The 57,671-nt window shown below is 68.1% G+C and carries 49 protein-coding genes and 1 riboswitch (2 of these 50 cut by a window edge); of the genes, 21 read left to right on the forward strand and 28 right to left on the reverse strand.

Going from position 1 to position 57,671, the window contains the following annotated elements:
* On the forward strand, positions 1-560 hold the 3' end of the coding sequence (locus F2Q65_RS08020) for a leucyl aminopeptidase (RefSeq protein WP_150092194.1). 943 nt of this gene lie to the left of the window's left edge; only the last 560 of its 1,503 coding nucleotides appear in the window; the start codon falls outside the window, past its left edge; its stop codon occupies positions 558-560.
* Positions 561-594: 34 nt separating this feature from the next.
* Positions 595-1,026, forward strand: coding sequence for a DNA polymerase III subunit chi (locus F2Q65_RS08025; protein ID WP_150092196.1), 432 nt, complete (start codon positions 595-597; stop codon positions 1,024-1,026).
* Positions 1,027-1,038: 12 nt separating this feature from the next.
* Here F2Q65_RS08025 and F2Q65_RS08030 read toward each other — a convergent pair whose 3' ends face one another.
* Both F2Q65_RS08030 and F2Q65_RS08035 read right to left on the reverse strand, forming a co-directional pair.
* Positions 1,039-2,895 (reverse strand): Hsp70 family protein, encoded by a 1,857-nt coding sequence (locus F2Q65_RS08030; protein ID WP_150092198.1) that lies wholly within the window; start codon positions 2,893-2,895, stop codon positions 1,039-1,041.
* Positions 2,892-3,575: a DUF2760 domain-containing protein gene (locus F2Q65_RS08035; protein ID WP_150092200.1), complete on the reverse strand. Its 684-nt coding sequence runs from the start codon at positions 3,573-3,575 to the stop codon at positions 2,892-2,894. The genes F2Q65_RS08030 and F2Q65_RS08035 overlap by 4 nt, the downstream gene beginning before the upstream one ends.
* A gap of 253 nt (positions 3,576-3,828) precedes the next feature.
* Between F2Q65_RS08035 and F2Q65_RS08040 the strand changes: the two genes are divergently transcribed.
* The 5 genes from F2Q65_RS08040 (at position 3,829) to F2Q65_RS08060 (ending at position 8,212) form a co-directional block, all read left to right on the forward strand.
* A complete protein-coding gene (locus F2Q65_RS08040) occupies positions 3,829-4,095 on the forward strand; it encodes a DUF2934 domain-containing protein (protein WP_150092202.1) in 267 nt (88 codons plus the stop codon).
* 176 nt (positions 4,096-4,271) lie between these two features.
* Positions 4,272-5,015, forward strand: coding sequence for a NapC/NirT family cytochrome c (locus tag F2Q65_RS08045; RefSeq protein ID WP_150092204.1), 744 nt, complete (start codon positions 4,272-4,274; stop codon positions 5,013-5,015).
* A gap of 120 nt (positions 5,016-5,135) precedes the next feature.
* Positions 5,136-6,134, forward strand: a complete 999-nt coding sequence (locus F2Q65_RS08050) for an ankyrin repeat domain-containing protein (RefSeq protein ID WP_150092206.1) — start codon at positions 5,136-5,138, stop codon at positions 6,132-6,134.
* 59 nt (positions 6,135-6,193) lie between these two features.
* Positions 6,194-6,895 carry a c-type cytochrome gene (locus F2Q65_RS08055; protein ID WP_342782229.1) on the forward strand — a complete coding sequence of 234 codons (702 nt, stop codon included), beginning with the start codon at positions 6,194-6,196 and terminating at the stop codon, positions 6,893-6,895.
* A 24-nt stretch (positions 6,896-6,919) separates the two neighbouring features.
* A complete protein-coding gene (locus tag F2Q65_RS08060) occupies positions 6,920-8,212 on the forward strand; it encodes an FCSD flavin-binding domain-containing protein (RefSeq protein WP_150092208.1) in 1,293 nt (430 codons plus the stop codon).
* Positions 8,213-8,277: 65 nt separating this feature from the next.
* Here the strand turns inward: F2Q65_RS08060 and cobT are convergent, their stop codons facing one another.
* On the reverse strand, positions 8,278-9,381 hold the full coding sequence (gene cobT, locus F2Q65_RS08065; protein WP_150092210.1) for a nicotinate-nucleotide--dimethylbenzimidazole phosphoribosyltransferase: 1,104 nt from the start codon (positions 9,379-9,381) through the stop codon (positions 8,278-8,280).
* Between the two features lie 80 nt (positions 9,382-9,461).
* Positions 9,462-11,399 carry a TonB-dependent vitamin B12 receptor gene (gene btuB / locus F2Q65_RS08070; RefSeq protein ID WP_150092212.1) on the reverse strand — a complete coding sequence of 646 codons (1,938 nt, stop codon included), beginning with the start codon at positions 11,397-11,399 and terminating at the stop codon, positions 9,462-9,464.
* Between the two features lie 121 nt (positions 11,400-11,520).
* A riboswitch (cobalamin riboswitch) is annotated at positions 11,521-11,779 on the reverse strand.
* Between the two features lie 155 nt (positions 11,780-11,934).
* Between btuB and F2Q65_RS08075 the strand changes: the two genes are divergently transcribed.
* The 4 genes from F2Q65_RS08075 to purU are packed head-to-tail and all read left to right on the forward strand — an operon-like array spanning position 11,935 to position 17,530.
* Positions 11,935-14,937: a chemotaxis protein CheB gene (locus F2Q65_RS08075; protein WP_150092214.1), complete on the forward strand. Its 3,003-nt coding sequence runs from the start codon at positions 11,935-11,937 to the stop codon at positions 14,935-14,937.
* 38 nt (positions 14,938-14,975) lie between these two features.
* The gene (locus tag F2Q65_RS08080; protein WP_150092216.1) at positions 14,976-15,569 is read left to right on the forward strand and encodes an HdeD family acid-resistance protein; all 594 of its coding nucleotides are present in this window, start codon (positions 14,976-14,978) and stop codon (positions 15,567-15,569) included.
* A 3-nt stretch (positions 15,570-15,572) separates the two neighbouring features.
* Positions 15,573-16,646 carry an agmatine deiminase family protein gene (locus F2Q65_RS08085; protein WP_150092218.1) on the forward strand — a complete coding sequence of 358 codons (1,074 nt, stop codon included), beginning with the start codon at positions 15,573-15,575 and terminating at the stop codon, positions 16,644-16,646.
* A gap of 26 nt (positions 16,647-16,672) precedes the next feature.
* A complete protein-coding gene (purU, locus tag F2Q65_RS08090; RefSeq protein WP_246156072.1) occupies positions 16,673-17,530 on the forward strand; it encodes a formyltetrahydrofolate deformylase in 858 nt (285 codons plus the stop codon).
* 70 nt (positions 17,531-17,600) lie between these two features.
* On the opposite strand, the gene epmA is transcribed toward purU, so the two are convergent.
* The 7 genes from epmA to trxC form a co-directional block, all read right to left on the reverse strand.
* Positions 17,601-18,572: an EF-P lysine aminoacylase EpmA gene (gene epmA, locus F2Q65_RS08095; protein WP_150092222.1), complete on the reverse strand. Its 972-nt coding sequence runs from the start codon at positions 18,570-18,572 to the stop codon at positions 17,601-17,603.
* Positions 18,573-18,634: 62 nt separating this feature from the next.
* A complete protein-coding gene (efp, locus tag F2Q65_RS08100; RefSeq protein ID WP_150092224.1) occupies positions 18,635-19,207 on the reverse strand; it encodes an elongation factor P in 573 nt (190 codons plus the stop codon).
* Positions 19,208-19,226: 19 nt separating this feature from the next.
* On the reverse strand, positions 19,227-19,550 hold the full coding sequence (locus F2Q65_RS08105; RefSeq protein WP_150092226.1) for a DUF2845 domain-containing protein: 324 nt from the start codon (positions 19,548-19,550) through the stop codon (positions 19,227-19,229).
* Positions 19,551-19,591: 41 nt separating this feature from the next.
* Positions 19,592-20,068 carry a transcription elongation factor GreA gene (gene greA / locus F2Q65_RS08110; protein WP_150092228.1) on the reverse strand — a complete coding sequence of 159 codons (477 nt, stop codon included), beginning with the start codon at positions 20,066-20,068 and terminating at the stop codon, positions 19,592-19,594.
* Between the two features lie 182 nt (positions 20,069-20,250).
* The gene (gene carB, locus F2Q65_RS08115) at positions 20,251-23,457 is read right to left on the reverse strand and encodes a carbamoyl-phosphate synthase large subunit (protein ID WP_150092230.1); all 3,207 of its coding nucleotides are present in this window, start codon (positions 23,455-23,457) and stop codon (positions 20,251-20,253) included.
* A 123-nt stretch (positions 23,458-23,580) separates the two neighbouring features.
* Positions 23,581-24,741: a glutamine-hydrolyzing carbamoyl-phosphate synthase small subunit gene (gene carA, locus F2Q65_RS08120; protein ID WP_150092232.1), complete on the reverse strand. Its 1,161-nt coding sequence runs from the start codon at positions 24,739-24,741 to the stop codon at positions 23,581-23,583.
* A gap of 175 nt (positions 24,742-24,916) precedes the next feature.
* On the reverse strand, positions 24,917-25,363 hold the full coding sequence (gene trxC, locus F2Q65_RS08125; RefSeq protein ID WP_150092234.1) for a thioredoxin TrxC: 447 nt from the start codon (positions 25,361-25,363) through the stop codon (positions 24,917-24,919).
* A gap of 193 nt (positions 25,364-25,556) precedes the next feature.
* Here trxC and trxA point away from each other — a divergent pair, with 193 nt between their 5' ends.
* Both trxA and F2Q65_RS08135 read left to right on the forward strand, forming a co-directional pair.
* Complete coding sequence (gene trxA / locus F2Q65_RS08130) at positions 25,557-26,420, forward strand: thioredoxin (RefSeq protein WP_150092236.1); 864 nt, start codon at positions 25,557-25,559, stop codon at positions 26,418-26,420.
* A 101-nt stretch (positions 26,421-26,521) separates the two neighbouring features.
* Positions 26,522-27,130, forward strand: a complete 609-nt coding sequence (locus F2Q65_RS08135) for a hypothetical protein (protein WP_150092238.1) — start codon at positions 26,522-26,524, stop codon at positions 27,128-27,130.
* Positions 27,131-27,257: 127 nt separating this feature from the next.
* On the opposite strand, the gene galU is transcribed toward F2Q65_RS08135, so the two are convergent.
* The 3 genes from galU to lapB are packed head-to-tail and all read right to left on the reverse strand — an operon-like array spanning position 27,258 to position 30,121.
* Positions 27,258-28,130 (reverse strand): UTP--glucose-1-phosphate uridylyltransferase GalU, encoded by an 873-nt coding sequence (gene galU, locus F2Q65_RS08140; RefSeq protein WP_150092240.1) that lies wholly within the window; start codon positions 28,128-28,130, stop codon positions 27,258-27,260.
* Positions 28,131-28,159: 29 nt separating this feature from the next.
* A complete protein-coding gene (gene pyrF / locus F2Q65_RS08145; RefSeq protein ID WP_150092242.1) occupies positions 28,160-28,903 on the reverse strand; it encodes an orotidine-5'-phosphate decarboxylase in 744 nt (247 codons plus the stop codon).
* Between the two features lie 9 nt (positions 28,904-28,912).
* Positions 28,913-30,121 carry a lipopolysaccharide assembly protein LapB gene (lapB, locus tag F2Q65_RS08150; protein ID WP_150092244.1) on the reverse strand — a complete coding sequence of 403 codons (1,209 nt, stop codon included), beginning with the start codon at positions 30,119-30,121 and terminating at the stop codon, positions 28,913-28,915.
* Positions 30,122-30,536: 415 nt separating this feature from the next.
* On the opposite strand from lapB, the gene F2Q65_RS08155 reads away from it, so the two are divergent.
* Positions 30,537-30,956 carry a hypothetical protein gene (locus tag F2Q65_RS08155; protein ID WP_246156062.1) on the forward strand — a complete coding sequence of 140 codons (420 nt, stop codon included), beginning with the start codon at positions 30,537-30,539 and terminating at the stop codon, positions 30,954-30,956.
* Positions 30,957-31,020: 64 nt separating this feature from the next.
* Here F2Q65_RS08155 and sbcB read toward each other — a convergent pair whose 3' ends face one another.
* The 8 genes from sbcB to F2Q65_RS08195 all read right to left on the reverse strand — a co-directional run bounded on the left by sbcB (position 31,021) and on the right by F2Q65_RS08195 (position 39,171).
* Complete coding sequence (gene sbcB / locus F2Q65_RS08160; protein ID WP_150092246.1) at positions 31,021-32,460, reverse strand: exodeoxyribonuclease I; 1,440 nt, start codon at positions 32,458-32,460, stop codon at positions 31,021-31,023.
* 102 nt (positions 32,461-32,562) lie between these two features.
* Entirely contained in the window at positions 32,563-32,907 is a 345-nt protein-coding gene (gene rplS / locus F2Q65_RS08165; protein ID WP_150092248.1) for a 50S ribosomal protein L19, read from the reverse strand.
* Positions 32,908-32,964: 57 nt separating this feature from the next.
* On the reverse strand, positions 32,965-33,819 hold the full coding sequence (gene trmD / locus F2Q65_RS08170; protein WP_150092250.1) for a tRNA (guanosine(37)-N1)-methyltransferase TrmD: 855 nt from the start codon (positions 33,817-33,819) through the stop codon (positions 32,965-32,967).
* Positions 33,820-33,877: 58 nt separating this feature from the next.
* A complete protein-coding gene (rimM, locus tag F2Q65_RS08175) occupies positions 33,878-34,375 on the reverse strand; it encodes a ribosome maturation factor RimM (RefSeq protein ID WP_150092252.1) in 498 nt (165 codons plus the stop codon).
* 93 nt (positions 34,376-34,468) lie between these two features.
* Positions 34,469-34,741, reverse strand: coding sequence for a 30S ribosomal protein S16 (rpsP, locus tag F2Q65_RS08180; RefSeq protein WP_150092253.1), 273 nt, complete (start codon positions 34,739-34,741; stop codon positions 34,469-34,471).
* Between the two features lie 121 nt (positions 34,742-34,862).
* Complete coding sequence (locus F2Q65_RS08185) at positions 34,863-35,516, reverse strand: hypothetical protein (protein ID WP_150092255.1); 654 nt, start codon at positions 35,514-35,516, stop codon at positions 34,863-34,865.
* A 14-nt stretch (positions 35,517-35,530) separates the two neighbouring features.
* Positions 35,531-37,357: a translational GTPase TypA gene (gene typA, locus F2Q65_RS08190; protein ID WP_150092257.1), complete on the reverse strand. Its 1,827-nt coding sequence runs from the start codon at positions 37,355-37,357 to the stop codon at positions 35,531-35,533.
* A gap of 623 nt (positions 37,358-37,980) precedes the next feature.
* Positions 37,981-39,171 carry an endonuclease/exonuclease/phosphatase family protein gene (locus F2Q65_RS08195; protein WP_150092259.1) on the reverse strand — a complete coding sequence of 397 codons (1,191 nt, stop codon included), beginning with the start codon at positions 39,169-39,171 and terminating at the stop codon, positions 37,981-37,983.
* Between the two features lie 104 nt (positions 39,172-39,275).
* On the opposite strand from F2Q65_RS08195, the gene F2Q65_RS08200 reads away from it, so the two are divergent.
* Complete coding sequence (locus F2Q65_RS08200; RefSeq protein WP_150092261.1) at positions 39,276-40,229, forward strand: cation diffusion facilitator family transporter; 954 nt, start codon at positions 39,276-39,278, stop codon at positions 40,227-40,229.
* Positions 40,230-40,311: 82 nt separating this feature from the next.
* Here the strand turns inward: F2Q65_RS08200 and F2Q65_RS08205 are convergent, their stop codons facing one another.
* A complete protein-coding gene (locus tag F2Q65_RS08205) occupies positions 40,312-40,860 on the reverse strand; it encodes a cytochrome b (protein WP_150092263.1) in 549 nt (182 codons plus the stop codon).
* Between the two features lie 162 nt (positions 40,861-41,022).
* On the opposite strand from F2Q65_RS08205, the gene F2Q65_RS08210 reads away from it, so the two are divergent.
* Entirely contained in the window at positions 41,023-41,970 is a 948-nt protein-coding gene (locus F2Q65_RS08210; protein ID WP_150092265.1) for a class I SAM-dependent methyltransferase, read from the forward strand.
* 68 nt (positions 41,971-42,038) lie between these two features.
* On the opposite strand, the gene F2Q65_RS08215 is transcribed toward F2Q65_RS08210, so the two are convergent.
* Complete coding sequence (locus tag F2Q65_RS08215) at positions 42,039-44,402, reverse strand: sensor domain-containing diguanylate cyclase (protein ID WP_150092267.1); 2,364 nt, start codon at positions 44,400-44,402, stop codon at positions 42,039-42,041.
* A 166-nt stretch (positions 44,403-44,568) separates the two neighbouring features.
* Between F2Q65_RS08215 and F2Q65_RS08220 the strand changes: the two genes are divergently transcribed.
* Both F2Q65_RS08220 and F2Q65_RS08225 read left to right on the forward strand, forming a co-directional pair.
* Positions 44,569-47,775: an acyl-[ACP]--phospholipid O-acyltransferase gene (locus F2Q65_RS08220; protein WP_150092269.1), complete on the forward strand. Its 3,207-nt coding sequence runs from the start codon at positions 44,569-44,571 to the stop codon at positions 47,773-47,775.
* A gap of 36 nt (positions 47,776-47,811) precedes the next feature.
* Positions 47,812-48,072 carry an FmdB family zinc ribbon protein gene (locus tag F2Q65_RS08225; protein WP_150092271.1) on the forward strand — a complete coding sequence of 87 codons (261 nt, stop codon included), beginning with the start codon at positions 47,812-47,814 and terminating at the stop codon, positions 48,070-48,072.
* 19 nt (positions 48,073-48,091) lie between these two features.
* On the opposite strand, the gene F2Q65_RS08230 is transcribed toward F2Q65_RS08225, so the two are convergent.
* The gene (locus F2Q65_RS08230) at positions 48,092-49,222 is read right to left on the reverse strand and encodes a S1C family serine protease (protein WP_150092273.1); all 1,131 of its coding nucleotides are present in this window, start codon (positions 49,220-49,222) and stop codon (positions 48,092-48,094) included.
* Positions 49,223-49,527: 305 nt separating this feature from the next.
* Here F2Q65_RS08230 and F2Q65_RS08235 point away from each other — a divergent pair, with 305 nt between their 5' ends.
* The 3 genes from F2Q65_RS08235 (at position 49,528) to F2Q65_RS08245 (ending at position 51,907) form a co-directional block, all read left to right on the forward strand.
* Entirely contained in the window at positions 49,528-49,719 is a 192-nt protein-coding gene (locus tag F2Q65_RS08235) for a YgaP family membrane protein (protein ID WP_150092275.1), read from the forward strand.
* Between the two features lie 236 nt (positions 49,720-49,955).
* Positions 49,956-50,843: an ABC transporter ATP-binding protein gene (locus tag F2Q65_RS08240; protein ID WP_150092277.1), complete on the forward strand. Its 888-nt coding sequence runs from the start codon at positions 49,956-49,958 to the stop codon at positions 50,841-50,843.
* Between the two features lie 2 nt (positions 50,844-50,845).
* A complete protein-coding gene (locus F2Q65_RS08245) occupies positions 50,846-51,907 on the forward strand; it encodes an ABC transporter permease (protein ID WP_150092279.1) in 1,062 nt (353 codons plus the stop codon).
* Between the two features lie 40 nt (positions 51,908-51,947).
* Here the strand turns inward: F2Q65_RS08245 and F2Q65_RS08250 are convergent, their stop codons facing one another.
* The 3 genes in view from F2Q65_RS08250 to F2Q65_RS08260 are tightly spaced (at most 47 nt apart) and all read right to left on the reverse strand, a layout consistent with a single transcriptional unit that may run on beyond the window.
* Positions 51,948-52,886, reverse strand: a complete 939-nt coding sequence (locus tag F2Q65_RS08250; protein ID WP_246156063.1) for a lysylphosphatidylglycerol synthase transmembrane domain-containing protein — start codon at positions 52,884-52,886, stop codon at positions 51,948-51,950.
* A 47-nt stretch (positions 52,887-52,933) separates the two neighbouring features.
* Positions 52,934-53,926 carry a lysophospholipid acyltransferase family protein gene (locus F2Q65_RS08255; RefSeq protein WP_246156064.1) on the reverse strand — a complete coding sequence of 331 codons (993 nt, stop codon included), beginning with the start codon at positions 53,924-53,926 and terminating at the stop codon, positions 52,934-52,936.
* Positions 53,927-53,935: 9 nt separating this feature from the next.
* Positions 53,936-57,671, reverse strand: partial view of a translocation/assembly module TamB domain-containing protein gene (locus tag F2Q65_RS08260; RefSeq protein ID WP_150092283.1) — the 3' portion only. The gene runs 11 nt beyond the window's last position; only the last 3,736 of its 3,747 coding nucleotides appear in the window; the start codon falls outside the window, past its right edge; its stop codon occupies positions 53,936-53,938.

Consider the following 57,671-nt stretch of genomic DNA (forward strand, 5'->3'; position numbering starts at 1 on the left):
TGATCGGCGTGGTGCCGGCATCCGAGAACCTGCCCGGCGGCGCCGCCAACAAGCCCGGCGACATCGTCACCAGCCTGTCCGGCCAGACCATCGAGATCCTCAACACCGACGCCGAGGGCCGCCTGATCCTGTGCGACGCCCTGACCTACGTCGAGCGCTTCGACCCGGCCCTGGTGGTCGACATCGCCACCCTCACCGGGGCCTGCATCGTCGCCCTGGGGCGGCACCCGTCCGGGCTGTTCACCAACGACGACGACCTGGCCGCGGAGATCACCGCTGCCGGCGAGGACGCCGCCGACCGGGTCTGGCGGCTGCCGCTCTGGGACGACTACCAGAAGCAGCTCGACTGCAACTTCGCCGACATGGCCAACGTGGGCGGCCGCGACGGCGGCGCCATCACCGCGGCGGCGTTCCTGTCGCGCTACACCAAGGCCTACCCCTGGGCGCATCTCGACATCGCCGGTACCGCCTGGCTCACCGGCAAGGAGAAGGGCGCCACCGGCCGACCCGTGCCGCTGCTGAGCGAGCTGCTGATCCGCCGCTCCGGCGCCGCGGACTGACGCACCCGGGATCAGTGGGGAACAGGAGCGGCCGGTGACGCGGATCGACTTCTATGTCATCAAGCCCGACGGGCGGGGCGACCGCTTCGCCCTCACCTGCCGGCTGGTGGAACGGATCTATCCCACCGGCATGCGCATCCTGATCCACTGTCCGGATCCGGAGCAGATGCGGCATCTGGACCGCCTGCTGTGGACCTATCGGGAAGACAGCTTCCTGCCCCACGGCATCGTCGGCGAAACCGACCCGGCACTCACGCCGATCCTGATCAGCGCCGACGGTCAGCCCGCCGACGAGGACCAGGTGCTGATCAACCTGGCGCCGGAAGTGCCGGAGTTCTTCAGCCGTTTCGAGCGGCTGTGCGAGCCCGTGGACAACGCCCCCGACAGCCGCGCCGCCGGGCGCCGGCGCTACAGCTACTACCGCGACTGCGGCTACCCGCTGCACCACCACGCGGTGAGCGGCTGAGTCGGGCGAAGCCTAGCCCTCCGCCGCAGCGCCGTGGCCGCGGGTGTTGAAGGACACGCGCCACGGCTTGTCGGTGCCGGTGAGGGGGATCGCGGCCAGCTCCAGCGTGCCCACCTCGGACACCGATGCCTGCAGCCGCACCGGCACCACCTCGCCCCGCTTGCGATTCTCCGCCGGCAGGCTGGTCTGGATCTCCTCCAGCTCTTCCAGCTCTTCCGCGGACCAGTCCTCCAGCAGCTCGCCCACGCGGTCGTCGCGCCGGACACTGGAGCCGAAGAAGCGGAACCGCACCGGCTCGCCCACCACCAGGCCGAACTCCTGGGGCGCAGACACCGGCTCGGAGCCCTCCTCGAGGCCGAAGGGCACCACGCACAGGGCCTGCAGCTCCGGCTCCATGCCCGGGATCGCCGGCATGCTGGGCTCGACGCCGACATAGTAGGAGTGCGACGTGCCGCCGCGGATGCGCACGCCACCGTGCCGGCGGACATAGGAATAGAAGGCGGCGCCCCGGGCCACGGCCAGGTCCAGGTCCTGTGCCTGCAGCAGCCGTGCCGGTGGCGCATCCTCCCCGCCCAGCCACTGGTTGATGACCTGCAGCACGCGCTCGCGCAGCACCTCGGCATTGAACACGCCGCCGTTGAACAGTACCGCCGTGGGATGCAGGAAGCTGGCCCAGTGGGCGTGCTCGACGAAGCCCTCCAGATCTTCGGTGGCGCCGGACTGCTTGCCGAGAAAGGCCGCCAGATGGCGCGTGACGGCAGGATCCTGGGCGAACGGCAGCCCCACCTTGGTGAGCGCGCCACGGGGGCGCTGGGCCGGTCGGTCCGACACCGCCACCTGCGGGAAGAAGCCCTCGATCAGCGTCTCCTCCACCTCCTCGCGCGTGAGTTCGGTGCGGATGCTGCCGCCGATCAGCCGCGCGCCGCGACTGGGCACCACCACCGGCACGCTGTGCTGCGACGCGTCCGTCAGCAGCACCTCCTTGGCATGACGACAGCCGTGGGTCAGGGCCTGCAGCTGCCAGCGGTCCAGCTCCACGCCGTTGCGCTTGAGCTTCTGCTTGACCACATGGGCCAGGGTCAGGTCCATGTTGTCGCCGCCGAGCAGGATGTGTTCGCCGACGGCCACACGGGTCAGTTCCAGCGCACCGTCCTGCTCGGTCACGGCAATCAGCGACAGGTCGGTGGTGCCGCCGCCGACGTCCACCACCAGGATCACGTCGCCGACCTTGACCTCGTGCCGCCAGCGGCCCTTGCTGTCGTTGACCCAGCTGTACAGGGCCGCCTGGGGCTCCTCAAGCAGCACCAGATTGCGGATGCCGACGGCACGGGCCGCTTCCGCCGTCAGCTCGCGGGCGGCGGGGTCGAACGACGCTGGCACAGTCACGGTGACGTCCTGGTCGTCCAGCGGATCGAACCCGTGCAGGCCGTCCCAGGCCTCGCGCAGGTGGGTCAGGTAGCCGATGCTGGCGTCGAAGGGCGACACCTGCGGGATCTCTTCCGGCACCTCCGGCGGCAGGATCGGCGCCTTGCGGTCCACGTCCGGGTGGCACAGCCAGCTCTTGGCGCTGGAGACCAGGCGGATGGGCGTGCTCACCCCCTGCCGGCGCGCCAACTCACCGACGATGCGCCCCGGGTCAGAGGGCCAGGGCAGGCTCAGGTCCGCCGCATTGAGCTCGTCCGGATGCGGCAGATAGACGAAGGACGGCAGCACCGGGCGGGACTCCACCGTGCCGGGTTCCACCAGTTGGGGGATCTGCAGCATCTGCTGCTCCACCTCCTCGCCGTCACACTTGCCGATCTCGACGAAGGCCAGGGCCGAATGGGTCGTGCCCAGGTCGATACCGATGCCGAAACGCGACTCGCTCACAGCTCTACCTCCGCCGGGGCCAGGATGCGGACATCGCGACTGCTCGCGACCCGGGGCAGGCGAACCTCCGCCGCACGCCACCCTCGGTGCACCAGCGACCCGCTGAACGGCGGCTCGCCCACCACATTGCCGGTGGGCCGGATGGCCGCCGGATCGAATCCCTTCGGCAGGGTGATCCGGGTACCCTCCGCCTCGTCACGCACCGGCGCGATGGTCAGGTTTTCCCGCAGCACCCGCTGGCAGCCCTGGTGCACTACCCGCGCGGCGGCGCCGATCTCCTGATCGGAGTAGCAGGTGATGTCCTCCTGCAGGAAGTCCACGAAACGGCCTTCGTTCTGCAGCAATCCCAGCAGCACCAGGGCCGAGTCCGGGGGCCCCTTCTGCAGGACCGCCGCCGGCGGTGGGGGTGTGGGCGTGGCCGGGGCCGCCGGCGTGGGCAGCGGCGAAGCAGCCGCCGGCGACGCGACCGGCGACGACGCCCCGTCGACGTATATGTCGGTCAGGGTTCGCGCATAGTCCGCGTCTGCCAGCGCGCGGGCGAAGCTGTAGCTGGCGATGGGCAGTCGACGCAACACGACCCAGGTCTTGCGCGCGGCGATGCCGAGCGCATGACGGGCCGCGCCCAGCGCCTTGCGCACGGGGATCAACCGTCGCGACGAAGGCGACTGCAAGTCAGGCATGGGACCAGGCTCCTCTGACGGCAAAAATTCGGACATTGTAACGGCCGGACCGCGCAGGTGCATCGTCACCCGCTGGCGACGCATGGTACCGCGAGGCGGGCGCGGGGTCACACTCGCCGAACCGAGGATTTGCGGCTCCGGTCGGGCCCGGCGCCACCACCGCGCCGGTGTTCGGCTCGGCCAGGGCCGATCGGTCGGGATATACTCCGTAGCGGTGTTTCCGATCGAGCCCGCAACGACCATGAGGCCTGCAATGCACGACCTGCGCCCTTCCGGCGCCCCTGACCACGGCGCCCTGCCCGACCCCTGCGAGCGCGAACGCATGGTGGCCGTGGCCGCCTATTACCTGGCCGAGCAGCGCGGCTTCGCACCCGGCAGAGAGCAGGACGACTGGTGCAACGCCGAGCAGCAGATCGACGCCATGCTGCGGGACCTGCGCCACCAGGGTATCGATCCGTCGGGGCTGGGGCACGCCGCGTTGCGCAACGCACTGCGGCTGCGGATCGCATCCGCGGATTGAGGCGGGCCTGTCGAGGCCGGCGGATTATGCTATCGCAACTTGGCAAGTGTTCAGGGATATCTTAGTATTCGGTCCCAGTTCGTTGCATAAAAATAACGTATACGACAAGGCGCCAGGCACCAGCGGGCCTGCCACGCCCGGCCCGACAACCACCGGCCGCCAAAGTGAGGATACGCATGACTGCTGCCAACGGATCGCCTGCCACGCCTGCGCGCGCGCACTCGTCCGGCTCATCGCCCGACCGGACCGGGCCCGGAGTCCGGGCAAGCGCCGCGACACGCCACTCCCGCCGAACGGCGGCCGCGCGCCCGCCACAGCGGGGATTCGTCAAGATTGCCGTACTCGCACTGGTATTCCTGTTCGGCGTGATCTTCGCCGGCGCCTTCAATGCCGGCCTCGCCTACACCAATCGGATGGAGTTCTGCGTGTCCTGCCACACCATGCAGACCAACTACGAGGAGTACAAGGAAAGCCTGCACTACAAGAACCAGTCCGGCGTGCAGGCCACCTGTGCCGACTGCCATGTGCCGAAGGAGTTCGTCCCCAAGATGATCACCAAGGTGGTGGCCGCCAAGGACGTCTACCACGAGATCATTGGCACCATCGACACCCCGGAGAAATTCGAGGCCCATCGCTGGGACATGGCCTCGCGGGTCTGGGACAAGATGCGCCGAAGCAATTCCCGCGAGTGCCGGACCTGCCACGACCTGGCCAACATGGACCTGTCGGAACAGGGGCGTTCAGCCCGCAGCCGCCACGCGCGGGCCGAGGAAAAGGGACAGACCTGCATCGACTGCCACTCAGGCATCGTGCATGAAGAGCCCCTGGGTCCACCCCCTTCGGATCCGCCCAGGGAGCCGTCCACGGCCGCCGGTCACGGTATCGGTGCCGACAGCGCCGGCGCGTCCGGCAACGGCTGAGCCATCATGCCCCGCTCGACGCTGAAACAGGCCTTGTTCAGTATGCCCGCCACTGCGGTCATTATCGGTCACCGGGCGCAGCGGGCGTCCTCACGACACGCCCCCGGGAGCCTCGCCGCCATGTCCCAGCACCGCCGTCCGGACATCCTGCAGGCGCTGCTGCGTGCCGGCGCGCTGGCCATCGCACTTGGCGCAACAGGCGGCACCCTGGCCGTCGCCAATACCGGCACCGGCGCTGGCAACGGCAGCGATGAGCTGGCCCACCAGATGCGTCTGTCGGCCATGATCGGCGACACCGAGGCCATTGCCGATCTGCTCGATCAGGGTGCCGGCGTCGACGCCCCCAGCCGCTTCGGCAAGACGGCCCTGATGATCGCCGTGGAGAGCAACAGCCTGGACACCGTCGCGCTACTGCTCAGCCGCGGCGCCGATGTCAACGCGCGCACCGTGGCCGGCTGCACCGCCCTCACCTTCGCCGCCGAGAACGGCCATATCGGCCTGACCGCGCTGCTGATCGAGCGTGGCGCCAATGTGCATGATCGCACCCGCGCCGGCTGGGACTCCCTGATGATCGCCGCGCGTTACGGCATCATGCAGATGGTGCAGCAGCTGCTGTACCGCGACGCCGACCCCAAGGCGACGGATCGCGACGGACGCACCGCGCTGATGCAGGCCGCCGCCAACGGCCATGCCGACGTGGTCGACCTGCTGCTGGACCATGGTGCCGACGCGGACGCCCGCGACAATGAGGACGCCACCGCCCTGATCATCGCCGCCGACCGGGGACATCCGGCCGTCGTCGACCGGCTGCTCGCCGCCGGCGCCGACATCGACGCGCGCGACGCCCTGGACGCCACGGCCCTGACATGGGCCGTCAGCCGGGGCCACGGGCAGATCGTCGAGCGTCTGCTGGCGCAGGGTGCCGATCCCAATGTCCAGGACATCGACGGTCGCACGCCCCTGATGGAGGCCGTGGCCAGCAACCACGCAGAACTGATCGCCACCCTGCTGGCGCATCGCGCCGACCCGGCGCTGACGGACGGCGATGGCCACACGGCCGCCGATCTGGCCAATGCCAGCGGGAATCAGGCAGCCATCACCGCACTGGTGCAGCACTGACTCAGCGCACACCAACCCTGATGCCCGGACCAGCGGCAGACAGAATGCCGCAGTCCGGCATGGCGGAGCCGACACGCTTCGCCCGATTCGAAAGCCACAACATTCCTAAAGGAGGAAGTATGGCCAAGTTGACAACAAAACTGGCGCTCATTGGCGGGACCCTCGCCCTCGGACTTTCATCCGGTGCAATGGCGGAAGGGGCGACCGCCAAGATGCTCGCCGACACCTGCGCCGGCTGTCACGGCACCAACGGCAACAGCGTCGGCCCGGCATCGCCCACCATTGCTGGCATGGACCCGCTGGTGTTCGTCGACACGATGCTGGCCTTCCAGAGCGGCGACACCTACTCCACCATCATGGGCCGCATCGCCCGCGGCTACTCCGAAGAAGAACTGGAAAAGATGGGTGAGTTCTTCCACGCGCAGGAATTCATTCCGGCAGCACAGGAGTTCAACCACCCACTGGTGGACCAGGGCGCCAAGCTGCACGACAAGTATTGTGAAAAATGCCACATCGAAGGCGGCAAGCCGGTGCCGGACGAGGAGGACTACTACATCCTCGCCGGGCAGTGGACGCCGTACCTGAAGTACGCCATGAGCGACTTCCAGGAAGGTCGTCGCATCCTGCCTAAGAAGATGGGCAAGAAACTCGAGGCCATGATCGAAGATCACGGAGCGGAATCCGTCGATGCACTGTACGCGTTCTACGCCGCCTACAGCGACTTCGAGAGCGCCGGCGGCGACGACGACGACGAAGATTGAGCCACGTCCAGGAGGAGAAGCATCATGACCATGAATCGACGCGAATTCGTTAAGACAACCGGCGCCGTCGCGGCCGTCGGTGCCATCGGCCTGCCCAACATCGCCCTGGGCAACAGCAAGAAGGTGGTCATCGTCGGCGGCGGCACCGGCGGCGCCACCGCGGCCAAGTACATCAAGATGGCCGACGAGGGCATCGACGTGACCCTGGTAGAGCCAAACACGGTCTACTACACCTGCTACATGAGCAACGAGGTGCTCAGCGGCCACCGCAGCATGGACGAGATCGCCCAGAACTACGACGGGCTCAAGGCACGCGGCGTGAAGGTCATTCACGAGGCCGCCGCCGGCATCGACGCCGACAAGAAGGTGGTCAAGACCAGCGGCGGACAGGAACTGCCCTACGACCGCTGCATCGTCTCCCCCGGCGTCTCCATGCTCTACGACAAGATCGAGGGCTATAGCAGCGAGGTGGCCGACACCCGCATGCCGCACGCCTGGAAGGCCGGCGACCAGACCCGTCTGCTGCGCAGCCAGATCGAGGCCATGGACGATGGCGGCGTGGTCATCATCTCGGCCCCGCCGAACCCGTTCCGCTGCCCCCCCGGCCCCTACGAGCGCGCCAGCCAGATCGCCTGGTACCTGAAGGAAAACAAGCCCAAGTCCAAGGTGCTGATCCTCGACTCCAAGCAGGCCTTCTCCAAGCAGGGCCTGTTCACCCAGGCCTGGGAGCGGCTGTATGGCTTCGGCACGGAGAACGCCCTGATCGAGTGGCGACCGGGACCGGATGCCGCCGTGACCGCCGTTGACCCCGCCAACATGACCGTCGAGACCAGCTTCGAAACGGTCGAAGGCGCGGTGGTGAACATCATCCCGCCCCAGGCAGCCGGCCAGATCGCCATCGACGCCGGCCTGGCGGACGACAGCGGCTGGTGCCCGGTGGACAAGAAGACCTTCGAGTCCACGCTGCACAAGGGCATCCATGTCATCGGTGACGCGGCCATTGCCAGCGCCATGCCCAAGTCCGGCTACTCCGCCAACAGCCAGGGCAAGGTCGCCGCGGCCGCGGTGGTGGCCCTGCTGAACGGCAACGAGCCCGGCACCCCGGCCTACGTCAACACCTGCTACTCCATCATCGGCAAGGACTACGGCATCTCCGTTGCCGCGGTCTACAAGCTGAGCGAGGACGGCAGCACCATCGCCGGTGTCGAGGGCGCGGGCGGCCTGACCCCCATGGACGCACCGGACTTCGCGCTAGCGCGCGAAGTGGAGTATGCCTACAGCTGGTACAACAACATCGTGCACGACATCTTCGGCTGAGGCCGAACAGCTCGCCCGGCCTTCCGGCCGGGCCTTGCTTTTAGGGGGCCATGCGGCCCCCTTTTTCATTGTGGCGCGGACAGCGGCGCCTGCCCCTTCACCCCCGCCTCGGCAAAGGTGGCCATGTCGCCATGCAGCCGGCAGGCGAGACGCAGCAGCGGCACCGCCGTGGCCGCCCCGCTGCCCTCTCCCAATCGCATCTCCAGATCCAGCAACGGCACCCCGCCCAAGGCCTGCAACACCAAGGCATGGCCTGGCTCCGCCGAAGCATGGCTGAACAGCATCCAGTCGGCGGCGCCAGGGCACAGACGCACCGCGACCAGCGCAGCCACGGAACTGATGAAACCGTCCAGCAGCACAGGCAGCCGACGCTGGGCACAGGCCACATAGGCGCCGGCAAGTGCGGCGACGTCGAAACCGCCCAGGGAGGCCAGCACGGCAGCGGGTGCGGGCCGCCCCGCGTCGGGCGGCGTTGCCTGCGCGGCACGACGGTGCCGTTCCAGGGCACGCGCCACCACGCGCTGCTTGTGCTTGACGCCGGCGCTGTCGAGACCGGTGCCCGGCCCCACCAGGGCCGCAGCCGGCTGCTCCAGTAGCGCGCAGGCCACCGCCGCCGACGCCGTGGTGTTGCCGATCCCCATCTCGCCGCCGATGAACAACTCGGCGCCGGCGTCGATGGCACGGAGGGCCGCCGCTCGGCCCTGCGCCAGCGCTTGGTCGCATTGGGCATCGGTCATGGCCGGCCCCCGCGCCAGGTTGGCGCTGCCGGGCGCGATGGTCGCATCGCGCACCGCCGGATGCGGTGACATAGGCGTCGCGGTACCGAGATTGACCAGCTCGATGTCCGCCTCCAGCGCCAGGGCCAGCACACTGATGGCGGCCCCGCCGGCGGCCATGTTCATGACCATCTGCATCGTCACTGATGGCGGAAAGGCCGAGACCCCCTCCTCCACGACGCCATTGTCGGCGGCGAAGACGCAGATGCGCACTCGCTCCACCGAGGGCCGCTCCCGGCCTTGCATGGCGGCGAGCCGCAGGGCGACCTCCTCCAGCCGCCCTAGCGCGCCCGGGGGCTTGGTCAACTGCGCCTGGCGGGCGGCGGCCGCCCGGCCCATGGCGGCATCAAGTTCGGCGGCGGGCGTGCAGACCCAGTGTGTTGATGCGGTCATTGGTTGCCTCAGTTCATCGTGGTGAAGGGGCGGTGGTGAGCTGCCTCGGCAGCAGTGCGCCGATCGACCGCTCGCCGGTGTCAGGGCGCGTAGCGCAGGGTGACGTAGAGCCCCCGTCCCGGCTGGTTGTACCAGGCCGCGGTCTCGTAGTCCTCGTCGAACAGGTTGTCGAGCCGCGCCTGCAGCCGCAGCGCGTCACTGAAGGCATACTCCGCGCGCAGATCCACCAGGGTGTAGCCGTCCAGGCGCACGGTGTTGGCGGCATCGTCGAAACTTCGCCCGGAGACCACCACACCGGTGCCGGCGCTGAAGCGGCCGAAGGTTCGGTCCAGATCGAGCCGGAAGGTCTGTTCCGGGCGGCGCTGCAGCAGGTTGCCGTCGTTGGGGCCGTCGGACTCGTTGCGCGGGTCGAGCAGGGTCAGATTGACGCCGATGTCAACACCGAGCAACTGGCCGGTCAGGGTGCCTTCAAGCCCCCGAATCCGCGCGCGGTCGATGTTCTCGGCGAAATACAGCGGCGGCTGAAGCACGATCAGATCGTCCACCTCGGTCTGGAACAGGTTCAGCGACCAGCGCCAGGTGTCGAACAGCCCCGAGGCGCCGACCTCCAGGCTGCGGCTCTGCTCAGGCTGCAGGTCCGGGTTGCCGTCGGCAAAGAATGGACTGGGCGAGACATAGTAGAGGTCGTTAAAGTTCGGCGCTGTGAAGGCGGTCCCGTAGGATGCCATCAGCCGCAGCGCCGGGCCGACATCATAGCCGAGGGCGATGTCGCCGGTGTTGTGCCCGCCGAACTGCTCGTTGTCGTCATGACGCAGGCTCGCCGTCAGTCGCAGCGGGCCGAACCAGCCCTGGTACTGACCAAACAGGCCGGTGTTGTCCCGCGAGGTCACCGAGTAGGCGTCGTTGCTGGTGATTCGGTCCTCGGTATAGTCGATGCCGAGCGTCACCAGGCTGTTCTCGCCGACGGCGACATCGTTCTGCCAGGACAGGCTGTCGCGGCGGGTGTCGAAACGGCCGACGTAGGCGCCGTCCTTGTAGCTGCTGTCCTCGTCCCAACTGCGCCCCGCTCGCAGCAACATCTCCCAGTTCTCCAGCGGACGCAGCCTGACGGTGGCACCCAGCACCTGCAGCAGACCCCGGCTCTCGTTCACCCACGAACCGTCGAACTCGACGTCGGTCTCGGCGCGGAGAAAGATCAGGTCCACCTTGGCGCGATCGCCGAGGTCGTAGCCGACGTTGGCGCTGACGCCCTTGTTGCTGTAGCCGTCGTCGTCCGGCTCATCGGTGAAGCAGCCGTCGTAGTACGGTGCCCCGCGGCCACGGCAGCCGTTGAACCCCTGGGTTCGCTCGACATTGCCGCTGAGGCTGAATCGTCCATGCTCGCCGCCACCCGAGAGACCGCCGGCGATGCCGGCGGTGCCATAGGTGCCCGCAGTGGTGTTGAAGAAGGGGCGCAGGGGGCCGCCGCCCCGCCGCGTGAAGATCTGCACCACGCCGCCGATGGCATCGGAGCCGTACAGGCTGGAGTGCGGGCCGCGCACGATCTCCAGCCGCTCGATCTGAGCCACCGGGATGTTCTGAAACGCGGTCTGGCCTGTGGTGGCGGAACCCACCCTGAAGCCGTCGACCAGAAACAGCACCTGGTCGGAATTGGCGCCGCGCAGATAAAGGCTCGAGCTCTTGCCGGCGCCGCCGGCATTGCTCAACGCAACCCCCGGCAGCCCGCGCAGGATGTCGAGGGTGCTCAAGGACTGCTGCTGCTCGATCTCCTTGCGGGTCACCACGGTGACGGAGACCAGGGTCTCGTCCGCAGTCTCGGCGGTGCGCGTGGCGGTGACGACGATGGGCGAGACCTCCGAGGTGGCCGTTTCGACGGCGGCGATGGCGGGCGCGGCCAGGATGCCGACCAGCGGCAAGGCCCGCAGGATCAAGCCGGCAGGGCAGGTGAAAAAGCGGCTGGCAGGAAGGGGCGCACCGGCATGACGCCGGCGGCCGACGAGGGAAACTGGTCTGGTCATGAATGCCTCTCTGGGCCCCCGCTCACCCGCGAAGGCCGATCTGGAACGGATACCGAGAGGACGTGATGACCACCGCCGGGCGCGCAGGCGCACAACAGCCGCCCGCACCGCCCTCCGCAGCACCAGGGGATTGCGGCGGGCCGGTCTCCGGGCTCGCGAGCGCAGGGGGGCCGATAAAGGGCCGACCCTGAACCGCAACGCCTTCCCATGGCCCGTTGCCGGGACCACAGTGGCCTCGTGTTGCGGCTTGACTCGCCTACCGTTGCGGGGGCAGCGCCGGCATCGCCGAAGGCCTCTGACAAGACCCCGACCGAACCGGCTTCCCGTTTAACCCCGGGCGTGCAAGAACACGCCGGGGCACCTGTCGCAAAGCTGATCATGTTGGCGCCCTCGGTCCGGTCAGGTCAAGCGTTCGACCTGACACGGATCAAGCGAACGCCGCTCGGCCCTGCCGGCACCACGGCAGCGGACGTAAAGGCGTACAATCCACGGGCGAGCAAACCAGGTTTGTCCCAGCAAGGCACCCGTTGACGCCATGGCCGACATCAGCAGGAATTCCGATCCAGCCCACCCTGACGGTGCCCAGACCGGCACCCAGACCGGCACCCAGGCCGAGCCCAGATTCTATGTCGTCGCGGTGGGCGCCTCCGCCGGCGGCCTGGACGCCCTCGAGCGCTTCTTCCGCGCCGTGCCCGCCCAGTCCGGCGCGGCCTATGTGGTGATCCAGCACCTGTCGCCGGACCACAAGAGCATGATGGCGAATCTGCTGAGCCGTCATACGCGCATGTCCGTGGTGACCGTGGAAGACGGCATGACCATCGAGCCGAACCGGGTCCATCTGATCCCGCCGGCCAGCATCATGAGCGTCTCCCATGGACAGCTCCGGCTCAGCCCCAAGAACCCGCGCGGCCTGTCGCTGCCCATCGACCTGTTCTTCACCGCCCTGGCGCGCGACTTCGGCAAGTACGCCATCGGCGTGGTGCTCTCGGGCACCGGCTCCGACGGCACCCGTGGCGCGGTGGCCATCAACGACGCCGGCGGCCTGCTGCTGGCCCAGGAGCCGGAATCGGCCAAGTTCGACGGCATGCCGCGCAGCGTCATCGCCACCGGCCTGGTGGACGCCATCCTGCCACCGGAGCAGCTGGGCCCGCGGGTGCTCGACCATATCCGCCAGGCGCCGCGTCCGCGCATCCGCCCCCAGGGCGAGAGCGCATCGGTGGACCGCGAGAGCGCGCTGGAGGAGACCCTGCACCTGCTGCACCACCAGGGCGGCATCAACTTCCGCGAATACAAGCCGGCGACGGTGATGCGGCGCATCGAGCGGCGCATGCAGGTGCGCCACATGCCCGATCTGGAGCAGTACGCCCGGCTGCTGGACGGCGACCGCACCGAACTCAACGCCCTGCGCCGCGAGTTGCTGATACCGGTCACCAGCTTCTTCCGCGACCCGACCTCGTTCGATGTCCTGGCGGAGACCGCCATCGAGGCCATCGTCAAGGATCGCGGCGAAAATCAGCCCATCCGTGTCTGGGTCCCCGGCTCGTCCACCGGCGAGGAGGCCTATTCCGTCGCGATCCTGTTCGCCGAGGCCTTCGAGCGCACCCGGCGCTGGCCGCCGCTGAAGATCTTCTCCACCGACGTGGAACAGCACAACGTCGACTTCGGCAGTGCCGGCGTGTTTTCCGAGGCCATCACCACGGAGGTCTCGCCGGAGCGCCTTGAGCACTGGTTCTACAAGCGCGGCAATCACTTCGTCGTCAAGAACGAGATCCGGCAGAGCATCGTCTTCGCCCGGCACAACCTGCTGGAAGACCCGCCGTTCACGCGCATGGACCTGGTGTCCTGCCGCAACCTGCTGATCTACTTTCGCACCGATGCCCAGGCCCGCGCGCTGCGCCGCCTGCAGTACGCCCTGGCGCCCGGTGGATTCCTGTTCCTGGGTTCAAGCGAGAGCCTCGCCGGGCTGCAGACGGACTTCACCGCGGTCAATTCCAGGCACAAGATCTATCGCATCCTGCGGCATCTGGCGCTGCCGCTGGACGCCAGCGCCGGCGGCCTGACCCGGCGCATGGAGGCCCCCAGCATGGCGCAGCGGCTGCAGCCGGGCCGCCGCATCGGCGCCACCGCCAGCATCGAGGCCGGCCAGGCCGCGTTGTTGCGCAGTTACACGCCCACCACGCTGATGCTCAACGCCAACCAGGAACTGCTGCATGTGTTCGGCGATGTCGGCCACTACCTGCGCATCCCCGAGGGGAGCATGACGCTGGAACTGGCCAAGCTGCTGCCGCCCACGCTGGCACCGGTGGCCCAGGCGCTGCTGCACAAGACCGCCCGCGGCACCGAGCCCAACCGTTCCGACGTATTGCGGCTGCCACTGCCCGACGGCGAGCACCAGCGGCTGCGGCTGGTGGCACGCAGCATCGACGTGGAGCAGGGCGAGCGGCATCTGCTGCTGTCGTTCGAGCCCGAGCCGCCGGCCAGCGCCCACCCCGGTCAGGGCGATGCCCGCGACGGCATCGAGACCATGGACATGCACCACGAGACCAGCGAGCGGGTCGAGACCCTCGAGCACGAGCTGGCGCTAACGCGCGAGAGCCTGCAGGCCACCATCGAGGAACTGGAGACCGCCAACGAGGAACTGCAGGCCACCAACGAAGAACTGATGGCCTCCAACGAAGAGCTGCAAAGCTCCAACGAGGAACTGCAGTCGGTCAATGAAGAGCTCTACACGGTCAACGCCGAGAACCAGGAAAAGATCGAGATCCTGAACCGGCTCAATGCCGACCTGGATACCATGGCCCGCGCCGCGGCCATCGCCACCATCTTCGTCGACGCCAATCTGCTGCTCACGCGCTTCACCCCCGAGGCCACCGCGCTGTTCAAGATTCGCGACGGCGACCTGGGCCGGCCCATCGACGACTTCACCAACCTGCTGGACTACCCGGAGTTCATCGGCGAACTGCGCCGCACGGTGGAGACCGGCAACATGCTGCAACGCGAGCTGCGCGCCGCCAACGGCCGCATCTACCTGACCCGCGTGCTGCCCTATGCCGTGCGCGGCAAGGCGCCTTCCGGGGCGGTGGCGACCTTTGTCGACATCACCCTGCTGCGCAACGCCGAACGGCTGCAGGCGGTGCTGGATTCGCTGCCGGAGCATGTGGCCGTGCTTGACGGCGACGGCCGCATTACCATGGTCAATCGCGCCTGGCGCCGGTTCGCCGAGGCCAATGGCGCCCCCGGAGACGCCCTGACCGGCGTCGGCTGCGACTACCTGGATGTCTGCGATCTGGACATCGGCACAGACGACGCCTACGCCGAGCGCGCCCGCCAGGGCCTGCAGGCCGTGATGTCCGGTCGCAGCGAGTCGTTCTCGATGAAATATCCCTGCCATTCCCCCGATGAGGAACGCTGGTTCCTGATGCACGCCTCGCCCATCGAACACCCCGCCGGCGGCGTCATCGTGAGCCACGTGGACATCAGCGAATGGCATGCCCAGCAACAGGCCAAGCAACAGCCCGGTGAAGCGCCGCCGCACTGATCCCATACCCCGTCAACCACACCTGAGGAACCCCACCCATGCCCAACAGCATCAACCTGACATCCGTCCCAATCACCGTGTTCGGCGAGCTTGAAAAGAACTGGGGCTGGCTGCTGGCCTTTGGCCTTGCCTCCGTCGCCCTGGGCACCCTGGGCCTCGGCATGACCTTCATGTTCACCGAGGTCACCGCGGTGTTCATCGGTGCGCTGCTCATCGTCGGCGGCGTGCTGCAGCTGCTTGAAGGCATGAAATGCCGCGGCTGGAAGAGCATCGCCTGGCATGTGCTGATCGCGCTGCTGTATGTCGGCGCCGGACTGGTCACGGTGCTGCACCCGCAGCTGGCCGCCCTGTCGCTCACCCTGATGCTGGCCTGGATCCTGGTGGGCATCGGCATCGTGCGCGGCGTGATCGCGTTCCAGATGCGTCCCGCCCGGGGCTGGATCTGGCCCCTACTATCCGGTCTGGTGTCGCTGGTGCTGGGCGGCATGATCCTGTACGAATGGCCGGAATCCGGCCTCTGGTTCATCGGCCTGTACGTCGCCATCGAACTCATCTTCAATGGCTGGTCCTACCTGTTCATCGCCCAGGCGGCGCGCGCCGCCGGCAAGCGGCGCAAGCAGGCAGCTGCCTAGAAAATGGCCAGACTGCCCGCCGAATGGGAACCACAGTCCGGCGTGCTGCTGACCTGGCCGCACGCCGGCACCGACTGGGCCCCCTGCCTGGATGCGGTGGAGGCGCTGTATCAGCGCCTGGCCGCGCTCATCGCGCAACAGGAGCCGGTGCTCATCGTCTGCCATGACGCGGCGCACCGCCGCCATGTCGCCGCGCGGCTGGATCAGGCCGGCGTCGCCGCCACGGCGCGGCATCTGGCGCTGGCCCCTTCCAACGACACCTGGGCCCGCGACCACGGGCCGATCACGGTGATCGGCGACGACACCGGGCCGACGCTGCTGGACTTTCGCTTCAACGGCTGGGGCGGCAAGTTCACGGCCGATCTCGATGACCGGATCAGCGGCCGGCTGCATGCGGCGGGCTGGTTCGGCGATGCGGCATTCGCAGCCAGCCCGCTGGTGCTGGAAGGCGGCGCCATCGACAGCGACGGCCGCGGCACCGTGCTGGCGGTGCGCCGCACCCTGGTGGATCCGGCACGCAATCCCGGCTGGTCCGAGGCACAGATCGAGGCCGAACTGCACGCACGCCTGGGGGCGGAGCGGGTGCTCTGGCTCGACCACGGACAGCTCAGCGGCGATGACACCGACGGCCATGTGGACACCCTGGTGCGTTTCTGCGACCCCGGCACCCTGTGCTTTGTGCAATCACCCGGCGCACAGGACCCGGACCATGCCGAACTGACGGCCATGGCGCAGGAACTGGCCGCGCTGCGCCAGCCGGACGGGGCGCCCTACCGGCTGGTGCCCCTGCCCAAGCCCGGTCCGCTCCAGGACAGCGACGGCGAGCCGCTGCCGGGCACCTATGCCAACTTCCTGATCATCAACGGCGCGGTGCTGGTACCGGTGTACGACGACCCGGCGGATGACCTGGCCCTGGCGCGGCTCGCCCCGCTGTTCCCTGGGCGACGCATCATCCCCCTGGACTGTCGCACGCTGATCCGCCAGGGCGGCAGCCTGCACTGCATCACCATGCAGCTTCCGGCCGCCCTGCCACTGGTCGAGCCGGCACGGACAATGCCGCCAGCGCCCGGCCACTGACCCGCCACCACCCGATCCGTCTGCCCATCATGGAACGCGCCTACCGTCTCATCATCTCCTGCCCGGACCAGATCGGCATCGTCGCCGCGGTCAGTGATTTCATCGCCGGCCATCGGGGCTGGATCACCGAGGCCCATCATTACACCGACCCGGCCAGCCAGTGGTTCTTCATGCGCTACGTGGTGCGGGCGGAGTCGCTGCCGTTCGGCATCGACGAACTGCAGCGGCTTTTCACGCCGGTCGCCGAGCGCTTCGGCATGCAGTGGCGGGTGCACGACACCGGCGTGCGCAAGCGCGTGGTGCTGCTCGCCAGCCGGCAGGCGCACTGCCTGTCGGACCTGCTCTACCGCTGGCGCAGCGGCGAGATGGCCATGGACATCCCCTGCGTGCTGTCCAACCACGACGACCTGCGCGGCTATGTGCAATGGCATGGCCTGCGCTATTGCCATTTCCCCGTGGACCCGGCGCGCAAGGTCGACCATTTCCGCGCCGTGGAGCAGGCCCTGGCGGAGACCGCCCCGGACCTGATCGTGCTGGCGCGCTACATGCAGATCCTGCCGGAGCCCATCTGCGCCCGTTATCCCGGGCGCATCATCAACATCCACCACAGTTTCCTGCCGTCGTTCGTCGGCGCCCGGCCCTATCACCAGGCCTCGGCGCGGGGGGTCAAGCTGATCGGGGCCACCTGCCACTATGTGACCGCGGAACTCGACGCCGGCCCCATCATCGAGCAGGACGTGGTCCGCGTCGGCCACCACAACACGGTGGAAGACATGATCCGCCTGGGCAAGGACGTGGAAAAACAGGTGCTGGCCCGTGGCCTGCGCTTCCATCTGGAAGACCGCGTGCTGCTGCACGGCAACAAGACCATCGTCTTTGCCTGATCCGTTTCGCAGGACGGTCGGCGACGACAGGCGTGGCTGACGTCTTGATGCTTCTGGGTGTCACCCAGGGTCAGGCCCGCTCCACCGGGAAGGCCATGACCTCGTCGATGTGCCCAGCGCCGACCGCGAGCATGAGTAGCCGGTCGAGCCCCAGGGCCACGCCGGCACTGTCGGGCAGGCCGGCGGCGAGGGCGGCCAGCAACTCGACATCCATCGGCACCTCGGGCTGGCCTCGCTCACGACGCGTGGCGAGGTCCTGCTCGAAACGCCGGCGCTGCTCGGCGGCATCGGACAATTCGTGGAAGCCGTTGGCCAGTTCCATGCCCTGCAGATAGAGCTCGAACCGCTCGGCGACCGGCACCTCGTCCTGTCGCAACCGTGCCAGCGCGGCCTGGCTCGGCGGATAGTCGTGCACAAAGGTCAGGCGCTCACGCCCGAGACCGGGCTCCAGGCACTGGCTCATCAACAGATCCAGCCAGCCATCGCGGTCCAGTTGCAGGTGTTCGCTGCCCGGCACGGGCACCGCCAGCGCAACGGCGCGCAATGCCTCGGGGGTGGCCTCCCAGGGATCGACCTGGAGAGCCCCGCGGAACAGGTCGCGGTAGCGGACGAACTCCACCTCCAGTTCCGGACGCTGCAGCGCGGTGCGGACCACGTCCGCCACCTCCAGCATCAGCGCCTGCAAGGTGAACCCGGGCCGGTACCATTCCAGCAGGGTGAACTCGGGATGATGCCGCCGTCCGCGCTCATCGTCGCGGAACACCTTGCAGATCTGGTAGATGGGCCCGCACCCCGCAGCAAGCAGCCGCTTCATGGGGAATTCCGGCGAGGTCTGCAGGTACAGGCCGGATGTGGGTGCCGGATCGGCAGTGGCCAGACGCAGGCTGGCCAGGGCGGGGTCGGTGGTGGCGTGGCGCGACAGCACCGGGGTCTCCACCTCGAGCACGCCCCGGTCGGCGAACAGGGCGCGGATGGCGGCAAACATGCGCGCCCGCCTGCTCAGCACCGCCAGCGCGGCACTGGGCCGCCAGTAATCAGCCAATACGCCGGACGGAGTGCCGCTCTGGTCGCCGGATCGAGGCGGGAGCGAGGCCGCCGGAGGGCTCACTCTTCCTTGGCGCGGGAGACGTAGCTGCCCGAGCGGGTGTCGACCTTGATCAGCTCGCCGATCTGCACGAACAGCGGCACGTTGACCACGGCGCCGGTCTCCAGCGTGGCCGGCTTGCCGCCACCGCCGGAGGTGTCGCCCTTCAGGCCTGGGTCGGTGTCGGTGATCGCCAGCACGACGAAGTTGGGCGCCTCGACGCTCAGCGGCTGGCCGTTGTACAGGGTCACGCCGCAGATGTCCTGCTCCTTGATCCACTTGGCGGCCTCACCCACGGCGTTGGCATCCGCGGTCAGCTGCTCGAAGGTGTCGGTGTCCATGAAGTGCCACAGCTCACCGTCGTTGTAAAGATACTGCAGCTCGGTGTCATGCACGTCCGCCGCCTCCACCGAGTCGCCGGACTTGAAGGTGCGCTCCACCACCCGCCCGGTCTTCAGGTTCTTCACCCGGACGCGGTTGAATGCCTGGCCCTTGCCGGGCTTGACGAACTCGTTCTCGACGATGCTGTATGGATCCCCGTCCAGCATGATCTTGAGTCCGCCCTTGAATTCATTGGTCTTGTAACTTGCCATTCGCTTGGTCTCTTTGTGGTCAGTAGCCGTAACCCTGGCTCTCGATACTCTGGATCTTGCCGTCTTTGACGACGATCCGCTGCACGAAGCGGTTTGGGCCGAAGTTGTAGGTCCAGACCTCGTAGGGTCGCTCTTCGTAGGCCGTGTAATAGCTGTTGTTCAGCTGATCGTAGGCGCGGTAGGGCACCCGGTCGACGACCTGCTCCACCTGCGTCGGCTCGCCGCACTCATGTCGCAAGGTCATGGTGCTGTCACCCTTGCTGACGATGGCATTACCGCAACGCAGCGCATGGGCTGGCCCCACCGCCAACAGCAAAGCGACAAAAAACACGACAGTGCGCATGACAGGCCTCCTTAGGTCGGGGAGATGTGATCGGGAACTCGCTATTCGTAGCGGACTTCCAAGATCTCGAACTCGCGCTTGCCGCCGGGGGCCTCGACCAGGGCGGTGTCGCCCTCGCTCTTGCCGATCAGGCCCCGGGCGATGGGCGAGCTGACGCTGATCTTGCCCTGCTTGATGTCGGCCTCGTCGTCGCCGACGATCATGTAGGTGTGCTCCTGGTCGCTGTCGATCTCGAGCACGTCGACCGTGGTACCGAATACCACCTTGCCATTGCGCGGCAGTTGGGCGACATCGATGATCTGGGCATGGGACAGCTTGGACTCGATCTCCTTGATCCGTCCCTCGATGAAGCCCTGCTGCTCGCGGGCGGCATGGTATTCGGCGTTTTCCTTGAGATCACCGTGGGCCCGCGCCTCGGCGATGGCCTCGATCACCTTCGGGCGTTCCACCCTTTTCAGCCGTTCGAGTTCGGCGCGCAACTGGTCCGCGCCCCTGGCGGTCAGAGGGACTTTGTTCATGGGTTGGATCCTTTGGCGGGATGCATCGGCCGCAGCCGATCCATCTGGGATTGAAATCAGTATCCGGGATTGAAACCACTGGCGCGCGGCAAACGGCCCGCAAACGGGCCGAAGCCGCAGGACACCAGGAGCGTGCGCGTCGGCGCGCACATCAGTGTTCTAGCCTAGCGGTGGCCCGCTGATCAGTAAAGATCCTGCAGCCGGTTCACGCGCAGCAGGTCGGGCTGTTTCAGCGCCAGCACCGTGGCCTCGGCACCGGCGATGGTGGTGGTGTAGCTGACCTTGTGCTGAAGGGCGGCGCGCCGGATCTCGGCGGAGTCCTCGATGGCCTGGGCCCCTTCCGTGGTATTGACGATGAAGCTGATCTCGTCATTCTTGATCATGTCGACGATGTGCGGTCGCCCTTCCTTGACCTTGTTGACCCCCAGGCACTCCATGCCCGCCTGGCGCACGGATTCCGCCGTGCCGTGGGTGCCGTAGAGGGTGAAGCCCAGTTCCACCAGCTCGCGCGCGACCCGCACCAGGCGGGTGCGATCGGCGGCGCGCACGCTGAGCATGGCCTTGCCGCGCCTGGGCAACGACTGGCCTGCACCCTCCACCGCCTTGCCGAAGGCCTCGGCGAAGGTCTCGCCCACGCCCATGACCTCGCCGGTGGACTTCATCTCGGGGCCGAGCACGGTGTCCACGCCGGGGAACTTGACGAACGGGAACACCGCCTCCTTGACGAAGTAGTGCTTGGGCCTGACCTCGCGGGTCAGACCTTGCTCCGCCAGGCTGGTTCCGGCCATGCAGCGCGCCGCCACCTTGGCCAGAGGCACGCCGATGGACTTGGACACGAAGGGCACGGTGCGTGAAGCACGCGGGTTCACCTCCAGGATGTAGACCTCGTCACGCTGGATGGCGAACTGGGCGTTCATCAGACCGCGCACTCCCAGCGCCAGCCCCAGCCGGGTCATCTGCTCGCGCATGCGGTCCTGCAGGGTCTCGGGCAGGGTATACGGAGGCAGCGAACAGGCCGAGTCGCCGGAGTGCACGCCGGCCTGCTCGATGTGTTCCATGATGCCGCCGATCAGCACCTGTTCGCCATCGCAGACCGCGTCCACGTCCACCTCGATGGCGTCGTCGAGGAAGCGGTCCAGCAGCACCGGCGACGCGTTCGACACGCTCACTGCGGTGCGAATGTAGCGCGACAGCTCGGCGTCGTTGTAGACCAGCTCCATGGCCCGCCCACCCAGCACATAGGACGGCCGCACCACCAGCGGGTAGCCGATCTCGGCGGCGCGCTCCAAGGCCTCCGCCTCGCTGCGGGCGGTGGCGTTGGGCGGCTGCACCAGGCCCAGGTCATTGATCAGGCGCTGGAAGCGTTCCCGGTCCTCGGCCAGATCGATGGAATCCGGGGAGGTGCCGATGATGGGCACGCCGGCCGCCTCCAGATCGCGCGCCAGCTTCAGCGGGGTCTGCCCACCGTACTGCACGATGACGCCGAACGGGCGCTCGGTCTCGACGATGGCCAGCACGTCCTCCAGCGTCAGCGGCTCGAAGTAGAGCCGGTCGGAGGTGTCGTAATCCGTCGACACCGTCTCCGGATTGCAGTTGACCATGATGGTCTCGAAGCCGTCGTCGCGCAGGGCGAAGGCGGCATGGCAGCAGCAGTAGTCGAACTCGATGCCCTGCCCGATGCGGTTCGGCCCCCCGCCCAGCACCATGATCTTGCGCGCGCTGCTGGGCTCCGCCTCGCACTCCTCCTCGTAGGTGGAATACAAGTAGGCAGTGCTGGAGGCGAACTCCGCGGCGCAGGTATCCACGCGCTTGTAGACCGGGCGCACGTCCAGTTCGGCACGCAGGGCGCGGATGCGTGCCTCGCCGACGCCGGTGAGCACGCCCAGCCGCCGATCGGAGAACCCCTTGCGCTTGAGCAGCCGCAGCCGTTGAGCGTCCAGTGCCGCCGGGCCCTGCACCTTGATCTCGTGCTCCAGCGCGACCAGCTCGTCGATCTGGGCCAGGAACCAGGGGTCGATGCCGGACAGCTCCTGCACCTCGTCCAGGCTCATGCCGGCGCGCAGCGCGTCCGCCAGGTAGAAGATACGTTCGGGGCCTGGCTGGCGTACCTCGCGACGCAACTGGCTGATGGAGGCCGGATCCGCCAGGTCCAGCACCTCGTTCAGGCCGTCCTTGTCGGTCTCCAGGCCGCGCAGGGCCTTCTGCAGGCTTTCCTGGAAGGTTCGGCCCATGGCCATCACCTCGCCGACGGACTTCATCTGCGTGGTCAGGCGCGAGTCGGCCAGCGGAAACTTTTCGAAGGCGAAGCGCGGTATCTTGGTGACCACGTAGTCGATGCTGGGCTCGAAGGACGCCGGCGTGGCACCGCCGGTGATCTCGTTGCGCAGCTCGTCCAGGGTATAGCCCACCGCCAGCTTGGCCGCGACCTTGGCGATGGGGAAGCCGGTGGCCTTGGACGCCAGCGCCGAGCTGCGCGACACCCGCGGGTTCATCTCGATGATGATCATGCGCCCGTCCGCCGGATTGATGGCGAACTGGACATTGGAGCCGCCGGTGTCGACGCCGATCTCGCGCAACACCGCGATGGAGGCGTCGCGCATGATCTGGTATTCCTTGTCCGTCAGCGTCTGCGCCGGCGCCACGGTGATGGAGTCCCCGGTGTGCACCCCCATCGGGTCGAAGTTCTCGATGGAGCAGATGATGATGCAGTTGTCCTTGTGGTCGCGCACCACCTCCATCTCGTACTCTTTCCAGCCCAGCGCGGATTCCTCGATCAGCAACTCGCTGGTGGGCGAGAGATCGAGGCCGCGACGGCAGATCTCGTCGAATTCCTCGGCGTTGTAGGCAATGCCGCCGCCGCTGCCGCCCAGGGTGAACGACGGCCGGATGATGGCGGGGAAGCCGATCTGCGCCTGCACCTGGATGGCCTCCTCCAGGCTGTGGGCAATGGCCGAACGCGGCATGTCCAGGCCGATGCGGCGCATGGCCTGGCGGAACAGGTCGCGGTCCTCGGCCTTGTCGATGGCGTCGCGGGAGGCACCGATCATCTCCACGCCATAGCGCTCCAGCACCCCTTCGCGGGCCAGGTCCAGCGCACAGTTCAGGGCCGTCTGGCCGCCCATGGTGGGCAGCAGGGCGTCCGGTCGCTCGCGCTCGATGATGCGCTCCAACACCCGCCAGTTGATGGGCTCGATGTAGGTGGCATCGGCCATCTCGGGGTCGGTCATGATGGTGGCCGGGTTGGAGTTCACCAGAATCACCCGGTAGCCCTCCTCGCGCAGCGCCTTGCAGGCCTGGGCGCCAGAATAGTCGAACTCGCAGGCCTGGCCGATGACGATCGGCCCGGCGCCGATGATCAGGATGCTGTTAATGTCTGTACGCTTGGGCATGGGAGCACTTGCAGGGATCTGGAGAAGGGGCTGGAAAGCGTCTGGTCGGGGTTCGGCAAGGGCCCGGGGACACCGTGTGATCGATGCATCCGCCTCTGCTGGCGAGACGCGGTCGGGTGGCGGTCAGCCCGCCGCGCCGGGTTCGGCTCGACCCTGCATCAGATCGACGAACTGGGCAAACAGGTGGGCCATGTCATGCGGACCCGGACTGGCCTCCGGATGCCCCTGAAAGCCGAACGCAGGATGCTCGCGATGGCGAATGCCCTGCAGCGAGCTGTCGAACAGCGAACGGTGGGTCGCCTCCAGGCTCTCCGGCAGGGTCGCCTCGTCAACGGCGAAGCCGTGGTTCTGGCTGGTGATCATGACCTCGCCGGAGGCCAGGGCCTGGACCGGGTGGTTGGCGCCATGGTGACCGAATTTCATCTTCACCGTGCGCGCGCCGCTGGCCAATCCGAGGAGCTGGTGCCCGAGGCAGATGCCGAACAGCGGCATGTCGGCATCGAGCAGGCTGCGGATGGCATCGATGGCGTAATCGCAGGGCTCCGGGTCTCCGGGACCATTGCTCAGGAAGACGCCGTCCGGGTCCATGGCCAGCACCTCCGCCACTGGTGTCTGCGCCGGCACCACGGTAACGCGGCAGCCGTGGTCCACCAGCATGCGCAGGATGTTGCGTTTGACGCCGAAGTCATAAGCGACCACATGCAGCCCCAGGCTCGGATCATCTGGCGCGAGCGGGGTCGGATCGCCCCCGCTCAGCGACCAGCTGCCCTTGGTCCAGACGTAGGCATCGGGGGTTGTGACCTCCTGGGCCAGATCCATGCCCTTGAGGCCCGGAAACGCTCGGGCAGCGGCCAGCGCCGTTTGCTCGTCGATGCCGTCACCGGCCTGCAGGCAGCCGCTCTGGGCACCCTTCTCCCGCAGGATGCGGGTCAGGCGCCGGGTGTCGATGTCGCTGATGGCGACGATGTCCTGGCGCTGCAGGTAGGCGCTCAAGTCCTCGTGCCGCCGCCAGTTGCTCGCCTGCGCGGGGTAGTCGCGGATGATCAGCCCGGCGGCCTGCACGAACGGCGATTCCTCGTCTTCCGGATTGGTGCCGGTGTTGCCGATGTGCGGGTAGGTCAGGGTGACCAGCTGCCGCCGATACGACGGGTCGGTCAGGATCTCCTGATAGCCCGACATCGCGGTGTTGAAGACGACCTCTCCGACGCTTTGGCCGTGGGCGCCGATGGATAGCCCCCGGAAGACCGAACCGTCTTCCAGGACCAGAACCGCGGGGTGTCTCAAGGCGTTCTCCGAAGCAGGGGGAGTCGCGGCGCGCGCGGCCACACCCGAAGCGCCGAGACGGAATAGATGTCAGACAGTAACCGGGGCCTCCGGACAGAGCCGCCCCGATCGATGCGCATGTTACTGGATGGCCCGGCCGCTGTCCATGCGACCGACGCGGGAAAGGGGCCTGCAATCACCCAGGGGCCCGGGCCTGGCTCTGGGCCCACTGCACCAGCCCGTTGGCGTCCATGGCGCCGGCCTGGCGGGCGACCTCGCGACCGCCCTTGAACAGGGCCAGTGTCGGGATGCTGCGGATGCCGAAGCGCATGGCCAGGCCCTGGGCCTGCTCGGTGTCCACCTTGACCAGCCGGATGCCGGGCTCGAGGCGCTTTGCCGCCGCCTCGAAGGCCGGGGCCATCATGCGGCAAGGCCCGCACCAGGGGGCCCAGAAGTCCACCAGCACCGGCAGGTCGCTGCGGCCGACATGGCGCTCGAAGCGCGGCTCGTCCAGCGCCAGGGGCTGCCCCTCGAACAGCGCGCCATGGCACTTGCCGCAGCGCGGCCCTTCACCCAGGCGCGCTTGGGGGATGCGGTTGACAGCATCGCAATGGGGGCAGACCACATGCACCGAATTCGTCATGACATTCTCCTCAGGGTTCGTTTCGACAGGACCCGGATCCGAAAACTGCGCACCGGCTCCACGACGGCAACCGGCGATCCTGCACGTCGGCAATCCGGCGAACTGGCGCAGGATCGGGTTGATTCGACCTCCAGGGACATTATTTTGCATCGATTGCAAGGTTTTCACCCGGCGCACAGCAAGGAGCCGATACATGACCGATTCGCCATACGTCGTCAACGTCACCGCCGCCAACTTCGAACAGGTCGTGCTGCAGGGATCACTGCAGCAACCGGTGCTGGTGGATTTCTGGGCCGACTGGTGCGCCCCCTGTCGACAGCTCATGCCGATCCTGGCGCGGCTGGCGGATGAATTCGCCGGCGCCTTTGTGCTGGCCAAGGTGGACACCGAGGCAGAGCAGGAGTTGGCGGCCCACTTCGGCATTCGCAGCCTGCCCACGGTGCAACTGTTCAAGGACGGCCAGCCGGTGGACCAGTTCATGGGCGCCCTGCCGGAGGGGGAGATCCGCGAGTTTCTCGCCCGACACATCGTGCGCGAGGGCGACCGGGTGCTGGAGGAAGCGCTGTCCCGGCTGGCTGCCGGCGATCTGGACGGCGCCGCCGCCGGCATCGAGCAGGCCCGTGCCGAAGATCCCGACAACAGTCGCCTGTTCGTCGCCGATCTACGGCTCAAGGCCGCCCGGGGCGATGTCGCCGGCGCCAGCGCGATGCTCGAGCGCACGCCGCTGGAACTGGCCAATGACCCCGAGCTCGCCGCCCTGCGGGGCCAGCTCGGCTTCGCCGCCATGCTCGACGGTGCACCCTCGGCGGAGACCTGCGCCGAGCGCCTCGAGGCCGACCCGAACGACAGCGAGGCACGCTACCAGCTGGCCGCGCATCAGGTGCAGGCCGGCGACTTCGACGCCGCCCTGGAGAACCTGCTGACGCTGATGCAGCGCGACCGCACCTATGGCGATGACGCCGCTCGCAAGGGTATGCTCTCCATCTTCGACCTGCTCGGCGGCGAGGGTGACCTGGTGAGCACCTATCGGGCACGGATCGCCCGCGCGCTGTACTGAGCCGGGCCGCATCGGTCTGGATCAGTGTCTCCTTGCGGCCCGATGGCAGCCTGCTGGCAACGAACAAACGAACCACCCGGCAACCTAGAGGCGACCCACCGATGAAGAGCTTCAATCCACGCATGCTGCTTCCACTGCTCCTGCTGCCGCTGGGGAGCCCCGCGCCAGCGGCGGATGCCGTGACCGAGCAGATCGACGCCGGTCGGCAGGCCTACGAGGCCGGCGACCCGCGCGGCGCCATCCAGGCGCTGAACTTCGCCGTAGCGCAGATCGAGGAACAGCTCAAGGCGCTGCAGTTGCAGGTGCTGCCGGCGCCCCTGCCCGGCTGGACCGCCGAGGACGCACAGTCGGAGACCGCCGGTTTTGCGGCCATGATCGCCGGCACAAACCTGTCGCGCACCTACCGCCGGGACGACGGCGAGGCCAGCCTCACCATCACCATCACCGCCGACTCACCGATGCTGGCGATGATGAACATGATGATGTCCACCCCGCTGCTGATGCAGGCGGACCCGGACAATGCCCCCTTCACCTTCGGCGGCTACCGGGGCACCATCCAGCAGCCGCCGGACGGCAGCGCCAAGGTCATGCTCATGGTCGGCAGCCGCATCCTGGTTCAGCTGGAGGGCCGCGGCACCGATCGGCAGACCCTCGAGGCCTACCTGGAGGCGCTCAACCTGTCCGGGCTGGAGAAGGCGTTGCTCGGCTAGGACACCGGTCAGCATCGAGAGCCGCCGCGCCGGGGGAGCCCCTCTTGGCAGGCGCCAGACGGCAGTAACTGCCGTCTGGCGGCTGGATGCTGGCGGCTGGCGGCCAACCTCTGACCGCTGCCTGTCCTCAAAGCTTCAGCCCCTTCAGATAGGCGCGGAAGCTGTCGCCCAGTTCCGGATGGGACAGGGCGTACTCCACCGTTGCCTCCAGGTAGCCTTCCTTGCTGCCACAGTCGTAACGCTTGCCCTTGAAGGGATAGGCGATGACGGTCTCTTCCTTCAACAGCGCAGCAATGGCGTCGGTGAGCTGGATCTCGCCACCGGCACCCGGCTTGGTCTGTTCCAGCAGATCGAAGATGCGCGGCGTCAGCAGGTAACGCCCGACCACCGCCAGATTGGACGGCGCCACGGACGGGTCCGGCTTTTCGACGATGGAGACCACGCGCAGGGTGCCGTCCGGCTGCTCCTCGGTCTCGACGATGCCGTACTTGTTGGTCTCCTCCGGTGGCACCTCCTCGACACTGAGCACGCTGGCACCGGTGCGCTCATGCACCTCGGCCATCTGCTCGACCACCCCCTTCTCGTCGTTGCGGATCAGATCGTCAGCCAGGATGATGGCGAAGGCCTCGTTGCCCACCACGGGCTTGGAGCAGAGTACCGCATGGCCCAGGCCCAGGGCCTCCGGCTGGCGCAGATAGATGCAGTTGACATGCGCCGGCAGCACCGTGCGCACGATCTTCAGCAGCTTCTCCTTGCCGGCGCTGGTGAGCTCGCTCTCCAGTTCGTAGGCCTTGTCGAAATGGTCCTCGATGGAGCGCTTGTGCCGGCCGGTGATGAAGACCAGTTGCGTCGCGCCGGCGGCCTCCGCCTCCTCTGCCGCATACTGGATCAGCGGCTTGTCCACCACCGGCAACATCTCTTTCGGACTGGCCTTGGTGGCAGGCAGGAAGCGGGTGCCGAGACCGGCTACGGGGAAGACTGCTTTACGAATGCGTGCCATGTGAACTCCTGTGTCGTTCGCTTTTCGGGTCAGGACGCCGCGGGCGAGACCGATCTGTCACCCGCTGGACCGACCGACGCCAGTTCCGCCTCGATGGCCGACAGGGCCGCCATCGGATCGGCGGCCCCGGTGACGGGTCGACCGACCACCAGGAAATCGGCCCCGGCGGCGACTGCCTGTGCCGGCGTCATCACCCGCTTCTGGTCGCCCTGGGCTGCGCTCGCCGGCCGCACGCCCGGGGTCACAAGCCGAAAGGCCGGACCCAGGGCTTCGCGCACGCCGCCGGCCTCCCGGGGGGAGCAGACGATGCCGTCCAGCCCCGCCGTTTGCGCCAGCCGCGCCAGTTGCAGCACCCGGTCGGCCGGCTCCCCCGGGCAACCCACCGCCGCCAGGTCGGCGGCATCCAGGCTGGTCAGCACAGTCACCGCAATCAGCAGCGGGGGCTGGTCCAGCTGGTCCAGGCGGGCGCGGGCGGCGGCCAGCATCGCCGGCCCGCCGGAGGCATGCACGTTGACCATCCACACGCCCAGGTCGGCGGCCGCGGCGCAGGCGGCGGCGACGGTGTTGGGGATGTCGTGAAACTTGAGATCCAGAAACACATCGAAGCCATCCCGCACCACCCGCTCCACCAATGCCGGGCCGGCGCGGGTGAACAGCTCCTTGCCGATCTTGACGCGGCAGCGACCGGGATCGAGTCGGCCCAGCAGGTCCAGGGCGGACTCGACGCGCGGGAAATCCAGGGCGACGATGACGCGGGGTTCGGTGGCAGGCATGGCAAGGACTCAGGCGATCTGGCGTTGCTTCAGTACGGCGGGATTGGCGATCGGGGACGGCTCCACGGCCTGGATGCTGCCCCAGCGCTTGCAGCTCGGGCACTGCCAGTGCAACGCCCGGGCCTCGAAACCGCAGTGCTCGCACTGATAGACCGGCTGCATGGCCCGCAGATGGCGCACCACCTCGAGCAGGGCGGCGTCACCGGATGCGGCCGCACCGGCTGAACCAGCACTGGCATCGGTACGCAGCCGCAGTTCCAGCAGGCGCTCGGCGCCGGCCAGGTCGGCATGGGCGCGCAGGTAGGATTCGAGAAATTCCAGCGCCGCGTCACTGCCCCGCTCCCGCTCGATGGCCTCGGAGAGCTCCAGCATCAGCGGTGGCGATGGATGTGCCCGGAACAGCGCCTCCAGTTCCCGGGCGACATTGCCCCGCCCCAGCCGCCGCCAGCACTCCAGCAGGCCCGGCAGCATCGCCGGCAGGTACCGCGGCCCGCATTCGGCAACGCGCCGATACCGCAGGGCGGCGGATTCGGCGTTGCCATCGGCCAGCTCCATCTGCGCCTGCAGCATGTGGGCGCGGATGCAGTCGCCATCGACCGCCTGGGCATCCAGCAGGTGCGAGCGCGCCTGCCCGGCGTCGTCGGCGCGCAGGCATTCCTCCGCCATCTCGCAGTGGTACTGGGCGATCTCGGTCTTCAGCGACTCGGTGGAGACACGCTGCAGTTGTTCGGCCATCTCCAGACAGCGGGGCCATTCCTTCTCCGCTTGATAGATCTCGATCAGCCCCCGCAGCGCGCGCCGTTGCTGCAACTGCATCTCCACCAGTTCCTTGAGCAGGCTCTCGGCGCGGTCGAACAGCCCGGCCAGCATGTAGTCCCGGGCCAGTTCATAGAGCGCGAAGCCGCGCTGCTGGGCGTTCAGCGATGGCCGCGCCACCAGGTTCTGGTGGATGCGGATGGCGCGGTCCACCTCGCCCCGACGGCGGAACAAGGAACCGAGCGCAAGGTGTGTCTCCACCGTCTCGCTATCCACCTCGGCGAGCTTCAGGAACACGTCGATGGCCTTGTCCGGCTGCTCGTTCAGCAGGTAGTTCAGGCCACGAAAGAAGGCCGGTGCAGACTCACGGCGCCGCTCCACCGTCTTGTGCCCGGTCCGCCGGGCGACCAGCCAGCCGGAGATGGCCGCCACCGGCAGCAGCAGGAACAACATCTCCATCATCGGCCTGTCAACCACAAAACGTAGTCGCCCGCCGCGAGACGCCCCGGACCGGGAACGTACCCGGCGGCGCACCGGAGGGCGAGCGGCGAGCGGTGCTGGAGTTGGACATGACGGCGACTCATGGGGGTATGATACAGCCTCAGTCGCGCGCCCGCACCGTGCCTCAGCCGGCGGGACCGATGGCAGGCGTTTATAGTGCGCGGGGCAGCCCTCAGATGGAACTGAACGGGAAACCGCAGTGTCCACACGGAGTCAGCCACATGCACAGATCCGCAGGCCAGGTCCCGGCCACACGCACATTCATTGCCCAGGCCGTCTACCGGCCTGCTAGTAATGTTGCCCGTGTCGGTATCAGTGCCGTCATGGATGCCGCAGCCAGGATCGCCAACCCCATCCACCGAAGCCGTTGACCGCCGTGAATGCCAAACCCTTTCCGATCCGCCGCATCGGCCTGGCCGCCGGCCTGTTGCTGGCCGCCGCCCTGGCGCAGGCCGAACCGCTGGACGAACAGACCGGGCAATTGCTGGTGAATGCCGTCGAGGCCGCCTACGCGCTGGACCTGTTCAACAGCCGCTGCCGCAGTGATCAGTCCGGTCGCCGGACGGACAATCTCAACAAGGAGCTGGTCAGCCGGTTCCGCATGACGGTGCTGGACGTTCAGGACGACCTGTTCCCCGAGGGCTACTACCGTGACGCCCAGGCCCGCATGCAACGTGACTTTCTTGCCCGTCTGCGGGCCATGGGCGGCTGTGACGGCGCAAAACAGGCCCGGCTGCGTGATGAACTGACCCGGCGCTACGACACCGCCATGGGGGAGATTGCGGCGCGCCCCTGAATCAGTCCGAGGTAGTCGGAATCAGCTGGAAGCAGCCGCCCGAGACCGGCATCCGGAGCGACGGCTATGTCGCCGCATCCATCACCCGCTCGGCCCATTCCTCCAGCGCGTCCAGCAATGCGAGACGTGCCGGCTCCCCGGCCAGGTCATTGCGCAGCTCGGCGATACGCTGCTCGAAGCCATCGATGGTGATGGAGGCCCCCGCGTCGGGATCCGTCAACCGCTCGAACCGCCAGGCATCCCAGTCCTCGCGTTCGCCCGCGCTCAGCGTCTCCGGCCAGCTGCGGGCACGCATGCGAAACAGCAGCGTCGGCAGGCGCCGATCATCGAAACGCGGCAACGAATCCGCCAGGTCCGATGGTGGCAGCACACGCAATCGCTCCATGCGCTGACGATCGGCGGCGGAAAAGAACCCGCCTGAGTACAGCATCTGCTCCGGATCCGTCGGTTCGACAAACTGCCTCAAGCCATAGGCCTGGCGCAGGTTGTCCGCCATCTGCTCCCGCGCCGCCAGCAGGCGCCCGGCGTGCTGCTGTACCTGCGCCCGATCGATGTCCCAGCGCTCGGCAGCGGCGTCGGTCAGGGTGCCCATGGGCGCAAGCATCGGGCAGGCATTGATCTTGAAACCCTTGACCGAAATGCGCTCGACGCCCTCCGGCAGGTCATCCGCGGCGGTGAACAGCCGCTCGGCGATGGCCTCCGGGGTCAGGTCCAGCAGGATGCTCGGGTCATGGCGCAGATCGAAGCACAGCTGTTCCTTGGAATTGCGCGGGTGCTCCGCGACCACCAGCACCGGCGCGATGCAGCCCTGGGCCGCCGAATAGCGCTGGGAGACGTGCAGCAGCGGTTGGCCGCGCTCCAGCAGCGCGCACACCTTGGCGCTGTCGCGCAGTCTCAGGGCGTGGTCGAACAGGCGGGGCTGGGCGCCCTTGAGCAGCCGCGCCAGGGCGATGGTGGCCCGGACGTCGGACAGGGCGTCGTGGGCGTGGGCGTGGCCGATGCCGTTGGCAGCGGTGAGGTGCTCCAGCCGGAACGAGGTGATCCCCGGCTCGCGCTCGGGCCAGTGGATTCCCTCCGGCCGCAGGGCATGGGCCAGACGCAGGGCGTCGATCAGGTCCCAGCGGGAGTTGCCATTGCGAAAGGCGTGGGCGTAGGGATCCAGCAGGTTGCGGTAGAAGAGATGCCGCGTGACCTCGTCGTCGAAGCGCAGGCTGTTGTAGCCGACACTGCAGGTGCCGGGAATGGCGAGCTCGCGCTGGATGCGGCGGGCGAACTCGGCCTCGGGGATGCCCTCTGCCTCCGCCCGCTGCGGCGTGATGCCGGTGACCAGGCAGGCCTCGGGCAGGGGCAGCAGATCATCAGCCGGCCGGCAGAATAGCGTCAGCGGCTCGCCGACCGGGTTCAGGTCGGCATCGGTGCGCATACCGGCGAACTGGCAGGGGCGGTCACTGGACGGCCGCGCCCCCCAGGTTTCGTAATCATGCCAGTAGAAACTGTCGGTCATGACAACGGTTAGCCCGGCGGCAGCCGCCGGGCCGCTCGCTGCTTGAATCGATGGTGAGGCCGATGGCGGGGCCGGCAATCAGCACCCAAGGAGTGGGCGACCTCAGAGCTTCTCCTTGATCCGCGCGGCCTTGCCGGTACGACCTCGCAGGTAGTACAGCTTGGCACGGCGAACATCGCCGCGACGCTTGACCTGGATGTCGGCAATGGCCGGGCTGTAGGTCTGGAACACGCGCTCCACACCCTCGCCATGGGACAGCTTGCGCACGGTGAATGCGGAGTTCAGACCGCGGTTGCGCTTGGCGATGCAGACGCCCTCGAATGCCTGCAGACGCTCGCGCTCGCCTTCCTTGACCTTGACCTGGACGACGACGGTGTCGCCGGGGGCGAAGGGGGGAACCTCCTTGCCCATCTGCTCGCGTTCGAGTTGTTCGATGATGTTGCTCATGTCTCTGGCTCCTGTTCGGAATCGGCTACGGATTCGGCTCCAGTTTCGGCGTTGGCCTCAATCCTGGCTCCGGTGCTGGTCGGACGATTCCGGTCGTTCGACGCCATCCGGTGGTTGTGTCAACTGGCGGACGGTCGCTCCACTGGTCTCGGCAGAGTCCCGGGGCGCGGCGCCCGCCTCCAATGCATCGAGCACGGCCTGCTCGTCTTTGCTCAAGTCGCGGCCCGCCAGCAGGTCGGGCCGACGTTGCCAGGTCCGCTCCAGGGCCTGCCGCTTGCGCCAGCGGGCGATGGCGGCGTGGTCTCCACTCAGCAAAACCCCAGGGACGCGGCGGCCGTCATCAAGCGTCTCAGGGCGGGTGTAGTGCGGGCAATCCAGCAACCCGTCCATATGCGAATCCGCCAGCGCCGACCCGGCGTGGCCCAAGGCGCCCGGCAGCAGCCGGATCACCGCATCCATCACGACCATTGCCGGCAGCTCGCCGCCGCTGAGCACATAGTCCCCGATGGACCATTCCTCATCAACGTCGGCCTCCAGCAGGCGCTCGTCCACGCCCTCGTAGCGTCCCGCCAGCAGGATCCAGCCGTCGGCGTCGGCGATACGACCGATGTCGGCCTGTGACAGCGGCCGGCCCTGGGGCGACAGGTACGCTACCCGGCTGCGACAGCCGGCAGCCTCGGCCGCGACCCGCGCCGCCCGGATGGCATCGTGCAGCGGGGGCGCCTTCATCACCATGCCAGGGCCGCCGCCGTAGGGGCGATCATCCACGGTGCGATGCGGGTCATGGGTGAAGTCCCGCGGATTCCACAGCCGCAGCGTTGCGATGCCTCGGCCCAGCGCCCGGGCCACCACACCCTCTTGTGTCAGGATGCGGAACTGCTCCGGAAACAGGCTGATGACATCGAATCGCACCGTCTGGCTCCCGAACCTACCCCGTCGCATCCGGGGATACGGCCGGGGGGCGGTATCGCTAGAAATCCGGATCCCAGTCGACCCGCAACAGGCCCGCAGAGAAATCCACGTCCTTGATCACGTCGCCCCACAGGAACGGGATCAGTCGCTCCCGCTCACCACGCACCACCACAACATCGTTGGCGGCGGTCTCGAACAGATGGTCGACGACACCGAGGTCCACGCCCTCCAGGGTCTCGACCTGCAGACCCTCCAGGTCTGCCCAGTAGAACTCGTCGGGCCGGGGCGGCGGGAGCTGGTCTCGGCGAATCTCGATCGATTGCCCCACCAAGGTTACCGCCTGGTCGCGATCATCGCAGCCCTCAAGCCTGGCCACCAGTCCCTTGCCGTGGCGACGCCCCTCGGCGACGGTACGGGGTTGCCCCCCGACCATCCAGGGCGAGTAGCGCAGGATGTTCTCCCGCGGCGCCGTGTCAGAGTGGACGCGGACCCAGCCGCGTACGCCATAGACCCCGGCAATGCGCCCGAGGACGACCAGACGGTTATCGGCAGACATGACCTGTGAGCCCATCACCACGAGTCCGGCCCTGCGCCGACCAACCCTGCCAGCCCGCTGACCGCATGCGCCGGCAAGGACCGGGCAGCCGCGTCAGGCGACGGCTTCGGTCTGCTGGGCCGCCTGCTTGGCCGCCTCTTTCAGCAACTGCGCCACGCGGTCCGTGGGCTGGGCACCCTGGCTGAGCCAGTGGTCGGCGCGATCGCGATCCACCCGCAGACGCACCTCGCCACCGGTGGCGCCGGGGTTGAAGAAACCGATCCGCTCGATGGAACGGCCATCGCGGGACTGACGGATGTCAGCGACGACGATTTGATAGAACGGACGCTTCTTGGCGCCCCCGCGGGACAGACGAATCTTGACCATGGACGATTCCGTTGCAGACGGTTGAGTACTAGCCCACGGGATGATTCGGCCATTGCTGACCGGCGCGCCCGCAGGTAAACGCGCAAGTGTACATGATCCAGCGAAAATTGGAAGCCGCGAATTACGACTCGGCGACCGTGCGATGGCGCATCGCCAGGGCAAAGATCAGCCCGCCGACGGCCACACCCAGCAGGTCCACCACAACCTGCACCGGCTGGACGAGGATCTGGGACGCGGCGTCGGACCTTGGCATGCCGCCGAAGTGCCAGTACAGCACCAGGGCGACGCCGGCGGCGGCCCCGATGAGCCCGGTGCGTCCGACAGTGAGCCCGCGGCGCCAGACCGTGGGCATCATGTGCAGCGAAAAATGCAGCAACGCGAACAGCCCGATCAGGGCGAAGAGCGCGTATTGCATGTAAACGGGCCTCAGGTAAGCCGCCGGGTGACCGGGACCATCACCGGAAAGGGCGCCGGGCACGCTGCCGACGGAATCGTCGAGACCCGCGCCGGCCAAGGCCAGCAGACAGGCCAAGGCCAGCAACGGCAGCAGCAGATTGACGTAATGACGGATGCAGCGCGAGCGCAGCGCGTCCACCCAGGCCGTCAATAGCATGGCGATGCCGGCGAACACCAGCCCGGCGCCGGGGTGGGCCTCGGCAAGCCGGGCGGTCGGCATGAACCCCGACACCAGCACCCCGCCGACGATCAGACCCACGGCGATCAGGAAGGCCCGGATCACAGGGCCGCGGCGGCAGTCGGCGGCAGTCTCAACCATGCTTCATGTGCTCCTCAAGCGCCGCGCTGGGCGCGCTTGCGCTCGTGCTCCTTCAGGAACCGTTTGCGGATGCGGATCGCCTGGGGCGTGATCTCCACAAGCTCGTCGTCTTCGATGAATTCCAGCGCCTGCTCCAGCGAGAAACGGATCGGCGGCGTCAGCAGGATGTTCTCGTCCGAGCCGGCGGCGCGGATGTTGGTCAGCTGCTTCGCCTTCAGCGGGTTGACCACCAGGTCGTTGTCGCGGGAATGGATGCCGACGATCTGCCCCTCGTAGACCTCGTCGCCTGGGGATGCCAGCAGCCGCCCGCGCTCCTGCAGGTTGAACAGCGCGTAGCCAAGCACCTTGCCCTGAGCGTTGGAAATCATGGCGCCGTTGCGGCGCGGCGCGATGCCGCCCTGGTTGGCGGGCCCGTAGTGATCGAAGACGTGGTACTTCAACCCGGTGCCGGAGGTCAGGGTCATGAACTCGGTCTGGAAGCCGATCAGCCCGCGGGACGGGATCTGGTAATCCAGCCGCACGCGCCCCTTGCCGTCGGGCACCATGTCCTTCAGCTCGCCCCGGCGCTCGCCCAGTGCCTGCATGATGGCGCCCTGATTGGCCTCGTCCACGTCGACGGTGAGCTGCTCATAGGGCTCGCAGATCTGGCCGTCGACCTCGCGGAAGATGACCTCGGGTCGCGACACCGCCAATTCGTAGCCCTCGCGGCGCATGTTCTCCAGCAGGATGGACAGATGCAGCTCGCCGCGGCCCGAAACGCGGAACTTCTCCGGATCGGTGCCCTCTTCGACCCGCAGCGCGACATTGTGGATCAGTTCGCGCTCCAGCCGGTCCTTGAGCTGGCGCGAGGTCAGGTACTTGCCTTCCCGGCCGGCAAACGGCGAGGTGTTGACCTGGAAGGTCATGCTCACCGTGGGTTCATCCACGCTCAGCGCCGGCAGCGCCTCGACGGCTTCCGGGTGGCACAGGGTGTCGGAGACGTTCGGCGCATCGATGCCGGTCAGGGCGACGATGTCGCCGGCGGACGCGGACGGCACCTCGAACCGCTCCAGCCCCAGGTAGCCGTAGACCAGGCCGATCTTGGCCTTGTGGGTGACGCCGTCGCGCTTGACCACCACCACCTGCTGGTTGGGCTTGATGGTGCCGCGCTGAATACGCCCCACCGCGATGGCGCCGACGAACGAGTTGTAGTCCAGCGTGGATACCTGCATCCGGAACGGCCCCTCGGGGTCCACATCCGGCACAGGGCAGTGCTCGACGATGGCCTCGAACAGCGGCGTCATGTCACCGTCGCGCACGCTGTCCTCGAGCCCGGCGTAGCCGTTGATGGCAGAGGCGTAGACGATGGGAAAGTCCAGCTGCTCGTCACTGGCGCCCAGGCGGTCGAACAGGTCGAACACCTGATCGATGACCCAATCCGGACGGGCGCCGGGCTTGTCGATCTTGTTCACCACCACGATGGGTCGCAGGCCATGCTCGAAGGCCTTGCTGGTGACGAAACGGGTCTGCGGCATCGGTCCTTCCTGCGCGTCCACCAGCAGCAGCACCGAGTCCACCATGGACAGCACCCGCTCCACCTCGCCGCCGAAGTCGGCATGGCCGGGGGTGTCGACGATGTTGATGCGATACTCCTGGCCGTGGAGGTTCAGCCGCAGCGCGGTGTTCTTGGACAGGATGGTGATGCCGCGCTCGCGCTCCAGGGCGTTGGAGTCCATCACTCGCTCCACCGGGCCGAATCGCTCGCCAAGGGTGCCGGACTGCTGCAGCAGCTTGTCCACCAAGGTCGTCTTGCCGTGGTCGACATGGGCGATGATGGCGATATTGCGAAGGTTTTCGATCACGAGGGATGGTCTCCAGTGAGCCCGACGGCGCGGTCGGAAGCGGACCCGTCAAATTGACAGCCGACCAGTATAACCCGTAACGCGCCGAGGGAGAAACCAGAATCAGACGGCAGAGCCAGGATGTCTGCGAATGCTTGCCCCACGAATGGCTGCCCCGGAGATGGTCGCATGTCGCAGCCCTGCCCGGACAACCCCGGGACGCTTTCAACAAACAGACGCTTGGGGGCGTTCGTTCATGCGCCACCGCGGTCCGCCCCACAACACCGCCAGCCGCGGGGGTTTCCGCAACCTGCCCACAGCCGCTGTGGATAACTTTGTGGACAATAGACTCGCGACGTCCGCAAGTGCAAGCGCCGACAGACATCCGGTCGGATTGGTCAAAAAATGATCACTCTCGCAAGCCATTGTTTTGATTGGGTGCGGGCTGCTGTTTTCGCCTAAGCCACGCTCCCGCCTGCCGCACTCGGGCCACCGGACCCTGCCCGCTGCCGCCTGTGCACAAGTTCGTCTTCATTCTGAAACAGAGGCAGTTTGTCAAGCGCGCTGGCCGGGTGATTCGCTGCCCCCGGCACACATCGGCACTTTCCATGCGGGGCGTCATGCCGGGCGCGCGGCATGCGCCGTCAGCGTGTCGGATTGGAAGACGAAGGCAGGCGTAACCGGATCCGCAGGGGATGGTGGTCCGACGGCGGCGGCCCTTGGGGAAAGCCCAGGGCGACGAAGCTGTCATCGATCACCCAGGTGGCGGCGTCGCCGCCGAAGACGAAGTGGTCGATGGCGTAAGGGTATTTGGGGTTGCGCGGATACGGAAACGGCCGCCCGGCATTGGCCAGCAACAGGTCGGCCCCGGGGTGGGCCACCCGGGTGCCCGGGCGGCACTGGCGGCCCAGTTGCTTGTCATCGCGCCAGTCGCAGACCTCGCCGTCGTCGAGTTCGCGCCACAGGTCGTCCCTCGGCTGGTCCAGCTGGCGGTTGAAATCGCCCATCAGCGCAAACGCCTGCCCAGCCTCGGCGCGGCCGTCGACCCACTGCTCCAGGATGCCCCGCTGTCGCCGCAGCAGCAGGCATTGCGGGCGGTTGACCCCGGACCCGTCCAGCCGGCCCCAGGCACATCCGGCCTTCAGGTGCAGCGACATCAGTTCCAGCGCCGTCGCAGAATGCCCGGCGACACCCGGACGGGCCTCAGGCAAGGCCGAATCAGCGCGCTCCAGCGGCTCGATGCGTATCCGGGTGCCCCAACGGCCGCCCTCGATGCCGAGCGCGCGGTACGGCGGCAGCGCGCGCCAGTCCAGCCCCAGCGCCGCCAGGCGCTCGCGCTGGATGGCAAACCCGGTGCGCAGCACCGTGCGCGCCTGACCCGGCATGCCCCGACAGCCGACGGACCGCGCCTCGCGCCGCTCGGAGACGACGATGTCGTAACGGGCCGGATCGAACACCCGCGCCACCGCCGCTGCATTCTCCACCTCCTGCAGGGCGACGATGTCCGCGTCCAGCCGCTCCGCCACCGCACGCAGGCGGGCGTAATCCGCCGCCTGCCGCGGCCGGCACCCGGCTCTGTCCTCTGCCGCGAGATGCTCCAGGTTCCAGGTCCCCAGCACCAGTTCAGGCGCCGGCGCGGCCGCCGCCAGCCCGCTCCAGGACAGCGCCACGGCGGCAACCAGCGCCGACGCCTGCAGCAACGCCCGCACCGACACCCTGACCGGCAGGGGGTTCAGCCTTGACCGCCCGCCAACCACAGACACCCGCCGGCGCAGGCAGGCGGGTACAATGGAACGCCGCCGGCACCGGGCACGCTTCAGACCATGCTTGAACATCGTTTCTCGCCATACATGCAATCAACCACCCTCACCACAGGTCCACAGCCGAGCCAGTAGCCAGCCCGAACTCGCACTTGAAACAGGACAAGGCCCGAACAGGTATGATCGAACCCACGTCATCCGAGCGCCCGGCATCCGGTCTTGCGCAATCCGACCCCCTGGGCAACGGCCGACTGCTGCGGCTCGCAACCTATGCTTCGGTGTCCACGGCCACGCTGCTGATCCTGGTGAAGCTCATCGCCTGGCTCGCCACCGGTTCGGTCAGCGTGCTGGCGTCGCTGGTGGATTCGATCATGGACGTCGGCGCCTCGCTGGTGAACCTGCTGGCGGTGCACTGGTCACTGAAGCCCGCGGACGCGGAACACCGGTTCGGCCATGGCAAGGCGCAACCCCTGGCTGCGCTGGGTCAATCTGCCTTCATCGCCGGCTCGGCGCTGTTCGTCGGGCTGGAGGCGGTGAACCGCTTGATCCACCCGCGGCCGGTGGCGGATGCCGGCATCGGCCTGTTCATTCTCGGCTTCGCCATGGTCGCCACCCTGGCGCTGCTGGTGTTCCAGCACAGCGTCATCCGCCGCACCGGCTCCACCGCCATCCGTGCCGATGCCCTGCACTATGCCACCGATCTGGCAACCAACGGCGCCACCCTGCTCGCGCTGGGACTGGCCTGGTTCGGCTGGCACGGCGCGGACCCGATCCTCGGCTTCGGCATCGCCGCCTTTGTGCTGCTGAGTGCCGTTCGCATCGGCCACGATGCCGTTCAGTTGCTGCTCGACCGGGAATTACCCCAGGCGGATCGAGACGAGATCACCGCGCTGGCCAAGGCCGGCCCCGAGGTCCGCGGCATCCATGGCCTGCGCACACGGCGCTCCGGCCAGTTGCTGATCATCCAGCTCCATCTTGAACTGGACGATCAACTCCCGCTCAGCGAGGCCCACCGCATCACGCTGGAGGCCGAGCAGCGCATTCGCGCCCGCTATCCGGAGTCGGACATCATCGTCCACCAGGATCCCGCCAGCCTCGGCGACGAGCATCACGGTACCAGTCACAGCCAGTGAGTGCCCGACAGCTGCTCATGCGTGCCGAGGAGACGCTGCTTTATCGGCCTCCTGGCCAGGAGGCCGATGACTCAGCGACCGATCAGGGCAGGCTCATGCGCCGCATGATGCCGTCCTTGAGCCGCCAGTGCTTCAGACCGGCACCGATGTGCAGCAGCAGCACGAACAGCAGCACCAGGCCGCCGATGCCGTGCATCAGGAACAACTGCTCGCCCAGCGCCTTGTCGGCCGGGTCCAGGCCGGGCTGCGACCAGCCGAAGAACTGCACCGGGAAACCGCTGATCGACGTCGCCAGCCAGCCGCCGATGGGCAGCCCGATCAGCAGCAGGTACATCAGCACATGGGTGCCGACACTCACCCCGCGCTCGATGCCGGTGAGGGGCACCTCGTAGTCAGGGACCGGCGAGAACCGGAACAGCAGCAGACGCAGCACGACCAGAAAGAACAGCAGGATGCCGAAGCTCTTGTGCATCATGTAGAAGGTGCCGGCGAGTTCCTCGCCCACCAGACCGGCCAGCCCCTGGTAACCGAGCCCCCAGAACAGAAAGCCCATGCCGAGCAGGCCGAAGATCAGCAGCGCGATGATCCAGTGCAGCAGCCGCTGAAAGAGTGAGTAACGGGTCTTTGCCATTGTAATCTCCCATTGATCGCCCAAAGTTTAGATCGTCGGAGACAGCCCCGGGGAAACGCCGGATTGTTCAGCGTATCCCGCGCGGGGCAACCTGCCACGCCTCGCATTATACGCAACGCGCGCCGAACGTCGGCCACGTTGTGAGCAGACCGGAACGCACCCGTGCCCGATCAGACCGCCCCTCCATCGCCGTTGCGCACCTCCCTGCGCTACCTGAACTGGCTCTATAACCCCTATCACGGACTGGATACGGCCGCCGTCTACGATCTGCTGTCCACGGGCGCGGCGACCGAACGCGGCCTGTACCTCAACCTCGGCTACTGGCAGCAGGCGGACACCCTGGACGATGCCAGCGACGCCCTGGCCATGCTGGTGGGAGAAACGGCGCGCATCGGCCCCGGCGACACCGTGCTCGACGTCGGCTTCGGCTTTGCGGATCAGGACCTGCTCTGGGCGCACTGCCTGCAGCCCGCGCGCATCATCGGCTTGAACATCACCGACTCCCAGGTCCGCGTCGCCCGCCACCGGGTAGCCGAACAGGGCCTGCAGGAGCAGATCGACCTGCGCCTCGGCTCAGCCACCGACATGCCGCTGGAGTCGGCCTCGGTCGACGCCGTGCTGGCCCTGGAGTGCGCCTTCCACTTCCATACCCGCGAGCGGTTCTTTCGCGAGGCCTGGCGCGTGCTCAGGCCCGGCGGACGCCTGGTCACCGCGGACATCATTCCGATGCCGGGGCAACGCGGCTTCAAGGCCCGGCTGCAACAGCGCCTGTCATGGGGGCAGGTAGCGGGCAAGTTCGTCATCCCGACGGAAAACGCCTATACCCGCCCGACCTACCATGCCAAGCTGGCCGTCACCGGTTTCGAGCAGATCCGTATCGCCTCCATCCGCGATCAGGTCTACGGGCCGCTGCATCAGTATCTGGCCCGGCATCCGCAGGCCCTGCGCCGACTGCATCCCATCGCCCGACAGCATGCCCGACTGGCGCTGCGTCTGGACCCGGCGGTGCTCTACCGGGGCCTGGACTATGTGCTGGCATCGGCGATGAAACCGCAGCAACTGCGCCCGCAGCAGCCGGGCGCCGTCAACAGGATGCCGCCGCCGGCGTGACATCGATGCGGGCGCCTACCCGGAAACAGGACTGGAAACAGGACCCAAGACGGGGCCAAAGACGAGACTCAGGACCGGCCTACTGCCGCTGAAGTCGCCGGCGCCTCCTCCGGCGCCGCCAGACAGACCCGGTTGCGTCCGGCGGCCTTGGCAGCGTAGAGGGCATCGTCCACCCGCTTGAGCCAGGCGTCCATGGCCTCCCGGGAACCCAACTCGGCAACGCCGAAACTCACCGTGACCTGGCCCGCCAGCGCAAAGGCCCTGCCCGCCACCCGCTCGCGCAACTGCTCCGCCAGCGAACGGGCTTCCGCCTCTCTGGTCCCGGGCAACAGCACAACGAATTCCTCGCCGCCCCAGCGGGCCAGCACATCCACTTCGCGCAGCCGCGACTTTACCCGGTCGCTCAGTTCGATCAGCACCTGATCCCCCACCTGATGGCCCAGGCTGTCGTTGATGGCCTTGAAGTGGTCCAGGTCGAACAGCAATAGCGACAGGGGCTCGCAGTAGCGATGGGCACGGGCGATCTCGGTGGCCGCCACGCGCTCGAAGTGGCGCCGATTCCAGGTCCCGGTGAGGGCATCCGTGGTCGCCAGTTGCTCGAGCTGCTGGTTCAGCTCCTTGAGCTTGCGGTTGGCGGTTGCGGCCGCTTCATAGGCGCCCTCCAGTTCCTGCTCGTAGGCCTTGCGCTCGCTGATGTCCATAAGCGAAATCAGCAACAGGTCGTCCAGCGCAATGGTGCCGATGACCACATCGAGCACCCGCCCGTTCTTGCAGGTGACGCGGTATTCGCCCTGCTCGATCTCGCCAGGGTTCGCCAACACATCGGCAATGGCGTCGGCCCAGACCTGCATCACCTCGGCTCGGTAGGTCGCATCGGGATAGGCGCGGCGGAACCAGTCATCGCCACAGGGGATGTCCTCCAAGGTGTAGCCGAAGGTGCGGACGAAGGCGCGGTTGAGAAACAGGATCTCATCCGCGTCACCGCCGCGGCCGATGACGATGGGGATGGGCAGGTGCTCCAGCATCCGGCGGATCCGCGCCTCGCTGTCGCGTAACTGGTCCTGCAGGCGCTGATGCTCGGTGAAGTCCCGCACCGTCGCCAGCAGCACCCGGGCGCCGTCCAGCTCGATGGTGCTGAGCACCACCTCGCAGGGGAAGTCCAGCCCGGTATCGGCGCGCCGGTGCGCCCAGCGGAAGGTCCGGCTGCCCGTCTCCAGCGCGCGGTCGATATGCGTCCTTGCCAGTTCGGCAGAGGGGGTGCCGTCGGGCTGGTTCGGTGGCGACAGGTCGCCGGGATGGAGCCGCTTGAAGACCGCCTTGTCAGGGATACCGAAGATGCGCAGCGCGGCGGCATTGCAATCAAGGAAGCGCTCGCGGTCGAGCAGCATGACCGCCTCGCTGGAGGCCTCGAACAGGGTGCGGAAGCGGGCCTCCACTGCCTGCCGGGCCTGCAGCGCGGCCAGTTGCTGACGCTGCCGGTCCCGGTGCCAGAGCCCGTAGCCGACGGCATAGAGCAGCAGCAGCGTCAGTCCCGCCACCAGCGCCGTGCTCCAGGCGGTGGCGTGCAGGCCTGCATAGGCCTCGGACTCGTCGATCTCGGCGATCATCAGCCAGGGCGTCCCCCGGATGGCGGTGGCATAGGCCAGTACCAGCAAACCGCGGTAGTCCACACCCTGCGCCAGGATGCCCAGCTCGCCCCGGGCGGCGCGGGCGGCGGGCAGGTCCGGGGCGTCCAGCGGCTGCGTCAGGCGCAGGGCGGCCCCGGCCTGGTGCCGCAGCGGGGTCAGGAAGCGAACGCGATCGCGCTCCCGCCGCACCAGGTAGGTCTCCGCGGTCCGGGTCGGCATCGGCCAGGACGCGACCAGCGGATCCAGCGTACTGGCCGCCGGCCAGGTCAGGGACAGGACCCCCCGTGGCGGCTCGCCGGACAGCCCGAAGGGGGCCAGCACGCCGAACTGCACCGCACCATGGCGGTCGCGATACAGCGCGCTATCGATCACGGCCGGATGCTGCAGCACGCCCTGCAGCTTCCAGGGATCACCCTCGGCGTCGGCATCGCCGACGGCCAGAACCACCTGGTTGTCACGATCGAACAGCGCCATTCCGCCCCATTGCCGCATGCGAACCAGTTCCGCCATGCGCGCGCGGATGCCGTCGATCAATGCATCCGGCTGCCGCCCGCCGTCGAGCCAGCGGGCGAAGGCCTGCGCATGGGGCGCATGCGCGGAGTAGAAGGAAGCTGCGTCCGTGCGCGCAGCGGCGACCCAGGACTCGATCCGCTGGCGCTTCTGCTCGGCGATCACCGCCAGGGTGCGCTGCGTCTCCTCGCGGATATCGTCGCGCAGGACCCGATAGGCGAAGCTGCCAATGGCGGCGACCACCACCGTGGCCACCAGCAGCAGCAAAACCAGTCGCTGCGTCCGTAAGGACATCGACAACGGGCGGTGCGTGCGCGATTCTGGCACACCAGCGGTCATGTCACCTCTCTTGCCCGTGGCCATGCGATAGGGCCATACGGGAAGGCTGTGCGGGGTTTGGGGCCTGCCAGAACCAGTATAGTATCCGCCCAGGCGCCAGGCAGACCGAAGGAATCGCACCGTGACCAGATTGACCCGCATCGCCGGCTTCCTGCCGTTCGTGGCGGTGGTGTTCCTGAACTCCTTCGTGGACCTGGGCCATAAGATCATCATTCAGAACACCCTGTTCAAGGCCTACGACGGCCCCGAGCAGATCTGGCTGACGGCGCTGGTCAATGCGCTGATCCTGCTGCCGTTCATCCTGCTGTTCACCCCGTCGGGCTATCTCGCGGACCGCTGGCCGAAGAACCGGGTCATGCGCCGCGCGGCCTGGGTGGCGGTGGCCATCACCCTGGGCATCACCGCCTGTTACTACCTGGGGCTGTTCTGGCCGGCCTTTGTCATGACCTTCGTGCTGGCCCTGCAGAGCGCGGTGCACTCGCCGTCGAAGTTCGGCTACATCAAGGAACTCTGCGGCAACGAGGCATTGACCACGGCCAACGCCTGGGTGCAGGCGTCGAGCAGCATCGCCATCCTGGCGGGCATCCTGGTCTTCTCGGTGCTGTTCGAGGCGATGCTGGCCACCCCCGCTGGCGAGGTGGGCGGCAGCGGCCTGCCGCCGGACGAGATCATGCGCCGCATCGCCCCGGTGGGCTGGTTCCTGGTGCTGGCCTCGCTGGTGGAGGTGGCCCTGGCCTATCGCCTGCCCGATCAGCCCCCCGGCGAGGCGGAGATGCGCTTCGACTGGGGCCGTTACCTGCGGGGGCAGTACCTGCTGCACAACCTGCACGCGGCCTGGAACAACTCGGTGATCTGGCTCTCCATCATCGGCCTCGGGGTGTTCTGGGGGCTGTCGCAGGTGTTGCTGGCGGCCTTTCCGGCGTTCATCGAGGACAGTGTCGGCGAGACCAACACGGTGGTCATCCAGGGCCTGATGGCCTTCTCCGGCATCGGCATCATCCTGGGTGCGGCCATCGCCGGGCGCATCGCCCGCGACCATGTGGAGACTGGCCTGATCCCGTTCAGCGCCCTCGGCATTGCGCTGACGCTGTTCCTGTTGCCCGGCATCGGCGCCACCTGGCTACACGGCGTCAATTTCATGGCCCTGGGCCTGCTCGCGGGCATGTTCATCGTGCCGCTGAACGCGCTGATCCAGTTCAATGCCGGCGAGCGCGAGCTGGGACGCGTGCTGGCGGCGAAGAACTTCGTGCTGCACTGGATCATGCTCGTCGGGCTGATCATCACCGTGCTCTCGGCGCTGGCGGACAGCGGCAGCCGCGCCATCATGGTCGGGCTGGGACTGGTGGCGCTGGGCGGGGCGTTCTATACCGTGTGGAAACTGCCGCAGTCGCTGGTGCGCTTCTTCATCGCGCGAATGCTGGCCTTCCGCTACCGGCTCCAGGTCATCGGCCTGGACAACCTGCCGGCCCAGGGCGGCGTGCTCATGCTGGGCAACCACATCAGCTGGATCGACTGGGCCATGGTGCAGATGGCCAGCCCGCGGCCGGTGCGTTTCGTCATGGAGCGGGTGATCTACCAGCGCTGGTATCTGCGCTGGTTCCTCGACTTCTTCGGCGTGGTGCCCATCTCCCGCGGCAGCAGCCGCCATGCCCTGCGGGTGGTCACGGACCTGCTCGACGACGGCCAGGTGGTGTGCCTGTTTCCGGAGGGCACGCTGTCGAAGAACGCCCAGCTCGGAGAGTTCCGCAAGGGCTTCGAACGGGCAGCGGAACAGGCCCGCGGCGTCATCCTGCCGTTCTACCTGCGCGGCCTGTGGGGCAGCCGTTTCTCCTATGCCAGCAACAAGTTGCGCCGCAGCCGTCGCGGCGGCCGGGCGCGGGACGTCATCGTCGCCTTCGGCCCCCCGCTGCCCATGCAGAGCAAGGCCGAAGCCGTAAAGCAGGCCGTGTTCGAACTGTCGGTCAGCTCCTGGCAGGAACACGTCCAGCAACTGCCGAGCCTGCCCAGCGCCTGGCTCAGGACCGCACGACGCAACCTCGGCCAGACCGCGGTGCTGGACTCCTCTGGCACGGCGCTGAGCAACCGCCGCCTGATCGCGACGGTGCTGCTGTTCGCCGATGCCATTCGCCGGCAGTGCCCGCAGCAGACCCTGGGCATCCTGCTGCCGCCGGGCAGCGCCGCGGTCATCGCCAACCTGGCCGGCTGGGTGGCCGGCAAGACCGTCGTCAATCTGGACTACAGCGCCGACCTGGAGCACCTGCGCCGGATGCTGCGCGCGGCCGCCGTGCGCGACCTGATCACCAGCGAGGGCTTCGCCCGACGGCTCGCGGCCCGGGGCCTGGAGCTGGAGTCCTTGCTGCCGGACGACCGCCTGCGGACCCTGGAGGCCCTGGACCGCACCCTCGGCAGGCTGCGCCGCTGGACCACACAGGCCCTGGCGGTGCTGCTGCCGACTGCGCTGCTGCCGGCACTGTACGGCCGTCGTGCGCGCCCGGACGCGGTCGCCGCCATCCTGTTCACCGGCGATACCGCTGCACCCCGGGGCGTGGAACTGACCCACCGCAACATCCTGGCCAACGTGCGCCAGATCGCCGACGTGCTCAACACCGAATGCGACGACCTGATCCTGTCCAGCCTGCCGCTGTACCACGCCTTCGGACTCACCGTCACCACCGCGCTGCCCCTGCTGGAGGGCATTCCGATGGTCTGTCATCCGGACCCCGCCGATGCGCCGGGCAACGCCAAGGCGATCGCCCGCCACCGCGCCACGGTGCTCTGCAGCAGCTCAGCGCTGCTGCAGCGGATGGTGACGCACCCCAAGGTCCATCCACTGATGCTCGAAAGCCTGCGCATCGTCGTCGCCGGCACCGGGCGTCCGAGCCCCGAGGTGCGCGACGCCTTCGCCATCAAGTTCGGCAAACGCATCCTCGAGGGCTACGGCGCCACCGAGACCACCCCCGTGGCCAGCGTCAATGTGCCCGACGCCATCGACACCGCCACCTGGAAGATCCAGACCGGCTCCAGGCCGGGCACCGTCGGCATGCCGCTCCCGGGGACCAGCTTCCGCATCGTCGACCCGGTGACCCTGCAATCCCGCCCCGCCGGCGAGCCGGGACTGGTGCTGATCGGCGGCGTCCAGGTCATGCGGGGCTATCTGAACGACCCGGATGGCACCCGCCAGGCAGTGGTGGAACTGGACGGCCGGCGCTGGTTCAAGACCGGCGACCGGGGGCACATGGATGCCGACGGCTTCCTGACCATCGTCGGCCGCTGTCCAATCCCTGACGCAGACAGTTCGCAACGAACGCCAGCCGCCTTCGACGTATAATTACGGCATAACAATCATCGATATGGAGAGCCCATCATGCCCACCTACGACTATCGCTGCGACGCCAACGGCCAGGTGGTGGAAGTCAGCCACCGCATGAGCGAAACCCTGTCCACCTGGGGCGAGCTGTGCGCCCGCGCCAACCTGCCCTGCGGCGACACCCCCGACGATGCCCCGGTGCAGCGTCTGGCCACTGGCGGAAACGTCATCACCAGCGGCAGCCTCGGCAGCGGCGTCGCCCCACCCGCCTGCGGTGCCGGCGGATGCTGTCCGGGCGGCGTCTGCGGCCTGAACTGATACCGGCGCCAGCAGGCGCTCAGTCCCACTGCCGATAACGGCCGCCCAGCGTCAGCTCCACCGTCGCCGGTCGGCCGTTGCGCACGATACCGAGCTCCACCCGATCGCCCACCTGATAGCCCTCGAGCTGCTCGATGAGGGCATCCATGGTAGCCACCGGCCGCCCGTCCAGCGAGCGGATGATGTCACCCGGGATCACCTCACCGCCGTTGGTCACCCGGGTCCCCACCAGGCCCGCGCGCTCCGCCGGCGACTGGGGCTCCACCCGCAGTACCAGCACCCCGTTCTCGATGCCGAGCTGGTCCAGGATGGTGCGCGCCGTGCCGTCATCGCTGTAGATGCCGATCCGCGGGCGCACATAACGGCCATGGGCGATCAACTGCGGCACCACCCGGTTCACCGTATCCACCGGGACCGCAAAGCCGATGCCGCTGAAGCTGCCGGACGGACTGTAGATGGCCGTGTTGATGCCGATCAGGCGCCCGGCACTATCCAGCAACGGACCGCCGGAGTTGCCCGGATTGATGGCGGCATCGGTCTGGATGAGCCGACGGATCTCCCCGGCCTGCTCTGAGGCGATGGTACGATCCAGCGCCGAAACCACGCCCGTGGTCAGACTGTAGTCGAAACCGAAGGGATTGCCGATGGCAAAGACCTTCTGCCCCACCCGCAGATCCGCGCTGCGCCCGACCGCCACCGGCTGGATCTTGGCCGACGGCATGCCGATGCGCAGCACCGCCAGATCGTGCTCCGGGCTCGCGCCAATGAACTGGGCATTGTAGCTACGACCGTCGGTGAGGCGCACCCGCGCCGAGCGCGCATCCTCGATGACGTGGAAATTGGTCACCACGTGGCCCTGGTGGTCCCAGATCAGGCCCGAGCCAGTGCCCCGCCGCACCTCCGTCAGATTGCGCACCCAGGGGTTCACCAGCGTGGCCGTGGTGCTGATGAACACCACCGACGGGCTGACACGCTGAAAGATCTCGATGGTCGCCAACTCGTCGCCGGCCAGTTCGCCGCGGGCGGTCACCGCGCGGGGCTCGGCCTGGTGGAGGATCAGTAACTGCTCCAGCCAGGGCTTGGCGGCGAGGGTGAGAAGAAACAGGATCGCGGCCCAGAACAGGATCCGCGGCAATTGAACTCCGTGCATGGGTCTAAGGTCGGACGGCTGGCGTGGATGGATGGCTGGCTGGCGTGGCAGGTCGGCGTGAACCGACAGCGCGGCGCCGGCGGCGGAGAAGCCGAGGCGCCGGCTGCGCGCGGGGGCAGTATACAGGCACACAGCGCGCGGCGCGGACGGTGAGCATTGCCGTATCGCAACGAGCACGTCGGCAAAAAGGCGTACAATGCCGATCTGGCCGCGAGGGATATTCAAGCACATCCCGAACGGCGTCGTCTCGATCGACATTCGGCCAGCGCCGAACCCACCCACCCGACCCCGCACTGGAGACACCCATGACCAAGAACATCGGCAAGCAAGACCGCAACATCCGCTATGGCGTCGGCGCCGTGATGATCGTCGTCGGCCTGCTCACACAGACCTGGTGGCTCGCCCTGATCGGCCTGGTGCCCGTCGGCACCGCCTACATGGGTTCCTGCCCGGCCTACTCGGCCCTGAACATCGACACCCGCAAGGGCGGCGAATAATCCGTCGGTCACGGGCCGGCCGCCCGGCCGGTCCGGCTCCGGCGATTCGCATCGCGCCGGGTGCCGGGGTCGCGATTGGAGCCAGGATTGAGACCGGACCCGGAGACCGGGGGAGACGGGAATCGAGCCTGGCACTGGCACCCAAACGCCCCCACCTGAACTGGTGGTAGTGCCACACTCGCGCCACCCGAAGCCTTCTCCAGCACATCACCTGCGTCCAACGGGGACCTTGCGGAATGGAAGCCAAGCCGCTCATCGAAGCCGTCTCCCTGGTAAAGCAATTTCCCGGCGTCACCGCCGTCGACGGCCTCAGCTTCGGCGTGCGCCCAGGCCAATGCTTCGGCCTGCTCGGCCCCAATGGCGCCGGCAAGACCACCACGCTGGAGATGCTCGAAGGCATCCAGTCGCCCACCACCGGCGCCGTGCTGTTCCGCGGCAAGCCGCTGGACCAAGCCTTTCGCGAGGCCATCGGCATCCAGTTCCAGGCGACGGCGCTGCAGGACTTCCAGACCGTCGGCGAGGCCCTGGCCATGTTCGCCAGCCTGTACCGGCGCACCGCCGACCGCGACGAACTCATCGAGCTGTGCAACCTGGCGGAGATCCTGCGCCGGGACACGCGCAAGCTCTCCGGCGGACAGCGCCAGCGGCTGCTGCTGGCCATCGCCCTGGTCAATGACCCACAGCTGGTCTTCCTGGACGAGCCCACCACAGGCCTCGACCCCCAGGCCCGCCGAAACTTCTGGTCGCTGATCGAAACCGTGCGCGCACGGGGCAAGACCATCCTGCTGACCACGCACTACATGGAAGAGGCCGAGCGCCTGTGCGACGAGGTGGCCATCGTCGACCGGGGCCGCATCATCGCCCAGGGCGAGCCGGGCTGCCTGGTGGGCAGCCACTTTCCCGACGCCATCGTGCGTCTGCCCGCCGCCGCCTGGCCCCCGCAGCGCGCGCTGCCGACCAACGCGGAACGGCGCGACACCGCCATCGAGTTCTATACCGATGACGTGGCCGCGACCCTGGAGGAACTGGAACGGCTCGACATCCCGCTCACCGCGTTGCGCGTGGACCGCCCGAGCCTGGAGGATCTGTTCCTCAAGCTCACCGGACATACCCTGAGGGCCTGATCATGTGGTCGCGCATCCTGGCCGTCTTCACCGCCCGCAACCGCGAGTTCTACCGCGACAGCGCCGGGCTGACCTGGAACATCCTGATGCCGGTGATGATGATCCTCGCCTTCGCCTTCATCTTCGGCGGGGCGCCGCGAGACCTGCTCAAGGTGGCCGTGGTCGGGCAGGCGACCTCGCTGTCGCAGCAGGCCCTGCTGGATACCCCGCACATCACCATCGTCCCCGTCGAAGCCACCGACGCGGCGCTGGCTGCGGCCGTCGGCAAGGTGCAGCGCCATCAGCTCGACCTGCTGCTGGATCCCGCCAATGGCGGCACCTACTGGGTCAACCCGGACTCTCCCACCGGCGTGCTCGCGGAGCGGCTGCTGCTCGGCGCAGAGGCCATGGCGCGAACGGCCCGGCAGCAGACGCCGGACCAGGCGCCGAACATGGGGCCAGAGCGGCGGGTGGCGAGCGGTGAGGCCCTGACCTATGCCGACTGGGTGTTGCCCGGCGTACTGGCCATGAACGTCATGTTCTCCAGCCTCTGGGGTGTCGGCTGGGTGGTGGTGCGCTACCGCAAGAACGGCGTGCTGCGCCGGCTCAAGGCAACACCGCTGCGGCCGTTCGAATTCCTGACCGCACAGGTGCTGTCACGCCTGCTGGTGGTCCTGGGCGCAAGCACGTTTGTGTATTTTGCCGCCACGCTGATCCTGGACTTCCCCATGCGCGGCTCCCTGGTGGCGCTGCTGCTGGTCTACACCGCCGGGGCGCTGTGCATGATCAGCCTCGGTCTCACCGTGGCCGCCCGGCTGCGCACCGAAGAGCTGGCGGACGGTCTGCTCAACCTGCTGTCCTGGCCCATGCTGCTGCTCTCCGGCGTCTGGTTCTCGATGGAAGGCACCACCGCCGCCGCCCGCCTGCTGTCCGAGCTGATGCCGCTGACCCACCTGGTGAACGCCGCCCGGGCCATCATGCTCGATGGGGCCGGCGTCATCGACGTGCTGCCCCAGATCGGTCTGCTCCTGGCCTTGGCCGGGGTGCTGCTGACGGTGGCCGCGCGGCTGTTCCGGTGGGAATGATGCCCTTGGCACGACACCTTTGGATTGACGCCGCGGCCACTCAGGATCCGTTTTCCGCACTGCTCCCGGTCTGAATCTGGGTTCGGATCGGTATCAGCAGGGCCAGCCCGCCGAGCACCAGCGTGGTTCCGAGCAGGAACAGGTGCAGATTGACCGCCCCGCCCAAGGCGTCGGCGGCACTGATGCCGAAGGGCAGCATGGCCGCCACCGTGGCCAGTTCATAGGACCCGGCGCCGGCGATGCCGTGAAACGGCAACACGGTGGACAGCTCCGCACCGATGACTCCCGCCAGCACCTTCCAGAAGTCCACCGCGACGAAGTGGCCCAGCACGGCGGCAAACGCCACCAGCTTCAGCGACCAGATCGCCGCCGTCCAGAGATAGAGGCGGCCGATGGAGCGCGGCTCCGCCGGTCCGGCCCCGGCGATGACGCTGGCGATGCGCCACAGCCGCCCGTGGCTGACGCTGGTCCGGCTGAACACCAGCACCAGCCGGCCGGCCACCGGCAGCAACACAATCCATGCCAGCGCCGCCAGCACCCAGAGCCAGGCCGGGTCCCGCAGCCACAGGATCAGCCAGCCCACCAGCCCCAGGAAGTGCAGGTCCAGCAACCGGATCCACAGCAGCGATGCGCCGGCGGCGAGAAAGCCGTGGCCGAAATAGCGGCGCATCAACCACGGAAACAGCAGCTCCCCCGCCCGCATGGGCAGCAGATTGTTGGCCGTGTTGTGCAGCACAGACAGGCGCAGCACCGCGCTGAAGCGCCCGCGCAGCAGGCTGCCGAAGAAGTCGTACACCCGTACGGCCCGCAGCCAGTAACTCAGCGCCGTCAGCGCGAAGGCCGTGAACAGCACCCAGGGGGACAGCGTTGTCCAGGGCACCAGCAATGCCCGCCAGCCGACGCCCTTCTGCACCGCGATGACCAGCCCCAGCAGCAGCGCCCCGCCGATCAGCCAGTCACGCGGCCGCCCCAGCCCCATGCCGGACCTGCTCGGGCCCGGGCTCCGAAAAAGGCCAGGGCCCGGCATCAGACCCGCGCCCGGCGACGCTTGCACCGCTGTCGGCGGGCATCGCGCGCATACACCGGCGGCGCGCCCTCGGGCCGGGTCTTGAACCGGCGGTGGACCCAGAAATACTGGGCCGGCATGTCGCGCAGGCGCGCCTCGATCACCTGATTCATCCGCGTCGTGTCCTGCAGCGTGTCGCCACTCGGAAAGTCTGTCAGCGGCGGATCGAAGATCAGCTCCAGCCCGCGCCCGTCCGGCAGAAAGCGGGCGAAGGTGGGAATGACCACCGCGTCGGCCAGACGCGCGATGCGACCCAGGGTCGGCACCGTCGCCGCCGGCAGCCCGCAGAAGGGCACGAAGACACCGCGCCGCCGGCCGGGATCCTGGTCCGGCAGATAGAAGAACGGCGTGCCCCGCTTCATCTCGCGGACCAGCCGGCGCAGATCGTCCTGGCGCTCCACCGGCATGCTGCCGAAGCGGGTCCGGCCGTGCTTGACCTGGGCGTCGATCACCGGGTTGCGGATGCGCTGGTACATGTACATGCCCGGATGCACCAGGGCCGTGAACGCGGTGCCGCCCAGTTCCAGGCCGAGAAAATGCGGCACCAGCACGATCACCGGGCGCCCTTCGGCAATGCAGCGATCGATGAATGCCCGGTTGCGGATGCTGACGATGCCCCGCAACCGCTCCGGCGTGGCGCCCCAGCTCAGCCCCTGACAGACGGCGGCGACCCCGAGCCAGCGGAAGTGCTCCCGCAACAGCCGCTCCCGCGCGGCGGCGTCCAGCTCCGGCAGGCAGATCCCCAGGTTGGTCCGCGCCACCCGCCGGCGGCCCGGCAGCACAAGGTAGCCGATGCGGCCCAGACCACTGCCCAGCCGCACCTGCCAGCGGAAAGGCAGGCGCGCCAGCAGCCGGAACAGACCGACCGCCACCCAGGCCGGCCAGTGTCGCGGGCCGCGCGGCGGCGGCGTCATGCCCGATGCAGACGGGCTTTCGGTTTTCGCGGCGCTCATCCGCCCCGGTCAACGCTCGAACTTGTAGAACACATCCACGCCCTGGCTATCCCCGGTCTCGGTCTGCACCTCGATGTGCTTGTTCAGGTCATAGCGCAGCTTGACCGTATCGGCCTGCTCGGCGAGGCTGGTCTCGTATTCCATGAACAGCTTCGGCGCGATGTAGGTTCCCACCGACAGGGAACGGTTGGTGGCCTCGCCATTGCGCTTCGGTGGCACACCGGTGACCAGATAGCTGGTCACCTCCGCCTGGGTCAGGTCGGGGTCAGACTCGGAAAAGAAGGCGAGTTTCGGATTGCGCAGCGTACCCAGCACCCGAACCCCGGCGGTGATGTCGCCCCCCTGACGCTGGGCGTTCAGAATCAGCCCCGGGTTGTCGAGGGGCGTCTTGGCGAACACCACGATGCCCTGCTCGATGGTCAGCGGCTTGCCGACGCTGGTGAGCAGCCCCGCGCCTGGAATGGGGACCCGGTAGGTTCCGTCGATGACCTCCAGCTGGCCGTCTCCGATCAGGTCGCGGTTCGGCTCCCGGATCACCCGCAGCTCGCCGCGAAGCTTGCCGCGCAGCCCGAAGGCCTCCACCAGCACCTGATCGCCCAGCCGGGCAAGCAGGTCCACATGAAACGGCATCGCCTCCTGCTGCGTGGCCGTGGATTCCAGCACCACGTCCGCCGACGGCGTGATCGCCCCGGACGGGATGCTGCGCGGCATGATGCGCGCCTCGGGCACTGTGATCTCGCCCTTCAACGCGCCTCCCCCGGGCCCGAACCCCAGCTCCAGGGCGGTGGAAACGACGGCGAAGTACTCCTTGCTGTTCGCCACGGTCATGTTGTCGCCACTGATATCGACGCGCAGCTGCACGCCCTGATCGCCGCCGCTGGCGCTGCCGTCGATCCGCAGCTGCCCGCCACCCACCAGCGCCGAGCCCTGCAGATCGGCATCGGCGATGCCGCGACTGACGGCGGTCAGGTTCGCCTGCGACAGCTCGAACCCGTACAGCGGCACCTTGAAACCAACCTCTCGCACGGCCAGCCGGCCCCGCACATCAGGCCGCGCCAGGGTGCCGAACAGCTCCGCATCCAGGTCGATAGTTCCAGTGAAGCCGTCGATGTCCGGCAGCAGGCCGGATACCCGCGACAGGTCCGTCAGCCGCAACTCGATGCCACCGCCCAGGCGCTGGGACGCCCCGCCCGTGAGCCGGAAGCCCGGCAGCGACAGCGTGCCGTTCAGGCGCCCCAGGCCCGGAACGCCAAGTCCGAGAACGCCTTCAAGGGCCTTGTCGCCGGCGCGGACGTCCAGCCGCGCGCCGGAAAAGACCAGTGTCTCGGTGTGCTCGGGCAACACCAGCTGCAGCTCGCCAGTGGGCGTCTCCAGCCGCGCACTGCCGTCTAGCACGCCCCCCGCAGTGCGGAACCGGGCCTCCGCGCGCAGCTGTCCCTGCACCACCGTCTGGGTGGGTAACAGCGGCCGCAGCAGGCCGAGGTCGATTCGCGGCACATCCAGATCCGCCTCGACGCTGTCCGGCCGCGGCTGCCGGACGCTGACGCACCCGCCGGAATCGCGACCATCGGCGATGCACAGCGGGCCGGCGGAGACCTGCCCCGCCGCCAACGCGAAGGGCGCTGGCCGTTGCAGCCGCCAGTCGCCGAACGACGGCGTGTCCAGCGTCAGCTGGGTCAGGCTGCCGGAGTAGTCGCCGCCATCCGCCAGTCCGCCCACCGCCGCCAGGGTCAGGGACAAGGGCTCGCCGAGCAAGCGCAGATCGAGCCGATGGGCGGAAAGCCGACCATTGCCGGTGAGGTTGAGGCTGGCGAAGCGCTGGTCTCCGGCCACCAGATCCGTGCCGACGACGGCGACCCGCAGGATGGCATCGGGTTCCAGCCCCAGTTCGGCATTGCCGCTCAGGCGGGCGATGCCATTACCGGCCAGTTCCGCGCCCTCCGCATCCAGCGTCAGCGCTACCTGCGGGGCGTCGGGGCTGCCACCGATGCGCCCGTGCGTTGCCAGGCGACCCCTGGCATCCGGCAGCAGGCTGCCGAGGTCCGGGGAGTTGAAATCGAACTGCAGGTCCAGGTCCTCGTCCGGCCCCAGCCCGCCGCGTCCCGACGCGGTGAGCCGGGTGGGCCCGGAGCTGGCCTGCAGCTGCCGCAGCTCGAACGCGGCGCCCGCCAGCCGCACGTCGGCCTCCACCGCCACCGGATAGTCGCGCAGGCGCCCGCCGAAGTCGCGCACCCGCGCCTCCAGCTCCGGACCCTCCTCGGTCAGCCGACCGGTGGTCTCCAGCCGCCCGCCGAGCTGTCCCGGCCAGTCCGCCGCCAGCCCACCTGGATCGATGGCCGCCGCCACCAGCGCCAGGTCCCAGTCCACCGTTGGCGCCCAGCCGGCCTGGCCTTCGACAACGACGCTGCCCCCCAGCGTGTTCAGGGTTGCCGAGCGGATCCGGGTCCGCTCGGTGTCACCCGTGCCTTTGAGCAGCAGCCGGGCCGCAGGCAACTGCGCGCCGCCCAGATCGGCCTCCACGGCATAGCGGTAATCCGCCGGCGAGCCCCGAAGATCGAGCGTGCCCGACGGCGACTCGGCCAGGGCATCATCCCGCAGCGGCCAGCGCAGTCTCTCCCAGGTTCCGGCAAGGGCAAAGTCGGGCGCGGCGCCGCCCAGATCCAGGCTGCCGGTCAGCTGCACGGTGGCGCCTGAGCCGGTCTCGTCGAGCCGCAGCCGCCGAACCTCCAGCACCGGCTCTGCCCAGGCCAGATCCAGTTCCGCCGCGAGCTGGCCGGCGTCCGGCAGCTCGGGGACATCGCCGCTCAGGGTGCCCGTCAGGCGTGCCTGGCGCAGATCGCCGCTGGTGGCCAGGCGCGCGTCGAGATTGACCGGCGGCGCATCGGCGACGAGCTGCGGCAGGTCCAGCCGCCGCAGGTGAATGTCGCCCTCCCAGGCCGGCGCGTCCAGCACCGAGCGCACGCGTGCATCCAGCGTCAGGTCGATCGATCCCGTCACCTGATGCTGCACGGTCAGCTCCTGCAGATCGCCACCCACCTGGCCCTGGCCCCGCACCTGCAGGGCCGGATCCTGGGCGAACTCCCAGTCCAGATCGAGCGCCACCGGATACGCGCCGCTAAGACGCACCTCGCCGCCAAGATCCGCCCGCGCCCGCGGCTGTGTCAGCACCACCCGCAATTGCCGGATCTGCAGCAGGTCGGCGGAGCCGGCGGCGGACAACTCCGCCCGCGCCAGAACGATCGCCGACTCCGGCGCCGCGTCGCGCTGGCTGAAGCGGAAGTGTTCGATCAGGACATTGGCGAGTTCCAGTTCGAGCGGCAGGCGGATCTGCGGCAGCTGGAACGGCTCGGCCGCCTCGTCATCCGCCGAGGGCGCCGTCTGCAGATCCACATCCCGCGCCGCGAGCTGTGTGACCTCGAGCCGGCCCGCCAGCAGGGCGCCCGGATTCCAGTCCAGGCGCAGCTGCGCCGCGGACAGCGTCAGGGCCGGCAGATCCAGCCGCAGGCCGGTGACCTCGAGCGCGCCGAGCAGGCGGCCATTCACCCGTTCGATCGCGACCATCCCCGGGGCCAGATCCTCGGCCAGCGCCGCCACGGCGCGCAATCCGCTCTGGGTTCCGAGCACCAGCCCGAGCAGCAACAGGACCAGCAGCAGCAGCGACAGCAGCAGGCGCCAGAAAAGCCCGAACAGCCCGATGCGGCGAGCGCCGCGGGAAGACCCGGACCCGGCAGGTTGCACCGGCGCT

This window comes from Thiohalocapsa marina, from assembly GCF_008632335.1.
Classification (GTDB): Bacteria; Pseudomonadota; Gammaproteobacteria; order Chromatiales; family Chromatiaceae; genus Thiohalocapsa; species Thiohalocapsa marina.

Excerpts from the sequence above, each read along its gene's own strand:
- F2Q65_RS08200 (WP_150092261.1), top strand. The coding sequence starts at position 39,276 with ATGATCGAACCCACGTCATCCGAGCGCCCGGCATCCGGTCTTGCGCAA.
- F2Q65_RS08050 (WP_150092206.1), top strand. The coding sequence starts at position 5,136 with ATGTCCCAGCACCGCCGTCCGGACATCCTGCAGGCGCTGCTGCGTGCC.
- F2Q65_RS08235 (WP_150092275.1), top strand. The coding sequence starts at position 49,528 with ATGACCAAGAACATCGGCAAGCAAGACCGCAACATCCGCTATGGCGTC.
- F2Q65_RS08185 (WP_150092255.1), bottom strand. The coding sequence starts at position 35,516 with ATGGTTGAGACTGCCGCCGACTGCCGCCGCGGCCCTGTGATCCGGGCC.
- F2Q65_RS08085 (WP_150092218.1), top strand. The coding sequence starts at position 15,573 with ATGGCCAGACTGCCCGCCGAATGGGAACCACAGTCCGGCGTGCTGCTG.
- F2Q65_RS08080 (WP_150092216.1), top strand. The coding sequence starts at position 14,976 with ATGCCCAACAGCATCAACCTGACATCCGTCCCAATCACCGTGTTCGGC.
- F2Q65_RS08105 (WP_150092226.1), bottom strand. The coding sequence starts at position 19,550 with ATGCGCACTGTCGTGTTTTTTGTCGCTTTGCTGTTGGCGGTGGGGCCA.
- F2Q65_RS08205 (WP_150092263.1), bottom strand. The coding sequence starts at position 40,860 with ATGGCAAAGACCCGTTACTCACTCTTTCAGCGGCTGCTGCACTGGATC.
- F2Q65_RS08230 (WP_150092273.1), bottom strand. The coding sequence starts at position 49,222 with ATGCACGGAGTTCAATTGCCGCGGATCCTGTTCTGGGCCGCGATCCTG.
- cobT (WP_150092210.1), bottom strand. The coding sequence starts at position 9,381 with ATGACCGCATCAACACACTGGGTCTGCACGCCCGCCGCCGAACTTGAT.
- F2Q65_RS08055 (WP_342782229.1), top strand. The coding sequence starts at position 6,194 with ATGGCGGAGCCGACACGCTTCGCCCGATTCGAAAGCCACAACATTCCT.
- rpsP (WP_150092253.1), bottom strand. The coding sequence starts at position 34,741 with ATGGTCAAGATTCGTCTGTCCCGCGGGGGCGCCAAGAAGCGTCCGTTC.
- F2Q65_RS08255 (WP_246156064.1), bottom strand. The coding sequence starts at position 53,926 with ATGAGCGCCGCGAAAACCGAAAGCCCGTCTGCATCGGGCATGACGCCG.
- F2Q65_RS08250 (WP_246156063.1), bottom strand. The coding sequence starts at position 52,886 with ATGGGGCTGGGGCGGCCGCGTGACTGGCTGATCGGCGGGGCGCTGCTG.
- F2Q65_RS08245 (WP_150092279.1), top strand. The coding sequence starts at position 50,846 with ATGTGGTCGCGCATCCTGGCCGTCTTCACCGCCCGCAACCGCGAGTTC.
- F2Q65_RS08045 (WP_150092204.1), top strand. The coding sequence starts at position 4,272 with ATGACTGCTGCCAACGGATCGCCTGCCACGCCTGCGCGCGCGCACTCG.
- F2Q65_RS08135 (WP_150092238.1), top strand. The coding sequence starts at position 26,522 with ATGAAGAGCTTCAATCCACGCATGCTGCTTCCACTGCTCCTGCTGCCG.
- F2Q65_RS08225 (WP_150092271.1), top strand. The coding sequence starts at position 47,812 with ATGCCCACCTACGACTATCGCTGCGACGCCAACGGCCAGGTGGTGGAA.
- galU (WP_150092240.1), bottom strand. The coding sequence starts at position 28,130 with ATGGCACGCATTCGTAAAGCAGTCTTCCCCGTAGCCGGTCTCGGCACC.
- greA (WP_150092228.1), bottom strand. The coding sequence starts at position 20,068 with ATGAACAAAGTCCCTCTGACCGCCAGGGGCGCGGACCAGTTGCGCGCC.
- F2Q65_RS08060 (WP_150092208.1), top strand. The coding sequence starts at position 6,920 with ATGACCATGAATCGACGCGAATTCGTTAAGACAACCGGCGCCGTCGCG.
- pyrF (WP_150092242.1), bottom strand. The coding sequence starts at position 28,903 with ATGCCTGCCACCGAACCCCGCGTCATCGTCGCCCTGGATTTCCCGCGC.
- lapB (WP_150092244.1), bottom strand. The coding sequence starts at position 30,121 with ATGATGGAGATGTTGTTCCTGCTGCTGCCGGTGGCGGCCATCTCCGGC.
- carB (WP_150092230.1), bottom strand. The coding sequence starts at position 23,457 with ATGCCCAAGCGTACAGACATTAACAGCATCCTGATCATCGGCGCCGGG.
- F2Q65_RS08195 (WP_150092259.1), bottom strand. The coding sequence starts at position 39,171 with ATGTTCAAGCATGGTCTGAAGCGTGCCCGGTGCCGGCGGCGTTCCATT.
- F2Q65_RS08040 (WP_150092202.1), top strand. The coding sequence starts at position 3,829 with ATGCACGACCTGCGCCCTTCCGGCGCCCCTGACCACGGCGCCCTGCCC.
- F2Q65_RS08035 (WP_150092200.1), bottom strand. The coding sequence starts at position 3,575 with ATGCCTGACTTGCAGTCGCCTTCGTCGCGACGGTTGATCCCCGTGCGC.
- efp (WP_150092224.1), bottom strand. The coding sequence starts at position 19,207 with ATGGCAAGTTACAAGACCAATGAATTCAAGGGCGGACTCAAGATCATG.
- F2Q65_RS08240 (WP_150092277.1), top strand. The coding sequence starts at position 49,956 with ATGGAAGCCAAGCCGCTCATCGAAGCCGTCTCCCTGGTAAAGCAATTT.
- btuB (WP_150092212.1), bottom strand. The coding sequence starts at position 11,399 with ATGACCAGACCAGTTTCCCTCGTCGGCCGCCGGCGTCATGCCGGTGCG.
- trxA (WP_150092236.1), top strand. The coding sequence starts at position 25,557 with ATGACCGATTCGCCATACGTCGTCAACGTCACCGCCGCCAACTTCGAA.
- trxC (WP_150092234.1), bottom strand. The coding sequence starts at position 25,363 with ATGACGAATTCGGTGCATGTGGTCTGCCCCCATTGCGATGCTGTCAAC.
- sbcB (WP_150092246.1), bottom strand. The coding sequence starts at position 32,460 with ATGACCGACAGTTTCTACTGGCATGATTACGAAACCTGGGGGGCGCGG.
- F2Q65_RS08075 (WP_150092214.1), top strand. The coding sequence starts at position 11,935 with ATGGCCGACATCAGCAGGAATTCCGATCCAGCCCACCCTGACGGTGCC.
- rplS (WP_150092248.1), bottom strand. The coding sequence starts at position 32,907 with ATGAGCAACATCATCGAACAACTCGAACGCGAGCAGATGGGCAAGGAG.
- rimM (WP_150092252.1), bottom strand. The coding sequence starts at position 34,375 with ATGTCTGCCGATAACCGTCTGGTCGTCCTCGGGCGCATTGCCGGGGTC.
- F2Q65_RS08215 (WP_150092267.1), bottom strand. The coding sequence starts at position 44,402 with ATGTCCTTACGGACGCAGCGACTGGTTTTGCTGCTGCTGGTGGCCACG.